At 38.6% G+C, this 57,671-nt stretch carries 45 protein-coding genes (1 of these 45 running past the window's edge); 17 read left to right on the plus strand and 28 right to left on the minus strand.

The genetic code is table 11. The features are described from left to right. Positions 1-210: 210 nt before the first annotated feature. Positions 211-1,593, minus strand: a complete 1,383-nt coding sequence (gene rlmD / locus N3I35_18300; GenBank protein ID MCX8132035.1) for a 23S rRNA (uracil(1939)-C(5))-methyltransferase RlmD — start codon at positions 1,591-1,593, stop codon at positions 211-213. A 153-nt stretch (positions 1,594-1,746) separates the two neighbouring features. Continuing rightward, positions 1,747-4,095: a methyl-accepting chemotaxis protein gene (locus N3I35_18305; GenBank protein ID MCX8132036.1), complete on the minus strand. Its 2,349-nt coding sequence runs from the start codon at positions 4,093-4,095 to the stop codon at positions 1,747-1,749. A 418-nt stretch (positions 4,096-4,513) separates the two neighbouring features. Here N3I35_18305 and N3I35_18310 point away from each other — a divergent pair, with 418 nt between their 5' ends. Continuing rightward, positions 4,514-5,431, plus strand: a complete 918-nt coding sequence (locus tag N3I35_18310) for a peptidoglycan DD-metalloendopeptidase family protein (protein MCX8132037.1) — start codon at positions 4,514-4,516, stop codon at positions 5,429-5,431. A gap of 54 nt (positions 5,432-5,485) precedes the next feature. Next, complete coding sequence (locus N3I35_18315) at positions 5,486-5,959, plus strand: polymer-forming cytoskeletal protein (protein ID MCX8132038.1); 474 nt, start codon at positions 5,486-5,488, stop codon at positions 5,957-5,959. A gap of 42 nt (positions 5,960-6,001) precedes the next feature. Here N3I35_18315 and N3I35_18320 read toward each other — a convergent pair whose 3' ends face one another. Both N3I35_18320 and N3I35_18325 read right to left on the minus strand, forming a co-directional pair. Beyond that, positions 6,002-6,649, minus strand: coding sequence for a hypothetical protein (locus tag N3I35_18320; GenBank protein ID MCX8132039.1), 648 nt, complete (start codon positions 6,647-6,649; stop codon positions 6,002-6,004). Positions 6,650-6,793: 144 nt separating this feature from the next. Further along, complete coding sequence (locus tag N3I35_18325) at positions 6,794-7,249, minus strand: helix-turn-helix domain-containing protein (GenBank protein ID MCX8132040.1); 456 nt, start codon at positions 7,247-7,249, stop codon at positions 6,794-6,796. A 340-nt stretch (positions 7,250-7,589) separates the two neighbouring features. On the opposite strand from N3I35_18325, the gene N3I35_18330 reads away from it, so the two are divergent. Continuing rightward, positions 7,590-10,121: a PBP1A family penicillin-binding protein gene (locus tag N3I35_18330; GenBank protein ID MCX8132041.1), complete on the plus strand. Its 2,532-nt coding sequence runs from the start codon at positions 7,590-7,592 to the stop codon at positions 10,119-10,121. 60 nt (positions 10,122-10,181) lie between these two features. On the opposite strand, the gene mrdA is transcribed toward N3I35_18330, so the two are convergent. Continuing rightward, positions 10,182-12,332, minus strand: coding sequence for a penicillin-binding protein 2 (mrdA, locus tag N3I35_18335; protein ID MCX8132042.1), 2,151 nt, complete (start codon positions 12,330-12,332; stop codon positions 10,182-10,184). Positions 12,333-12,712: 380 nt separating this feature from the next. On the opposite strand from mrdA, the gene N3I35_18340 reads away from it, so the two are divergent. The 4 genes from N3I35_18340 (at position 12,713) to N3I35_18355 (ending at position 17,622) form a co-directional block, all read left to right on the plus strand. Continuing rightward, positions 12,713-14,020, plus strand: a complete 1,308-nt coding sequence (locus N3I35_18340) for a M1 family aminopeptidase (GenBank protein ID MCX8132043.1) — start codon at positions 12,713-12,715, stop codon at positions 14,018-14,020. Further along, entirely contained in the window at positions 14,020-15,105 is a 1,086-nt protein-coding gene (locus N3I35_18345) for a peptidoglycan bridge formation glycyltransferase FemA/FemB family protein (protein MCX8132044.1), read from the plus strand. The genes N3I35_18340 and N3I35_18345 overlap by 1 nt, the downstream gene beginning before the upstream one ends. Positions 15,106-15,171: 66 nt before the next feature. Then, entirely contained in the window at positions 15,172-16,257 is a 1,086-nt protein-coding gene (gene alr, locus N3I35_18350; GenBank protein MCX8132045.1) for an alanine racemase, read from the plus strand. 105 nt (positions 16,258-16,362) lie between these two features. Beyond that, positions 16,363-17,622 carry a M14 family metallocarboxypeptidase gene (locus N3I35_18355; GenBank protein MCX8132046.1) on the plus strand — a complete coding sequence of 420 codons (1,260 nt, stop codon included), beginning with the start codon at positions 16,363-16,365 and terminating at the stop codon, positions 17,620-17,622. A 106-nt stretch (positions 17,623-17,728) separates the two neighbouring features. On the opposite strand, the gene N3I35_18360 is transcribed toward N3I35_18355, so the two are convergent. The 4 genes from N3I35_18360 to N3I35_18375 form a co-directional block, all read right to left on the minus strand. Further along, positions 17,729-19,024, minus strand: coding sequence for a glutamate-5-semialdehyde dehydrogenase (locus tag N3I35_18360; protein ID MCX8132047.1), 1,296 nt, complete (start codon positions 19,022-19,024; stop codon positions 17,729-17,731). Between the two features lie 66 nt (positions 19,025-19,090). After that, positions 19,091-19,912, minus strand: coding sequence for a glutamate 5-kinase (gene proB / locus N3I35_18365; protein ID MCX8132048.1), 822 nt, complete (start codon positions 19,910-19,912; stop codon positions 19,091-19,093). A 186-nt stretch (positions 19,913-20,098) separates the two neighbouring features. Then, positions 20,099-20,347 carry a hypothetical protein gene (locus N3I35_18370; GenBank protein MCX8132049.1) on the minus strand — a complete coding sequence of 83 codons (249 nt, stop codon included), beginning with the start codon at positions 20,345-20,347 and terminating at the stop codon, positions 20,099-20,101. Positions 20,348-20,463: 116 nt separating this feature from the next. Continuing rightward, positions 20,464-21,144 (minus strand): phosphatase PAP2 family protein, encoded by a 681-nt coding sequence (locus N3I35_18375; protein MCX8132050.1) that lies wholly within the window; start codon positions 21,142-21,144, stop codon positions 20,464-20,466. A gap of 336 nt (positions 21,145-21,480) precedes the next feature. On the opposite strand from N3I35_18375, the gene N3I35_18380 reads away from it, so the two are divergent. Next, positions 21,481-22,404: a Tad domain-containing protein gene (locus N3I35_18380; protein ID MCX8132051.1), complete on the plus strand. Its 924-nt coding sequence runs from the start codon at positions 21,481-21,483 to the stop codon at positions 22,402-22,404. Between the two features lie 89 nt (positions 22,405-22,493). Further along, positions 22,494-22,880 carry a hypothetical protein gene (locus N3I35_18385; GenBank protein ID MCX8132052.1) on the plus strand — a complete coding sequence of 129 codons (387 nt, stop codon included), beginning with the start codon at positions 22,494-22,496 and terminating at the stop codon, positions 22,878-22,880. Between the two features lie 17 nt (positions 22,881-22,897). Here N3I35_18385 and N3I35_18390 read toward each other — a convergent pair whose 3' ends face one another. The 4 genes from N3I35_18390 to pyk form a co-directional block, all read right to left on the minus strand. Then, positions 22,898-23,287 (minus strand): response regulator, encoded by a 390-nt coding sequence (locus N3I35_18390; protein ID MCX8132053.1) that lies wholly within the window; start codon positions 23,285-23,287, stop codon positions 22,898-22,900. 63 nt (positions 23,288-23,350) lie between these two features. Continuing rightward, on the minus strand, positions 23,351-23,716 hold the full coding sequence (locus tag N3I35_18395; GenBank protein MCX8132054.1) for an Hpt domain-containing protein: 366 nt from the start codon (positions 23,714-23,716) through the stop codon (positions 23,351-23,353). 23 nt (positions 23,717-23,739) lie between these two features. After that, the gene (locus N3I35_18400; protein ID MCX8132055.1) at positions 23,740-26,775 is read right to left on the minus strand and encodes an ATP-binding protein; all 3,036 of its coding nucleotides are present in this window, start codon (positions 26,773-26,775) and stop codon (positions 23,740-23,742) included. 260 nt (positions 26,776-27,035) lie between these two features. Then, positions 27,036-28,787 carry a pyruvate kinase gene (gene pyk / locus N3I35_18405; protein MCX8132056.1) on the minus strand — a complete coding sequence of 584 codons (1,752 nt, stop codon included), beginning with the start codon at positions 28,785-28,787 and terminating at the stop codon, positions 27,036-27,038. 527 nt (positions 28,788-29,314) lie between these two features. On the opposite strand from pyk, the gene N3I35_18410 reads away from it, so the two are divergent. Next, positions 29,315-30,856, plus strand: a complete 1,542-nt coding sequence (locus N3I35_18410; GenBank protein ID MCX8132057.1) for a methyl-accepting chemotaxis protein — start codon at positions 29,315-29,317, stop codon at positions 30,854-30,856. Between the two features lie 54 nt (positions 30,857-30,910). Here the strand turns inward: N3I35_18410 and N3I35_18415 are convergent, their stop codons facing one another. Continuing rightward, on the minus strand, positions 30,911-32,215 hold the full coding sequence (locus N3I35_18415; GenBank protein ID MCX8132058.1) for a class 1 isoprenoid biosynthesis enzyme: 1,305 nt from the start codon (positions 32,213-32,215) through the stop codon (positions 30,911-30,913). Positions 32,216-32,402: 187 nt separating this feature from the next. Then, positions 32,403-34,220, minus strand: coding sequence for an Ig-like domain-containing protein (locus tag N3I35_18420; protein ID MCX8132059.1), 1,818 nt, complete (start codon positions 34,218-34,220; stop codon positions 32,403-32,405). 607 nt (positions 34,221-34,827) lie between these two features. Between N3I35_18420 and N3I35_18425 the strand changes: the two genes are divergently transcribed. The 5 genes from N3I35_18425 to N3I35_18445 all read left to right on the plus strand — a co-directional run bounded on the left by N3I35_18425 (position 34,828) and on the right by N3I35_18445 (position 41,554). Then, positions 34,828-36,312: an extracellular solute-binding protein gene (locus N3I35_18425; GenBank protein MCX8132060.1), complete on the plus strand. Its 1,485-nt coding sequence runs from the start codon at positions 34,828-34,830 to the stop codon at positions 36,310-36,312. Next, positions 36,290-37,996, plus strand: coding sequence for a helix-turn-helix transcriptional regulator (locus N3I35_18430; protein ID MCX8132061.1), 1,707 nt, complete (start codon positions 36,290-36,292; stop codon positions 37,994-37,996). Before N3I35_18425 ends, N3I35_18430 begins: the two co-directional genes overlap by 23 nt. A gap of 6 nt (positions 37,997-38,002) precedes the next feature. Then, positions 38,003-39,808, plus strand: a complete 1,806-nt coding sequence (locus tag N3I35_18435) for an LTA synthase family protein (GenBank protein ID MCX8132062.1) — start codon at positions 38,003-38,005, stop codon at positions 39,806-39,808. 98 nt (positions 39,809-39,906) lie between these two features. Further along, on the plus strand, positions 39,907-41,265 hold the full coding sequence (locus N3I35_18440) for a PFL family protein (GenBank protein MCX8132063.1): 1,359 nt from the start codon (positions 39,907-39,909) through the stop codon (positions 41,263-41,265). A 19-nt stretch (positions 41,266-41,284) separates the two neighbouring features. Further along, complete coding sequence (locus N3I35_18445; GenBank protein ID MCX8132064.1) at positions 41,285-41,554, plus strand: ACT domain-containing protein; 270 nt, start codon at positions 41,285-41,287, stop codon at positions 41,552-41,554. Positions 41,555-41,624: 70 nt separating this feature from the next. On the opposite strand, the gene N3I35_18450 is transcribed toward N3I35_18445, so the two are convergent. The 11 genes from N3I35_18450 to N3I35_18500 form a co-directional block, all read right to left on the minus strand. Then, entirely contained in the window at positions 41,625-42,974 is a 1,350-nt protein-coding gene (locus N3I35_18450; protein ID MCX8132065.1) for a citrate/2-methylcitrate synthase, read from the minus strand. 274 nt (positions 42,975-43,248) lie between these two features. Next, a complete protein-coding gene (locus N3I35_18455) occupies positions 43,249-43,530 on the minus strand; it encodes a hypothetical protein (GenBank protein MCX8132066.1) in 282 nt (93 codons plus the stop codon). 121 nt (positions 43,531-43,651) lie between these two features. After that, entirely contained in the window at positions 43,652-44,041 is a 390-nt protein-coding gene (locus N3I35_18460) for a hypothetical protein (protein ID MCX8132067.1), read from the minus strand. A 224-nt stretch (positions 44,042-44,265) separates the two neighbouring features. Then, a complete protein-coding gene (gene asnS, locus N3I35_18465; protein ID MCX8132068.1) occupies positions 44,266-45,660 on the minus strand; it encodes an asparagine--tRNA ligase in 1,395 nt (464 codons plus the stop codon). 48 nt (positions 45,661-45,708) lie between these two features. Then, positions 45,709-46,731 (minus strand): aspartate--ammonia ligase, encoded by a 1,023-nt coding sequence (gene asnA, locus N3I35_18470; GenBank protein ID MCX8132069.1) that lies wholly within the window; start codon positions 46,729-46,731, stop codon positions 45,709-45,711. A gap of 176 nt (positions 46,732-46,907) precedes the next feature. Beyond that, a complete protein-coding gene (gene pflA / locus N3I35_18475; protein MCX8132070.1) occupies positions 46,908-47,639 on the minus strand; it encodes a pyruvate formate-lyase-activating protein in 732 nt (243 codons plus the stop codon). Between the two features lie 29 nt (positions 47,640-47,668). Beyond that, positions 47,669-49,897, minus strand: coding sequence for a formate C-acetyltransferase (gene pflB, locus N3I35_18480; protein MCX8132071.1), 2,229 nt, complete (start codon positions 49,895-49,897; stop codon positions 47,669-47,671). Positions 49,898-50,039: 142 nt separating this feature from the next. Then, positions 50,040-50,792, minus strand: a complete 753-nt coding sequence (locus N3I35_18485) for a thioesterase (protein ID MCX8132072.1) — start codon at positions 50,790-50,792, stop codon at positions 50,040-50,042. A gap of 69 nt (positions 50,793-50,861) precedes the next feature. After that, positions 50,862-52,511: a phosphoenolpyruvate--protein phosphotransferase gene (gene ptsP / locus N3I35_18490; GenBank protein ID MCX8132073.1), complete on the minus strand. Its 1,650-nt coding sequence runs from the start codon at positions 52,509-52,511 to the stop codon at positions 50,862-50,864. Between the two features lie 146 nt (positions 52,512-52,657). Next, positions 52,658-53,329, minus strand: coding sequence for a helix-turn-helix domain-containing protein (locus tag N3I35_18495; protein MCX8132074.1), 672 nt, complete (start codon positions 53,327-53,329; stop codon positions 52,658-52,660). A gap of 13 nt (positions 53,330-53,342) precedes the next feature. Next, positions 53,343-53,834 (minus strand): SEC-C metal-binding domain-containing protein, encoded by a 492-nt coding sequence (locus N3I35_18500; GenBank protein ID MCX8132075.1) that lies wholly within the window; start codon positions 53,832-53,834, stop codon positions 53,343-53,345. A gap of 225 nt (positions 53,835-54,059) precedes the next feature. Between N3I35_18500 and N3I35_18505 the strand changes: the two genes are divergently transcribed. After that, positions 54,060-54,716 carry a DUF4397 domain-containing protein gene (locus N3I35_18505; GenBank protein ID MCX8132076.1) on the plus strand — a complete coding sequence of 219 codons (657 nt, stop codon included), beginning with the start codon at positions 54,060-54,062 and terminating at the stop codon, positions 54,714-54,716. A gap of 48 nt (positions 54,717-54,764) precedes the next feature. Here the strand turns inward: N3I35_18505 and N3I35_18510 are convergent, their stop codons facing one another. Next, complete coding sequence (locus N3I35_18510) at positions 54,765-55,667, minus strand: hypothetical protein (protein MCX8132077.1); 903 nt, start codon at positions 55,665-55,667, stop codon at positions 54,765-54,767. Positions 55,668-55,836: 169 nt separating this feature from the next. Here N3I35_18510 and N3I35_18515 point away from each other — a divergent pair, with 169 nt between their 5' ends. Continuing rightward, the gene (locus N3I35_18515; protein ID MCX8132078.1) at positions 55,837-57,543 is read left to right on the plus strand and encodes an LTA synthase family protein; all 1,707 of its coding nucleotides are present in this window, start codon (positions 55,837-55,839) and stop codon (positions 57,541-57,543) included. Between the two features lie 91 nt (positions 57,544-57,634). On the opposite strand, the gene N3I35_18520 is transcribed toward N3I35_18515, so the two are convergent. After that, on the minus strand, positions 57,635-57,671 hold the end of the coding sequence (locus N3I35_18520; protein ID MCX8132079.1) for a phosphopantetheine-binding protein. Its footprint extends 206 nt past the window's final position; the window shows 37 of its 243 coding nt (coding positions 207-243); its start codon lies beyond the right edge, outside the window; its stop codon occupies positions 57,635-57,637.

Consider the following 57,671-nt stretch of genomic DNA (forward strand, 5'->3'; position numbering starts at 1 on the left):
AGAAGACCAAACATGAGTGGTAGTTAGTCTTCTAAAACTAAGTTTGTAAAGGGAAAATCCATACTCCCTTTAACAATGAATAATTTCAAATTGTGATTCTATGTGAACCAATTAGTATGGAAATGTATTTTACAATTAAGGTAAAAAATATTTCTTTTAAGTAATGGATACATAACAATAAAGAGAAAAAGCCCTGATTTCTCAAGGCTTTCAACTGTGTTTTCTATCGAGCCGAACCACACACTCAACGTGCGTTGTATGCGGAAACATATCCACCGGCTGTACCTCCACCGTCCTGAACCCATTCTCTGACAAATACTTTAAATCCCTTGCCAGTGTGGAAGGGTTACACGAAACGTACACTATCCTCTCCGGCTGCATTTTCACCAGGGTATCCAGCAATACCTCATCGCAGCCCTTACGGGGAGGATCAACCACGACAACATCTGCCTTTACCCCCTGCTTGTACAATTCAGGAATCACCTTCTCTGCTTCTCCTGCAATAAACTCCACGTTATCCACACTATTCAGTTCTGCATTTTTCTCCGCGTCCCGTATCGCTTCTTCCACAACCTCTACACCATATACCCTCTTTGCCTTTTGCGAAAGAAAGAGTGATATGGTTCCTATGCCGCAGTATAAGTCAAACACCACCTCACTGCCCTGTAAATCCGCATATTTCAGTGCCTTTTCATATAACACTTCAGTCTGCACAGCATTTATCTGAAAAAACGACAAAGGCGATATTTTAAACCTAAACCTCCCAATATAATCGGTAATTGTGTCTTCTCCATATAATTTTATATTTTCATCACCCAAAATGACATTTGTTTTCTGGGTATTCACATTCAGGAATATACTTTTTATAGCGTTAATCCTTGATGTCAGAGCTTCTATGAATGCCTTCTTTTTCGGGAAGTCGCTACCGTTTATAACAATGACAACCATAACTTCGCCGGTTTTGAAACCCACCCGTGTCATTACATGCCGTACAAGTCCTCTGTTTGAAGCTTCATCATATACACTTATACCATTATCCGCTATAAATTCTTTAACAATATTTCTGACCCTGTCACTTATTTCATTCTGTATGCCGCAAGTGGGATTGTCTACGATATCATGGGATCTTGGTGCATAAAACCCCACAGCGAGACCATCCTTTGCATTTCCTACAGGATACTGTGCCTTGTTTCTGTAGTTCTTACCCTCCTGCCCGCTTTCAGCTGACATACCTATGGTATCATGGATTACAGCATCTTCAATTTTCCCTATTCTTTTTAAGCTGTCTTTCACGGTATTCGTTTTGAAATCAAGCTGGGCCTTATATGACATGTGCTGGAGATTACATCCCCCGCACCGTTTGAATGCATGACAAAAAGGTTCTGTCCTGTTTGACGAGGGCTTAATTACTTTAATCAATTTCCCTACTGCATAACTCTTGTTTATCTTAATTATTTTAATTTCAACTGTTTCTCCGACTATTGCCCTTTCGGTAAACACAGTAAAGTTTTCGATTCTGCCCACTCCCTGCCCCTCATGGGTCATGCCGGTGATATCTATAGTGTAATTTTCATTCTTTTTTATATTAACCAAAACCTTGTCTCCCCTTTAATGTAATCTGACGCATACCACACTTCCAAAAAAATTGGGCCCCTATGGGACCCCTATAAGTAATATTTGAATCAGTATGCCATTACTGCTTATTGTTCCAGAATTTACTATGAATATACATGTATTCCCCAACTATTATACTTTATATTGTCCCAAAACACCGCTAAGCTTCTCTGAAGCTTCATCAAGCTTCCTGGATATTGCCTCCATATCCTTTATAACTTTTGCCTGTTCTTCAAGATTCTTATCAATATTTTTTCCTGTAGTTGCCGTTTCGCTTGCAGCTTTTGCAATATTTCCCACAACCTTTACCAGTTCTTCAGTTGAACTGCTCTGCCGGGTTGAGGCCTCCGCAGTACTCTTTATCGAATCTACCACAAACCTTATAGAATCAATTATCTCAAGGATGTTTTCCTTTACCTTGTTAATCTTTACTACACCCTCTTCGACACCTTGGACTCCCTCATCCATCCTATCTACCGCCAGCTGTATCTTTCCCTGTATTCCCTTTATCTGTTCTTTGATTTCTCCGGCTGCTTTGTTACTGCCATCAGAGAGTTTTCTGATTTCATCGGCAAGGACAGTAAATCCTTTTCCCTGCTGTCCTGCCCTTGCAGCTTCTATAGCAGCATTAAGAGCCAGCAGGTTTGTTCTTGATGCTATATCTGTTATAGTATTGGTGATGTCACCTATCTTATCTGAAGATGCCTCAAGTGCACTGATAGTCCCGGCTATCTGCTGTACCGTCTCAGTTACTTTCCTTATAACTGCCTCTGCTTCTTCAACTGCTTTTTCTCCTGTGAAAGCAACTTCTATTGCCTTCATTCCATCTCCGATAACTTTGTTGGTAGCTGCCGACACATCCTTTACGCCTGAAGCAATCTGATCCACTTCAGCCAGGCTGTTTGAAGAACCCTCCGTACCATTCTTAACTGATTCTACAACAGTCTTTACACCTTCGGATATCTTATTTGCATTATCTTTACTATGGCTGAAAATCTCCGACATCTTCTGCTTTAAGGAAGTTATATCCTTGCTGGTATTTATTACTTCTCCTACAATTTTTTGTTGTCCGTCCAGTACACGGTTGACCTTCTCACCCAATTCACCCAGTTCATCCCTGCTGTGAATTTCCGCCCTTACTGTAAGATCACCTTTTTCCGCTTTACCTAAAAGGTTGGTAATAGCCTTTATCGGATTTACAATATTTCTTGAAAGTATGAATGCCAAAAGCATCCCCAACATAAGGCATACAAACGTTATGGCAACAAGAGCCAGCACTATATTGGTTTTAATATCCTGGGACTTTTTAACATCGTCTGCAAGATAGTTCTTAAAGGACTTTTCAAGTCTACCTATGCATTCCCTGTAAGCTGCGAGTATGCTTTTTTCAGAATCTCCAAACATCATCCCCAGCTTGGAGTCTTTCATTCTCCTAATCTCATCGGAAACAGAACCAAATACCTTGTCTATTTCCACATTTACCGTGCCAATACTGTCCATTACCTTTTTATCCTGCAAATTCACAGATAGGGCTGTCAGCCTGATATATTCATTTGTTCTTTCTCTGGCATCCTCATAGTTTTTGAAATTGTCATCTACGAGTATTGCAGTTTCTGCCAGTGTACCATATTTTCTCTGAGTCCAGTAAATGAGCCTGTTTATATTATTTAAAGCATCCATATCCTTTTTAAAATCAGGATACATGAAACCACTGACTTTTTCACTTATTTTTGTACCACTTTTTTTCTGTACTTTCACACCGTCTTCCAGCTTTTTCAGGTTTCGCTCAAGTTCTTCTACTGCAAGGCTCAAGGCGCTGCCGGTATCATCCGCTGTGTTTACTGCTTTAGTAAATTCACTGATATCACGTTGAATATCTGAAACCGTTTTTGCTGCGTTTCCTGTTTTAGCATCCAGCTCTGCAGATAAACCGCTTAATTCATTCAGCCTTACCATCCAGTCCTTCAACCTGTTATTTATCCGGAAACTTATAGAATCCTTCAACTGCTGCTCAAGACTAAGCGCACTTTTTACATTTGCCTGCAGATTTCTGAAGGAATTCCTCAGCTCCTGTTTTTGCTCATGCGCAACTTCATTGAGGATATCATTGTTATATAGTTCATAATATTTTGTATTGAGGCTGTACAGGAGTTCAATATCTTTATTGTCTTCCTGCTTAAGCTTAGTCGATTGCTTTCTCAGCTTTTCAAGGTTTTCTTTAACTATACCATTCAATTTTTCAAATTCATCTTTTTTAGAAATATCGACAGCAATAATACTCCCCGCGACAAGCTGCTGCTGCTTCATCAGAGAGTCCTTAACCTGCTGGATAAGCTCTTCCCTCTCCCTATTCAAATCTATACTGTTCACCGCACCAGAAAGTACAAGATTATATCCAAGAATAGAAATAACCAATGATACCACAGATATTACAATAACTGCTGTAAACGCTAAAATGAGCTTGCTTCTTACATTTATCATCAAATCCGCCCTCACTAAAATCCAGCATACATAACTTAAGCATAAAACTCCATTGTATATAATTCTATATTATATTACAAAATCCTGCTTTATCAAACAAACCTTGCGAATTTTATGATAACTTTCTTAAAGGAATTTCTTATTTTTATAGTTTAGGTTATAAGTCAATAGATAGTGGGAAATACTCTTGTTAAAGGAAATATGGAGAATAAAACGAGAATTTTTCTATAGCCTGACTTTTCCGCATATACCTTTATAAAGCCTGTTTAGCAAATATTACATGTAAAAAAAGGGTTTTTGCCGGTTATGTAGAATAATAAATAGTACCTTTTGTGTATAAACTTATAAAGGAGAATAATAACAATCCTAAAATATTGTTTTTTTCCGGGTTTAAAAACAAAAATAAAGGCAGGTAATAATGGAAAAAGGGAAAGTTAAAAGCAAAGAAAAATACATATCGGTTTTATTTATTCCTCATTTTTCTGCTAACGTTAAGTCAATAAAATTTTCTGCAGTATATAAAAAACTTATTGCATTAATTGTAATTATTGCATTAGGTATAGGAAGTATGATCTTCTATACAGCCTATTCAGCTTTGGAAAACCGGAAGTTGAAAAACATGAATAATGAACTGTCCGGTTTGAATACCGAACAGAAAAAGCTCCTGCAAGAGAAAGAAGCTGAAGTAAACAGCCTGAAGGAAGAAAAAGAAGAGTTTAGTACAAAAGCCAAGGATTTCAACAAAAAGTATAGAGAACTTACCGATAGTTACATCAGCAGGGGTGTGAGATCCGACAGGACCGGTGACAACTCTGCAAGAATGATGGTTTCAGATATTAAAGCCCTCAAGTCGCTGCTTAGTGATATAAATAAACTCAGCGGTATTGAAGGTGACCTCACGGAAGACTTAACCGAAGCAGAAGAAAAACTCAGCAGGTATCTAAAAGAAGTACCAACCCTCTGGCCTGTTTCAGGATCTATAAGTTCAGATTTCGGCCAACGCAGGGATCCCATCACAGGGAAGAAGGGAAGCCATCATACGGGTTTGGACATAGCAGCTTCTTACGGCAGCAGCATCAAAGCCGCTGCAAGCGGTAAAGTGGTGTTATCGGACAGGATAAGTGTCTATGGACGCTCCGTAATGATTGACCACGGTCACGGTATCAAAACCTTTTACGGTCATGCATCAAAGCTTCTGGTAAAGGAAGGTCAGGAGGTAAAAAAAGGTGACGTGATAGCAAAAGTAGGCAGCAGCGGAAGAAGTACCGGAGCTCACCTACATTTTGAAATAAGGGTGGAAAACTCTCCTGTAGATCCGCTTAAGTATCTTGACTAGTATATCTTTAAATGACCGCTTATATAAAATTATAATTTCAAGAGGAGGCATTTTATGTTCAGACAGAAGGAGCCCGGAAGTCCTGACAGCGTTGACACTCTGATAGGAGTAAACTCATATTTCGAAGGCAATATCGAATCCCAGGGAACTATTAGGGTTGACGGAAAGGTGAAGGGAGACCTCAAAATCAGCGGTGATGTTTTTATCGGGAGTAATGCCGTAATTACCGGAAATGTAGAAGCGGGAAATGTTTATCTCTCAGGAACCGTTGAAGGCAATATTAATGCAACCGGCGTTCTTAGAATACTCTCTACTGCGAGACTGTATGGAGATATCAGAGTTCACAGCTTTGTTGCCGATGAAGGAGGTATTTTTCAGGGAAAGTGCAGTATGCTTGATACTCCCGAAATAAATAATTCCTCACAAAAAAGTTCTGCAAAAAAGACTTCTGCAAAAGATTATAAAAAAAGTTCCGTTCTGGATCAGATTTACGAAGAAAAAGATAAATCAGGCGATGTGAATATATGAGTAAAGCAAAAGGTTGGATCAATATCCGACCTTTTTTTGTTTCTATCCTGCATCGCTGATAAAAACGCCATTTTCCCCAATCTCAATATCGGTATCAATTTCCAGCAACCTCTCCTTCAGTAAGAATATCATACCTACTTTTGTTTTTATGCTTACATATACTTTGTTTTTGCCCTGATTATTACATGAGTCAACTGCTTCAGACTTTATAAAACTGACTATATCACCATGCCATCTCAGCTTTAAGTATATTTTCGGCCCGATGCGGGAAAACACGGTATTCCCAATGAAAGCCCCCACAGGGATTTTGAAACCTTCCTTGCTTAATGTATTCAAACTCTTCCGCAGACGCCCCGATACCTCATCTGGAATCCTAATAATACTTTCAGAATGATTATCTCCTGATATTATCTCACCATTCTCCATTTTCATTATGTACTTGAGCTGTCCTTGTCCTCTTTCACTTACAGCAGTATCCCTGATAACACTCTTTGCTTCATCCCGAATCATATCGACAACCCTTGTACATACGATATTTTTTATATATGTAAATGAATAATTTTCTGCATAAAAAACCATAGCTGCCAGTATAATTACTATAGACAGCAGCCTGAACCAGATGTACAATCTTTTGGAATTGCGTCTTTTCAGATACCAGATACGGCGGTAAGTAATAGAATTCCTTATCATCAAAATCCCCTTCAACCGCAACAAAGGATGTTTACAGCCCTATATTCATACTATGGCCGAAAGGTATTTTTTGTGTCTGAATTATGGGAAAACTTTGCATTTGCTCTGCTTATTTAGGTTTGATCATATCTTCAATGGACTTGTTTATAGCTCGTTCACTACCTGGAAAGCCATATACCTTTTTATTGTAGTTTCCATCTGTATGTATATATCCTCAAGAAACATATCATAAAGCTGTTTGTTTTCAATAAGATACTTGCTTTCCAGTGTCTTATCAATAATACTGCAAACCTTTTTCAGGACATCCTTATCCTCAAGGACCTTATAATTTCTGTCTTTAGCCAGTATCAGCTTTACAAGTGAAGGAATTTTCAGGTTGAGATTTTCATTCTGGCTATCCAGCCCCAGAAGCATATCTATATCCAAATCAAGTTCTTTTATGATTTTCAGAACGATTTCCAGCTTAGGATTTGCTTTCCTGCCGTTCTCCAATTGCGAAAGGTATCCTGGTGAAATTCCTATAACCTTTGAAAAATCAATCAGGCTGTATTTTTTTTCTTCCCGTTTGGCTTTTATTATCTCTCCAACCTTTATCTCCACCCTGACACCCCCCCATTATGGCCACCAGTTAACATCAACAGGTGACTAAATATAGTTTATATAAGTTTCGAACATTTTTCAACATAAAACTACAACAATGCCTATTAGAAAAGACATCTCACCACCTGATTCTAAATATTGAAAGAATCGGTAAAACTATATATATCTGCATATATAGGCCCGTTACTTTATTTTAATTAGGCAGTGTTATATTTTTGTGGTATAATCTTATGGTATAATTAATAAAAATCCTTACATATAGTTAAGGCGTTTCAGCAAACTCAGTCTCTGTACTGCATTTGAGCTGCAAACCGTGTTGATGCAAATTAAGGAGGCACATATGAATCCCAAAACCAAAACCGGTACGTCTGGTGTACCAAAGAAGGCCAAGCAGCGTACACCAGCCATGAAATTTATATTAACTGTAACAAAAATACTACTTGTGTTTTTCATAGCACTCTCCTGTGCTTTAGTGGGAATTGTCGGCGGGGCAGTAGTAGGCTATATACGCTCTACCCCACCCGTCAGTGAAGAAATGTTTAAAATTAAAATACAGAACTCAATAGTATATGACATGAAAGAAAAGAAGATAACCGAGCTCACCGGATCAGAAAATAAAAACAGGGAACTTGTTACATATGATAAAGTCCCCAAGTATCTTACCCAGGCATATATAGCAATAGAAGACGAACGTTTTGAAAAACATAAGGGAATCGACTTCAAAAGAACAATCGGAGCTGTACTCAGTTATGTCACAACGGGGGGTAATGCCAAATATGGCGGAAGTACCATTACACAGCAGGTAATTCAGAATATTACTGGAGATAAAAAAAGATCGATCCAAAGAAAGGTACAGGAGTGGTGGAGAGCTATACAACTGGAAAAAAAGCTTGAGAAGTGGCAGATAATGGAGCTATATGTTAACCTCATATATATGGGCGAAAACTATTATGGTGTACAATCTGCTTCCAAAGCATATTTCGGAAAAGATGTCTCAAAGCTATCTCTTGCAGAAAGTGCCGCTCTGGCAGGCATAACCAATCTTCCAGGCAGATACGGGCCTTTCAGAAAAAACGGAAAAGAAAACTGTATAGAACGGCAAAGAATCGTATTAATGAAGATGTTGGAAAATGGGTTTATCAGTAGGACCGAGTATGATCAGGCAATGCAGGAAGAGCTAAAGTTTGCCGAACCAAAGAAATCAGTGGAAAAGGCTACCAGCAAGCAATCTTACTTTGTAGACCAGGTGGTAAAGGATGTCGTAAAAGATCTCATGACTAAGTATGGCTATTCTAAGGAAGTAGCTTTTACCTGGGTGTACAATTACGGTTTGAAAATTTATACTACCCAGGATAGTGAAGTTCAAAGCGCAATGGATCAGGTTTTTCAGGATGAAAAAAAATACTTCCCCGGAAAAAAGAATAAAAAGGGAGAACTTCCTCAGGCTGCCATGGCTATAGTAGATCCGGACACCGGAGAATTGAGAGCTGTATATGGCGGACGCGGCATAAAAAATGCAGACAGTGTTCTGAATAGAGCTACACAGTCAAAGAGGCAGGCAGGTTCAAGCTTCAAGCCCATAGCCGAATACGGCCCTGCTCTTGACCAGCGTCTGATAACGGCAGCAACTGTATTTGATGATGTTCCAGTGTATATGCTGGGTGCAGGTAAAGGAATGTATCCAAAGAACTTTCCGGAGAGATATAACGGAACATATTACAAAATGGGTGTATACAGAGGGCTTACCACTATAAGAACTGCTATTTTCAGGTCAATTAACGTAGTAGCTGCAAAAACCTGGTTGAAGCTTGGTGCAGATACATCCTTCAAATATCTGGAGAAATCCGGTATTAATATGGAAGAAGAAGAAAAATACCTTTCCATAGCTCTCGGAGGTCTCCGCGGAGGAGTAAATCCTTTGAGTATGGCAGCAGCTTATGCGCCTTTTGCTCATAAGGGAATGTATACACAGCCTATTACTTATACGATAGTTAAGGATAGCGAAGGCAATGTAATCCTTGATAAGAAAAAGGATGAAAAGATAAAGCAAAAAAGCAATATAGTATATGAACAATCTACTGCTTTTATTATGACAGAGATGATGAAAGATACCTGCCGTCCCGGGGGTACAGCTTCATATACCGCATTTAAAAATGGTAAGGGCCAGCCCGTGGCTATAGCAGGAAAAACCGGTACTACAAACAACGATGTTGACAGATGGTTTCTCGGCTACTCCCCTTATTATGTCGGTGCTGTCTGGTATGGTTATGACACTCCCACTGAAGTAGTATTGTCAGGCTCAAGCAGAAACCCTGCTGCTGTTATTTGGAATGCAGTCATGCAAAAAGTACATCAGAAAATAGATAACCCGAAAGATTTTACTATGCCTGCAGGTGTAGTAAAAAAACCGGTATGTATATATTCCGGAAAAACCCCTACGGATTTGTGCGCAAAAGACCCCAGAAACAACGCAGTCCGTGAGGAATACTTCATTAAAGGCACTGAGCCGAAGCAAACGGAGCTTTGTGACATTCATGTATCAGCCACTGTCTGTAGTGATCCGAAGAGTAGGGATTTGTATGGCAGACCGTTGCTTGCAGATAAGAATTGTCCTCCGGTAGAGAGTGTGTTCATAAGGCGCCCTGAGCCATATATGCCGTCACAGCCAAGTGATGCGTACCCTGTTGACTGGATATATGAAGTACCTATAGAATACTGTCCGTTCCATAGCTCGCCAGGAACCGGCACATCAATCCCGGCAGAAAAACCAGGCAGCCAGACGGCTCCCTCGCCCGGAAATCAGAGTGAGAACGAAACATTGCCACAAACCGATACTGAAGAGTCTGAAGAATTGACAAACTTCAATGATTAGTAAAAAGCCTGCAAACTTAAGTTTGCAGGCTTTTGTTATTTATTATGAGTAACGTAAATGTCACCATGTAAAGATTACTTCATCCGGCTTTACTGTGCTGTCAACAGTACCTTTATTGTTTACGTTGAAATACTCTGCCAGAATATCACGCGCTACATCAGCTGTATAATACCCGAAAACACCCCGTTCAATTGCTACTGCAACTGCAATTTTAGGATTATCCGCAGGTGCATAGCATATGAACATACCGTTATTGGATTTACCCTTCTTAATTGAGTCATAAGTTTCTGCTGTACCAGTCTTACCTGCTACTCTTATTCCATAATTAGTGTAGAAACTCTCAAATACAGTTGCAGCCGTTCCTTCTGAAGAGTGCTGGGTAACAGCCTCCATCCCCTCTTTTACTGCTGCAATCGTTTCTTTGCTTACAGGCAGTTGTACTGGTTTTTGAGCATTCTCCCTTACTACTGTCCCATCATACGATACAACTCTTTTAATAATGTGAGGCGTATATTTCTCCCCCCCGTTTGCAATAGTAGCAGTATAACTGGCAAGCTGTAAAGGTGTGTAAGTGTTATACTGCTGTCCTATAGCAGATTTTGCAGTATAAACCCTTCCCCATTTGTTATCAGATTGCTTTTTATGATACTCAAGATTAGAACGGATTCCCTCCACCTCACCGCTAAGCTCTATCCCTGTATATTCCCCTAAACCGAACATTTTACCCCACTTGTCAATCTTGTCTATTCCCATACTTATTCCAAGCTTATAAAAGAATATATTACAGGAGGTAGCAAGGGCATCTTTCAAATTTACAAACCCGTGCCCGCTTCGCAGCATGCCGTTGGCATACTCAAGGCATGTGAGCTTCACTCCTTCTTCATAAAAGAATCCCGTGTCCTGTATTTTAGTCTCCCGCGAAATTACACCCTCCTGAAGACCCGCTATTCCGACAAGAGGTTTGAAAGTAGATCCCGGAGGATAAGCTGTAGCTATAGCCCTGTTCATTGTCGGACTGTTAGTACCATCTGTAAACAAAGCAGTTATTTGCTTCTGAGCTTCCTTATTATCCGATCTTTCCAGGAATACCGAGGGGTTATAGTTCGGGTAGCTGGCCATAGCCAGAACTTCTCCGTTATTTACATCTATGGCTACTACTGCCCCAGCAAGAGCATCGCCTTTATTATTCTTATGTGTCTTTCCAGGCTTTCTTTCCCTTATGGCTTTAATAGTTCTTTCCAGAGATTCGGCAGCAACCTTCTGAAGATTCATATCGATTGTAAGTACTACATTATTCCCAGGTTTAGCAGGATTTGAGTTCAGCTCTTCGGTAAAACGCCCTTCGGTGTTTACCTCTACCCTTCTCTGCCCGTCAATTCCCTTTAAATCTTCCTCTGCTGCCAGCTCAATGCCATCCTTTCCTATCAGGTCATTCATCGTATAGCCTTTTGATTTCAGGTTTTCATAAGATTTATCACTGATCTTTCCTATATACCCAAGGATATGTGCAGCATACTGAGCATCATTATATTTCCTTACAGGTTCTATGTCAGTTGTCACTCCCGGAAATTCATGATGCCTTTCCTCAAGCTCGGCTACAGTAACTTTGCTTACATCCCTTGCAAGCAAGGTAGGGTTTAAAGAACTGAAATGCAGCAATTCGTAGCGCATTGCCATTATCTTGTAAGCTTCCTCATCAGTATACTTCTTGTCTATTTTATATTTTTTATCTCTAAGGTACTTGAAGACATCCTCCGCAGTATCCAGTTTATCATCGTTTTTCACCTTCAGAAGCAGGTCCTTTTTAATTTTTTCAATAGGGCTCTTTGCCTTTTTAGCAGAGTCTCCAAACCCTATAGGGTTGAATGTGATATACTTCGTAAAATTCTTGTTATAGGTATCATTATTCTTTTCAAATACTCTTATAAGCTTCATCAGCATATCATTGAGCTCATCGCCCTTAATACCTGCATATACAATCTGGACAGTAAACCCCATTCTGTTATTTGCTAGAGGAATTCCATTCCTGTCTACAATATTCCCTCGGGCTGCAGTGATTTTCCTCAGATTAAAGAGTCTCTCCTGTGAAACTTCATCATAATACTCTCCATTTATGATCTGCAGGTTTACAAGCTTGAAAACTATCACCAATCCAAGGATAATAAAACAGACCGCCAATATATTATATCTATCCTTAATTCTTTCTTTCATAATTTATCTCCGTTTCCGGCGTAGGTTAAATGAATTATCCCTCATTGGAACCCAAACTTCTATGAAGGCTTCTCTGGGACAAAACTCATTATCTCGCGAGCAATTTCTTTCATGGTTCTGAATGGGTAAATATGATGCTGCCGCATACTATATAAAGTATATTAAAAAAACAGTTATATTTCAACATGAATGCTCTGCCATAAAAATTCTTATTGCCTCATTTTGCCGTTTTAAATATGGTTGCGGCTCATGCCGTGCTATGTTATAATGAGCAGGCCATGGATTCTGCTTAAGGTTATCGTTGATGCAGGGAATATTATGGCCGGAAACGCATTCTGTTTCCGGTACAAAAGCAAAAGGCACGGCGAAGGGAGGTAAATATGAAAAAAAAACTCCTTATTACAGTTTTAATTGTTATAATATGTGAGTCTATTGCCATAACCGGCATTTTGTTATATTTACTGTATTCTTCCGGAAACCATAGCTCTGAGAATGTCTCTAATGAAAGTATGGATGCTTACAGAGAGCGTAAGCTTAACAGCAGTCCATTCTATGACATAAAAGCAGATATTGAAACAGAAAAGAATGTAATTATAATAAAGGAAAACATCAATTTTAAGAAGGCATCTGAAAAACTTTTTGCTTATGTGCCATCTGTCAATAGTGCCGTAACCAGAATAAAAAATGTATACTCCGGCAAAACCGAATATGAGCATTCACTTAAAGGTACAGTACTGGAAGTCAAATGCAAAAGTGCCCAGTCAAGTATTACGGTTGAGTATGAGATCTCTCTTGGAAACACGGGCGGCATGCTGGCTTACGATGAAAACAACTATTTTCTGACAAACTTTCTCATTACTCCCGTGGTATATAGTAACGGTAAGCCTGTATATTCATATAAAAGTACTTTCGGTGATCCGTATATATATGAAACAAGTAATTACTATGTATTGTTTAAAACAGATAAAAGTGTCAGTATATTTGCTCCGGGAAGTAATGAAGAGCACATCTTCGGTTCAAACAAGATATCCATTTTTCAGGCTTCTGACATAAGAGACTTCCCTGCCGTTATTTCAAAAAATGTTAACGTGGATAAAAAGAGTTATAATGACATTGATTTGTATTTTGTTGGTTCAAAGGATACTGAAGAATACGTAATAAAGATACTTGAGTATGCACAGAAAAACATAGGCCCATATCCATACAAAAGCCTTTTTATTGTCAAAGCACCTATTTCTCAAAAAGGGATGGAGTTTTCAAATATGGTATTCATCTCCGACCGGTGTTTCAGCAATAAGGAAGATCTTAAGAGGATTACCTACCATGAGATTTTGCATCAGTGGTTTTATGGTATAATAGGTACAGATCAGTTGAATGAACCCTTTTTTGATGAAGGTCTGGTCAACTATCTATCAATTTTGCTTAGCTCTTCCGGGAAGATTGAGGACAAGCTGGCTAAACAGGGCAGCAGTATATTCACCAACAAACCTCTAAGCAGCTATTCATCCCGTGAAGAATATTATGAACTGGCTTATAACAGTTCTGCCGCATATTTTTATAATATACACAAAAAACTTGGCAATAATTTTTATATAATGCTGAAAAAGCTTTATGAAGACAGAAAATATAAAATACTATATTATCAGGAATTTTTGAAATACGTAAGTAACTACGGGGGGAAACAGTAATGAAAACTTACATATGCGATGACAGACAAAAATATAAGGATTTTCTTCTCTCTCACTCAAAATGCAATTTTGCACAATCACCTGAATGGGCAGATGTAAAATCCGAGTGGAAGAGTAAAATAATCATGGCTGAAGATGATAGTGGTAATATTACAGGCGCTATGAATATTCTGATAAGAAAAATTCCTTTCTTTAACTATACGATTATGATGGCCTCTCGTGCACCTGTATGTGACCCTCATGATGAAAAAACCATCAGGGCACTAATGGAATGTGCAAAACAGCTGGCAAAAATTCATAAGTCCTATGTTCTTATGCTGGAACCCGATGTAGAAATTGAAGACAGGGAGTTTGGGCAGTTGGTAAGAAATATGGGTTTTATAGTCAAAAATGATTCTAAAAACTTTGAAGGTATAAATCCGAGATTTGTATATAGAAAAGATATAAAAGGAATGTCCGAAGAGGAATTGATGCAGTCTTTCCATCAAAAATGGAGATATAATATACGCCTTGCTGAGAGAAAAGGTGTAGAGGTAAGAATAGGCGACAAAAGTAATATCCCCGAGTTCCACAAGATAATGATAGAAACGGGTTTGAGGGACAACTTTGTTACCAGGAGCATTTCATACTTTGAAAAAATGTATGATTGTATGGCCCCAGACCACTTAAGATTATACCTTGCTTACTATGAAGGGAAAATAATAGCAGGTACCATAACAATAATGTACGGCAAAAAATGCTGGTATCTGTATGGTGCAAGCAGTAATGCATACAGGAATGTAATGGCAACGTACCTGCTTCAGTGGGAAGCAATGAAGTGGGCTCTTGAAAGCGGATGCGACGTTTATGATTTCAGGGGTGTATCCGGCGACATGGATGAGAACAATCCGCTTTACGGAATTTACCGTTTCAAAAAAGGATTTAATGGTCAGCTTGTAGAATTAATCGGGGAAATCGACTATATATTCAAGCCATTGATTTATCTCGTGGTCGATAAGGGTTTTAAAGCACTAAGAGCTATCAGGTCAAAAATCTATAAGCTAAAACACGCCGATAGCGCAGCAAAAGCCAAAAATCAGGAATAAGCGGAAAGACCAACCGGTATTTCTTACTCTTGATCTTCTGGAATACCTGCTTGGGAGGGGGGCATCATGAAAACACTGGTTATAGAAAAAGATAAACTTGTAAGCAATATACAATGCATAAAAAACATGACAAGCTCTACAATAATTGCCGTCCTTAAAGGAAACGGCTACGGCCTCGGTATTATTGAGTTTGCACGGATCCTGCTGGAAAACGGTATTGACTACTTTGCCGTATCTGAGATTGATGAAGCAATAACGTTGAGGAATAATGGATTTGACAACCCTATACTTTTGCTCACGTCAACCAGTATAGAACAGGAAGCTGAAATTATAGCAAAAAATAACATAATGGCAACAGTCGGTTCGGTAAACTCTGCAGTTGTGATGAATGAGACAGGAAAAAAGCTTGGTATGGTTGTAAACGTGCATCTGAAAATAGATACAGGCTTTGGCAGATTTGGCTTTTTGCCCGGGCAGATAGACAACTACTACTCACTCTTAAAATCCCTTGATAATATAAAAATCTTAGGGACTTATTCCCATCTATCATTTTCATTTACCAAAAAGCCTAAAATCGTGCAAAACCAGTTTGAAAAATTCCTAAAATGTACCGAAAGTCTAAAGCAAAACGGGATTGAAACAGGACAGCTTCATATAGCTAATTCCTGTGCCTTTTTAAGGTTTGACGTCATGCATCTTGATGCTGTCAGGATAGGATCTGCGTTTCTAGGGAGAATCCCCATAGAAAACAAGTACGGGCTTTCAAAAATCGGTTATCTGAAATCAACTATAATTGAGTTTAAAGACATTCCCGAAAACAGCTTTATAGGCTATGCAAATACATTCAAAACAAAGAGGAATACGAGGATAGGCATAGTCCCGGTAGGCTACAAGGACGGCTTTGGTGTAGAAAAATCCAGGGATACGTATAGGTTCAGGGATATTCTCAGATATATTTATAATGATATCAAACTCCTTAGGAAGAATCTGTTTGTAAGGGTAAATGGCAAGAAGGCAAGGATACTGGGCAGAATCAGCATGTACAATATTATTATAGATCTGACCGGTGTGGAAGCTGAAATAGGCGATGATGTCCTTTTGGAAATAAATCCGGTCTTGATAGAAAGTTCTATAAAAAGAGAAATGATCTAGTCTATTTGTTACATTCATACATTATTATGTGCATATATATTTTTTGCATAAGGAAAGCCATGGAACATGGCTTTCTTAATACCATTAGAAACGAGGTTGTGCCTTGTGCGAAGAATTATTAAAATCCCCATCTTTGCATTTGTTATGCTGCTTCTTCTATCTATGAGTTATTCTCAGGTAACGCAAAACATAAATACTGTAGATACGTTGCTTGAAGGTGTACTCCCTCAGCCAAAGGGGGATTTGCTCTCACCTGCCGAGGAAAAAAAGGTAATGGGTGCATATTACGTACAGCAGGCTCCCTCTGTTGTCAAACCCTTTCAAGTGTATTCTTATGAGCAGATGATAAATGATGCCGAAGCGCTGAAAAGACTATATCCTGATTTGATACAAACCAAATCTCTGGGTAAGACACCTGATGGCAGAACACTTTTGCTTATAAAGCTGGGAAAAGGAAATAAAATGATTACCTTAAATGGCAGTCATCATGCCCGTGAATATATTTCTAGCACACTCCTGATGAAGATGGTAGAAGAATATGCATATTGCTATAAGATGAATATTCCTTTTAAGGGGTATGATGCCAGGCGGATACTTGATCAGGTAACTCTTTATATAGTACCGATGGTTAATCCGGATGGTGTCACTCTGGTACAATACGGACCAAGTAAGCTGAAAAATCCGGACAGTATAAAAAAGATAAACAATGGTAAAAAGACCTACAAAAGCTGGAAAGCTAATGCAAAAGGAGTAGATTTGAACTACCAGTACCCTTTTGGCTGGGAGCATATCAGGAAGCTTAAAGGCCCCAGATCCGAGGGTTATAAAGGCACTTCTCCAGCTATGGAGACAGAAACCAAGATATTGATGAATTTTACACTTGAAAATCCGTTTTTGATACATGCAGCATACCATACGCAGGGTGAGATAATATTCTGGTATAACGGACAAAAAGGTGATTTATACAGTCAGTCGAAGAAAATCGGAAAAAACCTCTCCAAGGTTACAGGCTATAAATTACTAAGTGAATCCAGTCAGAAAAAATCTTATGGAGGGTATAAGGACTGGACTGTCACAACATTCAAGAAGCCCGGCTTTACAATTGAGTTATGCCCTTATGTCGGAAATTTTCCATATCCGGATAAATGGTTCAATAATGTATGGAACAAAGCCGGAGCTACAGGACTTCTTCTAGCGAAGGAAGCTATCAATATAGACAGCTATGATTATCAGGTCTATAAAGGTGAAAAACTTGTACAGTTATTTAATAATTACCAGGATGCAGTGAATTTTTCTAAAGCCTATAAGTTTGACAAGGTTGCATATTTGGGTAAAATCCTATGGAGTAAGTCCGGAAGCCCTTAAGCATAATTTTTTTAAAATATAAAGATACTCCGGAAGATCAAATTCCAGAGTATCTTTTTGCATGTAAAGCTTTGATATTAAGATATAGATTACTCTAAAATACTATTTATAGCGGAAACTTTTTATCCAAAACCTTATGTTTGAAAGTCCTTGCTTTTTTAGAATAATCATCCACAATATGACCATCGCCCAGAAGCATATATTTATATATTAAAAGTCCTTCCATACCTACAGGTCCTCTTGAATGTATCTTGCTTGTACTTATGCCGATTTCTGCACCGAATCCATACTTGAAGCCGTCGCTGAACCTCGTAGAGCAATTCCAGAATACATTACCCGAGTCCACCAGGGACATGAATCTGGCTGCTTTCTCTTTACTCTTTGTAATTATGCTGTCCGTATGTCCCGACCCATAAGTGTTTATATGCGCAATAGCCTCATCCATATCCTTTACAAGCCTGATTGAAAGTTTATAGTCCAGGTACTCTGTTTTCCAGTCCTCTTCAGTAGCTGCTCCTACGGGAATTATCGACTGTGTACCCTCACATCCCACCAGTTCCACATTCTTTTTTTCCAGTTCCTTTTTAAGTGCAGGGAGGAACTCAGCCGCCACCTTTTCATTCACCAAAAGAGTTTCTAGAGCATTGCATACGGCAACATACTGGGTTTTAGAGTCATCTACTATTCTTACCGCACTTTGCAAATCTGCCTCTTCATCCACATAGCAGTGACATATACCGTCGGCATGGCCCATTACCGGTATTCTGGAGTTATCCATTATATAACGGACAAACTCATTTGAGCCTCTAGGAATGATTAAGTCTATATATTTATCCATTTTCAGCATTTCATTGACATCTGATCTTGTTTCGAGCAATTTTACCCAGTTTGAAGGAATACCTGCTTTTTCTGTAGCATTTGCAACAATGTCTGCCAATATCCTGTTTGTTTCCTTGGCTTCCGATCCACCCTTAAGCAGTACTCCATTCCCGCTTTTTAAACATAACGTGGAAATCTGTACAAGGGCATCCGGCCTTGATTCAAAAATGATTCCTATTACCCCTATAGGGCATGTTACCCTATACAATTCCAGATTGTCATCAAGCTCATTTGCAAGCAGCGTTTTCCCAACAGGGTCTTCCAGCTTAATCAGGCTTTTTATTCCATCTATCACATCAGCGATTTTTGCCTCATCAAATTTCAGTCTTTTCATCAGCGGAGCTGCAAGCTTTTCTTTCTCTGCATTTGACAAATCTTCCGTATTCGCCTTAATAATCTCGTCTTTTCTTTTTAATAATTCATCGGCTATGCTCTGCAGCGCTGCATTCTTTAGTTCAGTCCCTGCTGCAGATAACTTTATTGAAGCTTCCTTGACCTGGGAAGCCAGTTTAATCATATCCATGTTAATCTCTCCCACTACTTATTTTTGCACCCGTAAAAACATGCGGATGCTAAAGTCTTTCAGAAATTATATTTCTTTCAGACCTTTACCCTCCCCAGAAGTAAACAAGGTTCCTATATCCTTGCCGTTTATGATATCCATTACTATATCAGGGTTTTTACCGCTGGCTATTACCATATGAACATCTGCCGCAGTTGCTATCTTTGCAGCAAAAAGCTTTGTTATCATGCCCCCTGTGCCTCTTTTTGTACCGGCACCCCCTGCTGATTTTTCTATTTCCGGGGTTATGCTTTCTACTACAGAAATCATTTTCGCATCCGGGTTATTTCTCGGGTCACTCTCATAAAGCCCGTCAATATCAGATAAAATTATTAATAAATCAGCTTTGATCAGCTTTGAAACAATTGCTGAAAGTGTATCATTCTCACCGAATTTGATTTCCTCAACAGAAACAGAATCGTTTTCGTTGACTATGGGAATAATTTCTTTTTGCAGCAAAGTCTCAAAAGTATTAATTACATTTTGTCTTCTATGCTCATCCTCTACCGCATCCCTTGTTAAAAGGATCTGCCCTACTATATGTCCGTAATCCGAGAAAAATTTGCTATATATATGCATCAGTTCGCACTGTCCGACGGCAGCAACAGCTTGCTTTTCAGGTATGAGTTTGGGTTTTTCCTTCAATTTCAACTTATCAACCCCTACTCCTATCGCACCTGATGTTACTAATACTACCTCTTTCCCCTGATTGGATAAGTCTGATAAAACCCTCGCAAGTCTATCTATCCTGGTAAAGTTAACCTTACCTGTATCATAAGTCAGAGTTGAAGTTCCAACCTTTATAACAATCCTTCTGGAATCTTTCAGGGCCTCACGTATTTTATTCATAAATGACTCCTCTTACTATCTGTATCAGAGCTTTTTATCCGTAAAGACAGTTCTGCTCAATGATTGTTTAGTCGTGATCCGAAATCTATAATTTTATATTATACACCAATAGTACTACGTTTTCTATATTTAATAGCGAATAAATATAAAAGAAAGTATCCCATCCTTGATACTTTCTTTTAATATTTACCTATTTTCATATTCGCTTTTTTCAGGAAAGACTCCTTCTATTTCCACTGCCTCAGTATTTTCATCCCTTGCTGCATCTTTACCCCGTACAGTTGTAATTTGGTCTATGCCGCTAGAGGTATCCGTCGATCCGGTTTTGTCTTTCTTCGATGCAATCATTGCATAATCATAACCTATGAGAAAGCCTATTAAGGCCATACTAAGAAACAATACCAGCAATTTGCTTCCGAAAAGCCGCTTTAACATGCTCACACCACCTATAAAGTATACACTTTAATATTGTGCACAATTTATAGGAATAATATACAAAAAGCAGGGATTCACCCTGCCTGCAGCACTTTAGCCGGCAAATAACCGTTAGTTCAATTGCGTGCCGGTGCTCTTTTCATCTTGATCAGCCTTATATATGCAGATATACGTTTTACAGGCACTTTACTCCATAAGTAATCATTTGTATAGAGAAAATACATAGCCAACCCCAGAATTGTTGCAGAAACAGCATCCCAGACATAATGCTGCTTTATGAATAAAGTTGATAGAGTAATAGCTATATAACTGATAACCGCAAATGCACCAACAAGTTTGTTTTTCGTATACTTAAGCAAAAACAATGTGGGCAGGATAGTATCAAGTACATGTATACTCGGGAAACAGTTATACGGGTTATCATTTGAATATATACCCCTTACCAGACTTGAAAACAGGTCATTTCCTGTAACTTCAGGCCTGGGTACTGTTGTAGGGAAAAAGTAGTAAATGATAAAGCAGATCAGAGTTCCCGATATAATACACGCGAGTAGCCTATAATAGTATTTGTAATCGGCAAACAGGAAAAACACGAGAACAGCAAACACATACACATACCAGTATATATAGGGTATAACGAAATGCTGGCTGAAGGGTATCAGTTCATCCAGAACTGTGCTGATATTTCTTACCTTACTGCTGTAATTATTCAGTATAAAGTAAAAAATCTGTATTGCAGGAATAAGAAGCAAAAAGCATGCTCTGAATAAAATTTGTAGTACCTTGTTTCCGTTCATATTTCCCCCAACATTTCCAAGCTTATCATAAATCCGATTGAAAGTTCTTCCAGAAGTATTATACTACAACAAAAGCAAAAAGTCTTAAATATAAACAAAAATTAATATTTGTATTTAGTATAGGTAATGAGTTCTGAACTTAACAGTATACGTGAATGTCAAGAGTTGTCAATGTATATTAAGATAGTAATCTATACCCATAAAATATGAATACTTTATCCTAGACAGGTATCCCAAAAATCGGCGGGTTGATACGAATTATTATTATAAACCTTTGTTTTCGTATACCCTCTCTTTTCGAAACAAATATATACTATTTTGCAGGAGGTTTTTCTTATGGCTAAATACTTCTACAATATAAGCAAGAGCCGCAAGGGAACATCTGTAGTTTTTTTTGCAGTTATTCTTACATTGATTTCAGGTTTTGCTGCTCTAACCATAGATATAGGTTCACTGGTCTGGCAGAAAAACAGACTCGCATCTGCAATAGATTCTGCGGCACTTGCGGGTGCTCAGGAACTAATAACCAACTCCGGCTATGCCAACAGCGTCATAAACACCTATATTCAAAAAAACATAGGTACTTTAAAAGAAACCAATATAACGGTCGATAATAGCAACCGCACCATACAGATTAAAGGAGCCAAAAGTATTGAAACTTACTTTGCCCGTGTACTGGGTATAAAAACAATGGAAATAAAGTCATCAGCTAAGGCTAAGGTTGAAAACATCAGCTCCCTGAAAGGAGCCAGACCTCTTGCGGTAATTCAGCAAACTTTTATATACGGTAATATATATACACTGAAGGAAGGAGCCGGTGACGGAACATCCGGCAACTATGCCGCAATAGCACTGGGAGGAACCGGCGGGTCCATATACAGGGATAATCTTCTTAACGGTTTCAACAGTACTATCAGTGTAGGCAATCAGATCCAGACAGAAACGGGTAATATATCCGGTACGACAGAAACCTGTATCAATCAATTGGTAAATGGATGCATCCACACGCCTCGCTGTACCTATCAGTATTACAACAAGAATTGCTCCAGAATTATCTTTCTTCCAATAGTTAATACTCTTGATGTAAGCGGCCGCAAGTATGTAAAAGTATTGGGTTTCGGAACATTCTTTCTCGAAGGGGTAACAAACCAAGGCGGGCAGGCAGATGTAACAGGACGGTTTATTACTTACAGCATGCAGGGGGAAACCTCAAGCGCAGTAAATGATTATGGTACATATGGGATACGACTGGTCGAATAGAAAGTAAAATATAATTATTGTAACTTTATCACTCTGTTTAACATAAAATAAATATAGATTTAGAGATTATTTCATTCAGGTGATTACATATGGCCAGATACAGGTCTTATAACAGTATCGCAAACAGCTTTTATGCTGCTGACAGGATTAGAAATATAGTAAAATCACCCTTACGTGACACTGAAGAATCTTCAATCATGGAAAGCAGTTATTCTGCTATAATTGAAATTTTAAAAGTATTAAGCGAATTCTCTCCGGAACGGCATAAAGGAATGCTCGACACGGTTGTTGAAAAAAGCAGGCTGTACAATGATACTTATAGAAACCTAAAGAAACATATAAACTCCAGCAGAAGCAAAGGCATAGATATCGGCGGTATCATAAAAACACTGGCAATAATAAAGCCTACGCTTGATAACAGACACAGGGCCACAGCCGACAAAATACTAAAAATCTATGAAATACTGACAAACTGATCCATGTAAAAGTATTGCTACATAACTTCAGCACCTCTAGCCAAAACAGCCTTTACTCTTTCAATAAGTTCATCTTTCCGAATTGGCTTTCTCAAATAACCTGCTACAGCCAATTCCTTTGCTTTTAGTACATTATTTTTATCAGCATGCTCTGTTAATACCAATATAGGAATATCCCTGTATTTTTCATTCTCTTTCAGCTTCTCTATCAGGTCAAAGCCGTTTTCATGTTTCAGCGTAAGATCCATGATTATTAAATCCACACACTTTCCATACTCTTCCATCATATTGAACATACCCATTTCATTGGCTGTTTCTACAAGAGTGACCCCTATCTGTTCAAGAATCAACTTAACCTCATACCTGACTGTATTAGAATCCTCAACTATCATAACTCGCTTACCCATAATTGTATCACCTGCCCCTTATTAAAGAAAAATCAGCGAAGAAGTAACAAAATTTCCTGCTAATTACAGAGCACAGCCTCTTTGACAAAAATAGTCCTTAATTTCCTCTTTAGCGCTGTTTATTAGCTGTTCCAGAGAATCTACGTATTTGGCAGAGTTTTTAGTCTCTCTGCTCTTAAGCAGTACATCAAACCTTTCTGCTTCTTCAAAAACATCTGTTATTCCCAGGTTTGCAGATACTCCTTTTACATTGTGCACGACACGCTCAAGCATATCCCAATCACTACATTCCAGAAACTGCCTCATATCATTTATTTCACCCTGCATTTCATTAAAATAACTTGCAAATAGTCCAGAAATATCCTCAATACTTACACCAAGTCCCTCAGCCAAACCCTCTATATCATATCTGAATACCAAATTTTTCATTGCTTTTCCCTCCATTTTGCTCGCTAATCAAGCCACTTGTTTAGTATTTCTTTAAGCTTGTCTATTCTTACAGGTTTACTTATATAGTCATCCATACCCATACTCAGGCACATCTCCTTATCACCCTCAATAGCGTTGGCAGTCATTGCAATTATAGGTATCCTTCTCCCCAGAGTCGATTCTGCTCTACGTATCATCTTTGTAGCTTCAAACCCATCCATTTCAGGCATCTGACAATCCATAAGCAGCAGGGAATATCCAGTTCTCAATACAGCTTCAAGAGCTTCTCTTCCGTTATTTACTACACGCACCTTATACCCAAGCTTCTCTAGCTGCATGGTAGCAAGTTTTTGGTTGGTTTTGTTGTCTTCAGCCAGCAATATACAATTATCATTTTGGCCCGTTCCAGAAGCGGAACTGGTTTCCTCGCCAGCCTCACCTGTTTCACTAACAGTTTTTTGCACTATTTTATTATTAACTAAATTTATTATGCAATCCAGCAATTGAGATTGCTTTACAGGTTTTTTCAGAAATGCGGAAAACCCTCTTTCTAAAGATTTTTCCCCCAAGACACCTTCCCTGTCTGCTGATACCAGGACTACTTTTGCACTGGAAATCCCCGGTACGGAACCATAATTTCTGATGAACTCTTCTGCTTCTGATTCCGAATATGTAGTCTGGCTCAGGAAAACTATCTGAAAATCTTCTCCTTTAAATTTTTCATCGCCGGAAGTGCCAAAAAGCTGCTCTTGTCTTGCGATACCACGAGTCTCCAGATTCCAGGATCTTAAATACTGCTCTATAGTTTCCCTCCCTGTCGGGCTATCCCCTATAACAAGCACCCTTAAACCATCAGGGATACCCGGTAATACATTTTCTGACGAAAACTCAAATTTTACCGTAAACCAAAATGTAGAGCCTTTTCCCGGAGTGCTGTCAACACCTATCTGTCCGCCCATAAGCTCTATCAGATGCTTTGATATTGAAAGTCCCAGTCCTGTACCCCCATATCTCCTTGTAGTAGACCCGTCAGCCTGAACAAAAGGCTTGAAAAGCTTTTCCTGTACTGCCATGGGAATTCCTACCCCTGTATCTATTACTTCAAAGAGAACTTTAATGTATTTGCCGTTTCTTTCCTTTATCGTTGCAAAAACCCCAACTTCACCGCTTTGAGTAAATTTTATAGCATTCCCGGTAAGATTAAGCAATATCTGCCTGAGTCTATCGGCATCACCCTGAATGACAGGTATTTCCGGTGAAACAAAGGTAGAAAGTGAAATGTTTTTTTCATTTGCTTTTACCGACATCAGCTCAGCCATACTCTCAACAACATTAAGCACTTTGAATTCGAAGTTGTTGATTACCAGTTTGCCTGCCTCCAGTTTGGAAAAATCCAAAATATCATTGATAATATTCAGCAGCAAGTTTCCTGAGTCGCGAACTATGGAGGCCAATTCCTTCTGCCGCTCGTCCAAGCCCGTATCAAGCAGCAGCTCAGTCATGCCTATAACCGCATTCATGGGAGTTCTTATTTCATGGCTCATGTTCGCAAGGAACTCGCTTTTAGACTGGTTAGCTGATTCAGCTGCTTCTTTCGCTTTCTTCAACTCCTCCTCAATCTGCTTGCGGTTGGTAATATCATGAAACACTGTGATAAAGTACCCTCCAGCAGGACTGTATGCTGAAACAAGATACCACTTCCCTGTGTCATTAGCTTGATATGTAAAACTTAACTTGTCACCTTTTAAAGCTATCTCTCCATAATTATCGATATACTCAGCCAGTGAAGCTTCCAGACCCGATCTTATATCAGAAATCCGCTTTCCAATAATATCTTTACTCTTCAATCCGATAATGCTCTCAAACGCTTCATTTACTTCCAGAAATACGTAGTGGTCCGGATGTCCGTCAGCATCCATTTCAACACTGTAATATGCAAAGCCATCCAACATGCTTTCAAATAAATGGCGATATTTATACTCGCTCTTCCTGAGGTCTGCCTGTGATTTTTCCAGAGCCTCAAGCATCCTGTTGACTTCCTCCGTCAGACTGGCAAGCTCGTCCTTTCCTGTTACATCCAGTCTTGCTGAAGCATCCCCTATTCCTCCTATATGGGAAACATTTTTACTCAAAACCTGCATTCTAGACAAAAAAACTTTTTCCAATAAAAATATTATTACCACACCAATGAACAACCCGCTCAAAAGCAATGCAATATTGAAAAACCTTATAGTTTCCTTTCCGTAATTGAATATTTCTCTATCTGTTCCTACACCCAGTACCAATATAGGTTTATCGTTAATATCCCTTAATATGGAATATCCATACACATGATTTGAATCTGCAGCTTTAATATACCGATGCTTCTCATCCTGAGGGTCACTTTCCAGATGGTTTTTAGCAGCGATAAAGTCCTCAGGCATCCGGCTATCGTTCAACCGGTACAGTTTTACAGACAGTTTTGTTATCTCCTCTATTTCCTTTATCTTTTCTGTATCGAGAAACTGTCCGGCAATAACAAGTCCCCTGACAGGCCCTTCTCCAGCGCTGGTAAGTATGGGCTGAGCAGTTATTGCTAAAGGTCTTCCCTCTAAAATCACAATTCCATTTATACCTTCTATTGAGGCTTTATTCAGAATTTCTCTATTCTCCAGAATATCTTCGTCAAGACCTTCGGGAAGAGGCATCTTTGTACCCTTATGCAAATCATATCCCTTTGAAAAAACCGTTTCACCTCTTGCATCCAAAAATGCAATAAAATTCAGCTTGAGCTCGCTAAACGTAGTATCTACCATATTGGATTTTATATATTCCTGGTTGTGATTCTCTATAAACGCATATGTATCGTCCCATTTTGCATAATCGCTCATTTTTGTTGAAAGCAGGTTTATCTCATTAAACAGGACTCCTTCCGCCTGTCCTACGCTCTTTTCAATATGCTGATTTTCCAGTATCAAGAAACCGTTCCTGACTATCAACTGAGAAGCCAGAACCAGAACAGCAATAAGGATAATAAGTGTCAATCCGATGATAATTATTGTTTTATTCCGAAGTTTCATTTTTTCCTCCGATACTTAATAACCAACTACAATTAGCACATCAAGCCTGGCAAAATGAAAAACAATATTAAAATTGAAGATAAGAATTCAGGAAGAATAAACTAAACAAAATAAAAGAAAAAATTCATTTTTAGATAAAGTAATATATGAAGAATTATAACAGTTCACGCTGTTTTATTCAATACGGAAATAATTCAATGGATATAGTAAAAATAAAGCCATCAGAGCTAATACCCGATGGCTTTCATTACTAAGACCTATCAAACCTTGGTTGCACCGTAATAAACTATACCTCTGCTTGAATCTATAGTCACTACCGATCCGCTTTTAAGAATATGTGTAGCATTATCAGCACCGACCACAACAGGTATCTCTAATGTAAGCCCTACTATTGCTGCATGGGAACCTATCCCGCCTTCTTCGGTAATAATTGCAGAAGCCCTCTTCATTACCGGCAGCATAGCATTATTTGTAAAAGGTACGACAAGTATGTTTCCATCTGTAAAGGTATTATCTGCTTCTTCTGCTGTTCTGGCAACACACAGCTCGCCTGTCACAGCTCCACCCCCGATTCCTGTCCCCTGTACCAGCACCTTACCTACTATGTGGACTTTTAATATGTTGGTTGTCCCACTGACACCTATTGGCACTCCCGCAGTAATAATAACAAGATCCCCATTGCTTACCAGGCCGGACTCCAACGCCTTTTCAACACCGGTGTCAAACATTTCATCCGTAGTTGATACTTCCCTGACAAGATAAGGAATTATACCCCATGACAGAGAGAGCTGACGCTGTACTTTAGGACTGACCGTTGTTGCTATTACCGGGCATGCAGGCCTGAATCTTGATATCATCCTTGCCGTATGCCCTGACTGCGTAACCGTGATTATAGCAGACGCTTTCAAATCAAGTGCTGTTGTACATGTTGCATGACTGATGGCATTTGTAACACTTGACTGCATTTCAGGCTGTTTGTTTGAAAAACGCTTCCAATAATCAATAGATTTTTCTGCTTTTTCTGCAATCTTTGACATTGTTTCAAGGCTTTCTACAGGATATTTGCCGGAAGCTGTCTCTCCTGAAAGCATTATCGCGCTTGTCCCGTCATATATTGCATTAGCTACATCACTTGCCTCTGCTCTGGTAGGCCTGGGGTTCCTAATCATAGAATCCAGCATTTGAGTAGCCGTAATTACAGGCTTTCCGTTTTTATAGCATTTTTCAATCAAAGCTTTCTGTACTACAGGTACCTCTTCTACAGGTATTTCTACCCCCAGGTCTCCTCTTGCTACCATTATGCCGTCAGAAACTTTGATTATATCGTCAAAATTTTGAATCCCTTCACGATTCTCTATCTTGGCAATAACTTTTATCTCCTGTCCGCCATGCTTTTCCAGTACTTTTCTTATCTCTATGACATCAGATGCTTTTCTGACAAAGGATGCGGCAATAAAATCAAAGTCATTTTCTATACCGAACTTTATATCTTCAATATCCTGTTGAGTCAATGAAGGCAGATGGATCTCCGCTCCGGGTACATTTATACCCTTATTGTTGCCTATAACTCCTCCGTTCAAAACCTTGCAGAATATATCCTTCTTCTTGATCTCTTCTACTTCCAGTTCTACTAACCCATCATTTATCAGTATACGGCTTCCTCTTTTTACATCCCTATACAATTCCTTATATGTAACAGTCGCTTTTGTATTGTCGCCAATGATATCTTCATTTACCAGAACAAATCTGTCGCCCTCCTTCAGGGTAACCTCTCCGGTTTCAAACCTTCCCGTCCTTATCTCAGGGCCTTTCGTATCAAGCAGGAGCGGAATAGGACGTCCAAAGCTTTCCCTGATCATTTTAAAGCTATCAACTCTTTTTTTATGCTGCTCATGTGTACCATGCGAAAAATTTATACGCGCAACATCCATTCCCTTTTCTATGAGCTTTTTCAGTATTTCCTCATTATCAACAGCAGGGCCTAAAGTACAAATAATTTTAGTTTTCCTCATTTAATAACCTCCAAAAATATATGTTAGATTTAAAAATATGCTAAATTTCATAATAAAAGCGCAAGCTATATGTACTTCAGACTTGTATACCGTTATGCAGTATATCGTATCTGAAGTTGGCACGATCCGGTGGAAAACATACCCCCAAAATCCACATAAGCCTTACGCCTCTTTGCTTCCAGCCTGCTAGGTTAAAACATTTTCAATACATTATACCATCCTTATTATTATACTGCAAGAATAAAGCATATCAACTTTTTTCAAGTCTGCACAGCCTCACTATTAAAAACAGCATATTCACACCAGGATCAAAATTATTATGTTAATCAATTTATTCATATACTTCTCCCCTGAAGATACTACCAATTCCCCTAAATTAATTTTTTTCAATAAACTCATATTTTAAAATAACAATATTTATGGTAATATATATGTGTGTCAAATAATGTCATAATATGTTAATTGCGAGCATATCACGATAGCATTGAATTACTTATATCAATTTTAAATAACAGGAGGCAAAATACATGGAACAAAAATCTTTTCTGTGTAAAAATGAGCAGGAAGCCAATGTAATAACCACAAATATATTACTATGGGCTACATTAGCTTTCCCCGCTCTGATAATTTTAGGAATAGTCGGTGTATTCAACTTTGACATGCAGAGATTATACATATTCAGCACAATAGGTGCAATAGGTGCAGTACTCCCCTTTGTTTTAAGGAAGCTATCGGTAAACGATACGATACTGAAATACAGTTCCATAGTTATAAGTACATTAATAATCGGAATACTGAATACAAATCATCAGATAGGAATCAATATGCTTTATATATTCCCTATTACCCTAAGTTGTCTTTATTTTGACAGAAAATTGACATGGACAGCTTTTATAGTGGGATATGCCAATCTGATATTAACACTGTACTTAAGGTTTTCTTTCAGCGGGGAATACGCTACTGCCGGAGAACTTAATGCTGCTTACATTTCCAACCTCAGTGCATACACTATTGAATATATCTCGCTGTCTCTAATATTTACAATGCTGACAAGGAGGACAAGAAATCTTCTGGAGGGTATGATGGATTCTGAGGAGCAGGCTTCCATTCTGAGTAAGTTAAAGGATGTCATGCTTAAGTCCTCAAATGCTTCAAATGTTCTGGCAGATTCGGTAAGCCAGCTTTCATCCACTATGGAGGATACTGCTAAAGCCAATGATCTGATTGCCAATAACGCAAGTCAGGCAGCAGATGGATGCGAAAAAAATCTGAAATACATAGAAAATACTACCGTGAAAGTAGAGAGCATCTCTACTATATTACAGGAAATCTCTTTACAGTCACAGGAAATGTATGAGATATCTGAAAGTACTGATGCTGCCGCTGAAGAAAGTGAAAAGGTTATTACACAAGCTATAGAAAATATGAAGGATATAGAAACTTCCACTTATCAGAGCAAAGTATTGATAAACAGGCTTGGAGACCGCTCCGTACAGGTTGGCAAGATAATTGAAATGATTACCTCAATTGCCGGCCAGACAAATCTCCTTGCACTAAATGCCGCTATTGAATCCGCAAGGGCCGGTGAGCAGGGAAAAGGCTTCGCAGTGGTTGCCGAAGAGATCAGGAAACTTGCAGAACAGTCAGCAGGAGCTGCAAAAGAGATATCAAATCTGATAAAACATATACAGGCTGATACAAATGATGCCGTAAATGCGATGGATCAAGGCTCTGAAACAATAAAAACAGGTATTGATATGGTGCGTTCAGCCGGAAAATCCTTTGAAAAACTCAGAGAATTACAGGAGAAAACAAACACTAAAGTACATGAAATATCAAGCTCAAGTATTAAAACATCCGAATACGGCCAGCAGATGGTTGAAATAGTAGAGAATATCAAAGCACTCACCATGAAGTCACAGGAAGAAGTAGAATCCATAGCATCCTCTACACAACACCAATCAGCAGCAATGGAAGAGATAGCTGCATCCTTTGAAGTAATAGATGAAATAGCCCGCGACTTACTAAACTTAAGCAAAAGTATAGAAAATGACAACCTAAAATTATAAATTTTTTTAAAACAGAAGGGGCAGCATATTTTTGCTGCTCCTTCTGTTTCAGTTCTATAAGTTATCAATTATAGTATGGACAGTATCATCTAATGATGACCCCCTCCTGCCTTTTTCAAAGAAAACATATTCCTTCCTCAGTTTGTCGTACAGCTTTCTTAAATATTTATAGCTGTAAATGGAATACTTGCTGATTTCATTTATATATTCAGCAGTAAACAGCTTTCTATTTTTCGCTATCGCCTGATGTATTAAGAAATTACAATTGTATTTTATCAGACTCTTCATGTTTAAGGAAACAGAAGACTCTAAACATCCGCTTGAGTCCATCACTTTTGATATAAAGTTCATCAGTCTGTTTGTTATAGCGTCCAAAGGCCATTTTCCTGCTATTTGCGAAAAAATGGTCATATGTCCGTTTTCAGCGTCTGTATTTACATCCTGCAAATCATCTGCAAGCTGCAAAATAATTCCGAAACCAAACGCAAAATCTGCTTCTTCTACTGTCAAACGACCCCCGACTAAAAAAGCATCAGTCAATACCGACATTCCACCTTTTTGAAAACTAATTCCCAGTATATCCCTTTCATACGGCGACGATCTTCTGCATTGCTGCTGCAGACTGTTTTGCTGGGCATCATGTATTCCCAGAAGGCTTTCATATATGTGAGGGTATTTTTCCCTAGGATATTCTTCTTCGATCATCTGAACCAAAGTAAAAATATCCTTCTCATATTTGCTTGACGGTGCTACTGTATCTCCTGCGAGACACCTTCTGAAACGACTGCTGATTTCAGCCTTTTCCACATATTCTATATCAGTTGAATCCAAATAATTGTCAGTATACGGGTAAAGCATACTATAAGCGAAAATCGGATTTGAGTACCCTATGTCCAGACCTGTAAATGCCTGTAAACTATTCATTATCCACACATTTCTTATTGCTTGAAATATATCTTCAAGCTTCATTTCAGGGGCAAAATTCCTTGCTTGCTTCACAAATGAACTGGTAGACTTGATGAAACCTTCACCGAAAACTATATCCAGATATTCCTCACTGAATCCAAGGGTTTCTCTTGCAAATTTCCGGGTACTTTTTTTGAATCCCTCTCTCCAGGAAACCTGTTCCAAACCTGGCGCAGGCAAAGCCTTAAGTTTTTGTGCCATATTCCTTATAAAAATATCTGTCTGTTTTTCTTTTACACTTTTCAGAGCTTTTGCTTTTTCTTCTCCGGCAACCGGCATATCTGTAGACGTTTCCCACCAAAGCTTTATATACTTGTTTCTAAATTCTCCGGCAAAATCCTGTACCGGAAATATACCACCTGCAATAGAATCCTCTTGGATAAATGCTCTCATTACACCAGTCATCCCCCGCAAATAAAATATCAATTTCCCTATTTATATAATACGATAAATACAAAACAATGTCTTGATGCTGAATAAATTAACTGACAAAATTCATCGAATTATTTCGGAAGCACCGGAATGCAAAAAGACTGGAGCCTTTGTGCACCCCAGTCTTTAATATTTTCTGAAATTTATGTTATTTTACAACAATTGTAATATTTTGGGAACGGCTGCCGTAAGTAACTGTGACAGTCGCATTTCCTTTACCTGCTGCTGTAAGCTTACCTGTTGATGAAACAGATACCACCTTTGTATTGCTGGATTTGTAAACCGCCTTGCTTGACACATCCAAACGCTTTATATCATCTTTGCCCACACCCAGCTTTTCAGCTGGAACAGTAAACAGATGTGTGAGGGAATTTATCTTCAGCTGTACTTCCTGCTTTGCCTTCATTGTCAATGATGTAACTGCCTTAGTACCCGATAATACTTCAAGCCCGTCTCTCATAGAGTATAATTCTTTTACCTGGGTCGGTGTCAACGCATAGTTGTAAATTCTGAACTCATCCATGATACCTTTGAAGTAAATGCTGTCGGTCGTTCCACCTATCCATAACGGACCGCTGGAATTAGATATATCGCCGTCAAACTCTTCAGTTTTTATGAGTTTTCCGTCTATGTATATCTTTATTGTGTTTGCATCGCCGTCTGCAGTATCATCATCTTCTGCCTTTCCGTTATAAGTAGCCGTATAATAATACCATCTTCCGTCAACATATTTTTCATTATCAATTGTGTAGTCTGTATAGTTTACATCCTTATCTATATCAGCCAGTTCCAGTCTGTGCCCACCATTGTTTGCCCAGTCAGTCAGCTTGTAGGAAGTCTCCTTTTTATTGTGGCTTTCCCCATATTTAGCAAAGATAGGCTGGTTATTCTTGCTCTTTTCCTTATAAACCCACATTCCGAAAGTGAATCCTCTATCCAGGTCTAATGAATCACTGTCCTTGACTTCAATATAGCTCGCACCATTGAATCTTACTGCTTTTCCTGCAATACCATCTACATACTTGAAGTTGTTTGCTTTTACTGCAAAGCCGTCATTGCCACACCCAGACAAGTCTTTAAGGTTGTTTTCAAACTTGTAGTATGCTACAAGCTTGTTTGGCCTGATAACCAGATTTTTGCCGGATCCATCGGCTACAGCATCATCATAAAGATCCTCAACTTCAGTATAGCTCAGAGCCTTGTTGTAAATTCTCATGTCATCCATAACACCCTTAAAGTAATTATCTACTGTCATAAAGTGTCCAAACCCGATATACAACGGCTGTGAGGATTTTATAAGAGATGTGCTCTTCAGTTCACTCTTCACCATTTCCTTGTTGTGGTATATAGCCATTGTTTCTCCGTCATATGTTGCAGTTACCAGTGTCCATTTATTGATATCAACCTGTTTTTCAGCATGAATATCCTCTGCACCGTCTGAATCACAGAAGGTTATCCCGGGTGTCATTGTCCACCATTCGTATACACCATACGGATAATCATAACCTTCTTCATTATACTTAATGATGTATGGTACTCCGCCTTCCATTGTTTCCTTTTTCCTCATATCATCCTTGTAAACCCAGAAAGAGAAGGTAAATGCATCTCTTATGTCAAGTGAATTACTGTCTTTTACCTTAATATAGCTCTTACCGTCAAGCTTTACTCCCTTACCTAATACAGCATCGACAAAAGTAACGCCGTTTTTTCCTCCTACGGCTACTCCATCATTTGCAAACTGGGAAGAATCCTTCAAATCCCCATCAAACTTCCAGTGTGCCACCAATCCCTTGTATCCGCCAAGAGAATCGACCACGTCTGCGCTTTCCTCCTGTGCTGCTGTATCCTGTGACGCTTCTTCCGTCTGATCTTCATCTTCGGCAAACACTACTGTTGCAGAAAACATGCATGTGAGTACAAGTACCAATGTTACTAAGACTGCAATAAGCTTTTTTGTTTCTTTCATTGGATAAAAACCTCCTGTAAATAATTTGTATTATTGTAATATAGAATTAATGAAATTCATAAGAAGTCAACATAGATCAAAAATTCCTGTTTAATCCATTACTGACCTGTTCACAGCCGTTTAGATTCCCGTTATTGCACCATAGGTCTTAAGAAAATTAAGAATTGATATAATAATATTATTCCAAATAATACAGCATGTCAATATTTACTAGTGCTTTATTCTCCAAAATAGCCTATGATTCAGCAGAAATAAGTTTTATACATATTGCTTTATATTATCTGTTTATACCTCGTTTGCAAATTACACTCAGGAGTGATTTTTGTGTAAATTAGGGGTGATTTTTAGAAGATTCGGGATGATTTTATCAAAAAATAGTATATATATATTGGCATGTTATGGTAATAATGGTATTATATTAAGTTAACTTATTATGCTGGTTGGTTGAGATTACTTGTGTAGTGACTTAGAGGTTAACAATAAAAATACTCATAACATCAGTTATTTATTGTAAAACTCTGGTTAATTTGCTATACTTGTACTGCTATATTATGTATATTAATAAATGGTAAACTACGACAATTATTCTTTAAGAGGACGTGAATTTATGAATAATTATGTTATAAAAAAGCATACATGGCTATTTCTTTTAGCTTTTTTGTTCATACCTTCAATTATGCCCTCCTGTGCTTTCCCATTCTCTAAGTCTGACAAGACCGGACATGTCTCACTTAACATGTGGCATCACTATCTTGGAGAGCAAAAGATTGTATTTGACAAGTATATTGAAGAATTCAACAAAACTGTCGGTCTGGAAAAAAATATCGCAATAAAAGCTTACAGTATGGATAATTCCGGGGATATACACAACAAAATCATACAATCTGCAAACGGTGAGCCGGGTGCTCCTGACATGCCCGATATGGCAACAGTTTATCCCGGTACGGCTTATACCCTGTATGGTATGGGTAAGGTTGTATCTGTAGAAAAATATATGGATACAAGTAAAACCGCAAAATATGTGGACAGCTTCCTGGAAGAGGGCAGATTGACCAGCGACAGCGGTATTATCATTTTCCCGATCGCTAAATCTACCGAACTTTTATATGTTAATAACACTGTATATATGAAATTCCTACAGGAGCATAATGAAAAAAATCCCCCTAACCGTCTGGATGAAAGTATGCTCAATACATTTGAGGGTATACTGAAAACAGCAGAGGCATATTATGACTGGACAGATGCCAAAACTCCTGATACTGCCAATGATGGCACTGCCCTATTCGGATTTGACGCAGCAAGCAATTTTGCAGTTGTCGGATGCCGGCAGCTGAGCAATGACTTTTTCAGCACTAACGGGAGATCCGGTACAATAAACCTTGGAAGTCCCGCATTTAGCAAGCTATGGGATTATTACCATATCCCAATGGCAAGAGGATATTTCGGTGCATACAGCTATTACCGTTCAGAAGATGTGCAGACAGGCGATCTCGTAATGTTTGCAGGTTCGACTGCAGGTGCAAAGTTTTTCCCTAAAACTATAACTTACAAAGATAATACAAAACTGGATATAGATCTAAAAGTATTGCCATACCCGGTTTTTGAGAATGGTAGAAAAACTTCAGTCCAACAGGGTGCCGGGGTAGCAATAATGAAATCGACACAGGAAAAAGAGAAAGCTTCTGCCATATTTTTAGAGTGGTTTACAGATCCGCGCCGCAATACTGAATTTGTATTGAAAACAGGCTATCTTCCGGTTACAAAGGAAGCAATAGACAGTATTTTACCGGAAGAGTTAGAAAAACTAAAAAATTATCCTGAGTATACAAATGTCTTAAAAGTAATAAAGCAGGCACTTGAAATGATGAAAACTTATGAGTTGTACACATATAAGCCTTTTGAAAACAGTGACGAAATGAGGTTTGCTTTTGAAGATAAGTTCCTTTCTGCAGCAAAAGCCAGCCGTTCAGACTTCCTAAAAGATTATGAAGCAACAAAAAATCTCGATACCGCTTTCAAAAATATAGCAAGAAAAGATAAATATGAACGTTTTATCGGTGAGGTACGAAATGAAATACTTAAAACCGATTGAACAAAAATTACATTTGGATAAAATGTCACTGAAAAACAGATTGTGGGTTTTACAGATACTGCTGGTTTTTTTATTACTCTCCGGCATTTATTTTGTTTTAAGTACAACAGGCATCATTGCTTCCTTCAATGACAATTCTTATATGCTGGTAAAAAAGCAGCTTGATATTTCCGCAAAGGAATTATCTCAGAGATACTCCTCTATCTCTGCAAATACAATTGAACTTGCCGGGAAACTTAATAAAAGTATTGAAAAAAGCCTCTCAGAACACGGACTCTCCATATCAGATTTGAAATCACACCCCTATCTTCTTGAAACTCTGCTGGGAAACGAAGTTGAGAAGGCAGTATTCACCATGCAGAAAACATGTGTCAGTGGTGTATTTGTATTTTTTGATGCAACCGTAAACCCTACCCTAAGCCATGCCCTGGATAGCAAAGCGGGTTTTTATATAGTTGATATGGATCCGGATGTCATGCCCTACAGTTCTGATGCGTTATTCCTTCATTACGGACCACCGGCTGTCGCCCGCGAAAATGACTTTTATTTGCACACAGAGTGGGAGCTTGAGTATGATGCAGGAATACAACGAGAGAAAAACTCAACCAGCTTTTATAATATACCTTTTGCAGCAGCATTCAGGAGTAAAGGAACAAGGTTGCAGGATTTGGGGTATTGGAGTCCCTTCTTCAAAACTACTGAAAACAGTGAACCGGCAATGACATTTTCAGTGCCATTGATTGATAAAAACGGCGTACCCTACGGTGTTTGCGGACTTCAAATCTCAAAAACATTTTTTGAAAAGCTTTTATCCCAACCGCTTCTTCCTTCATTCAAGCATAAAGTATTACTTTTTTCACTGTCGGATTCAGACAGGATAAATATGAAAAACGCAGTTCTTATTGAAGAAAATCCAGGATGGCTGCAGGGAAGCAAGCATGATTATTTACTGTCTTCTTATACTAAAAATAACAAAAACGGGTTTAAGCGTTATTATTTTGATTCATCAAACCAAAAAAACATACTAGGGCTGGATACAAAAGTCAGTCTGTATCCTTCAAAATCAGTATTCAAGGACGAATACTGGGTGTTAGCAGTCCTATTGCCGCAGGAAGATGTAAAAGGGAACAGTCAGTTGTTTTTGTTGTTTGCAGCATTTTTAATCCTGTTTATATTGGGAATCTTAATATCATACTTTACCAGCAGATATTATGTCAAACCGATAGTAAATACACTCAATAAAATTAAGGAATACGGTCTGCCGTCAAAGAAAACAAATATCCCGGAAATCGATGACTTCATAGAATTTTTAAAGAAATATCCATATGAATCCGGTCATAATATAAAGACTTCCGTGAAGATGAATTGTGACAACAACCCTATTATAGCCCCAGAAACTTCCTTCGAACTGGATAATACTCAGTTTGAAGAATTCACACAGCGCCTAAGCACTCTATCGAAGGCTGAGCGTGAGGTCTTTGACCTGTATATCAAAGGGCACACTGCAAAAGAAATAAGCCAGATATTATTCATCAGTATTAACACAGTAAAGACCCACAACAAAAGAATTTATGCTAAAATGAATGTCAGCTCACGTATTGAACTGCTCACATACTGCTATAAACTTATGGGTGAAAATCCGCAGCAAGATAATCAAAGATATTCAATAACTGATAAAGGGTGAAATGTATTGAAATTCTACAAAGACAAAATATGGTATTCCACTTTGCTTTCTATACTGATGAAAAGTATAGTGTTTATTGGATTTACAGTTGATAAAACACATTACAGCTTTAATCTGACCGCTGCTTTTAAAAAAGCATTGCCCTGCATATACTATTACGTAAGCTTCATAGTTATCTTTATTTCCTTTGCTTTTCTGTTTAAAAACCGGGCACGGGTGTGGTATCTAATTATTGTTAATTTGCTGGCTTCAGTGCTTATCCTGACAGATCTGCTGTATTACAGGGGCTTTGACACCATGCCTTCTTTGCATTTGCTTCAGCAAACTGCAAATCTGGATAATCTCTCAGACAGTATATTTTCGCTATTACATTGGATCGATTCAATTTTCTTCATAGACATTATTATTTTGATAGTATTTTTGTTAAGAAAGAAAGAATTGTACAAAAATGCTGAAAGAGCCATAACTGCTTCAGTAGTAATGCTGCTAGTATCAATCGGAGTAATAGCATATATTCCCGTAAAGGTAGATGTACTTAAGTTTAAAGACCCTGCTATTTACTATTTCCGTTTGTATGATCCTAATATAACAGTCAGGAACCTTTCTCCGATAGGATATCACATTTTTAATGCATATGCGTTTTGGAAAGACAGTCAGCCATATAAAATGACCTCAGCAGAAGCTGATGAAGTATCCTCATGGTTTGAGGAAAAGAAAGAATTCATTTCTGATAACAAGTATAAGGGTATGTTTATAGGCAAAAACTTGATATTCATACAGCTTGAGTCCTTTGAGAGATTTGTTCTGAAACAAAAGATTTTTGGTCAGGAAGTAACTCCAAACCTTAATAAAATGCTTGAACACAGTCTGTATTTTCCAAATACATACGAACAGGTCAACCAGGGTCAGAGTTCGGATGGAGACTTGATTGCCAATACTTCAGTATATCCTTTAAGACAGGGGAGCACTTTTTTCAGTTATCCTTACACAGTATATAACTCTTTGCCAAACCTGCTTAAGGGTATCGGCTATTACACAATTGCCCTTCATCCTGACAAGGGCTCCTATTGGAACTGGATGCCGGCTTTGGATTCTATGGGCTTTGACAAGTGTGTAGATTCCTCGGGGTTTGTTATCGATGAGAAAATAGGTATGGGATTAAGTGACGGTTCATTCTTAAAACAAGTAGAATCCATACTGGCGAAGCAAAAACAGCCATTTTATTCCTTTATGGTTACACTGTCGAGTCATGCTCCGTTTGATCTGCCTGAAAAGTATTGGGAGCTTAAGCTGAATGAGGAACTCGACAAGTCTACTCTTGGAGGATATTTCCAAAGCGCGCGCTATGTAGATACACAAATCGGATTTTTTCTGGACAGGTTGCGGCAGGATAATCTCCTGGATAACTCAGTCATCGTAATATACGGCGATCACTGCGGTGTCCATAAATTTTATCCCAAAGATGTTCAGAAAATCAGTAATCCTGAGAAATGGTGGCTTGAAAATAATGGACAAATTCCTTTCATTGTTTATCAAAACAATTTCCAGGGTGAAGAGATAAAAACTATTGGAGGCCAAATAGACATCCTCCCTACTGTTGCATACTTAATGGGAGTTGATGAAGAGAAATATCAATACACATCAATGGGTAGAAACCTGCTGAAAACAAACAGGAGCTTCGTTGTGTTGAAGAATAGAAAATTCATATATGATCCGGGTAGTGAACAGTTCAAGGAGTCTGCCGTTAAAGGCCTGGATCTGGCTGACATAATCATTAAGAGCAATTATTTCAAAAAATATATAAAGAATTAGCAAAACGAGTGAATTTATCGGGAAATTATTATAGTAGCGCTTTTTGTAAACTAAGTGTAAAATATATATGTATTTTAAAACACTCAAGGAGATAATCAATGATAAGTCCTTTTGAAGTTATGGAAACTATAAAAATGATACAAGAAGAAAATCTTGATATCAGAACCATTACCATGGGTATATCACTTAGGGATTGCTGCCATTCTGAAGGTATTATCGCCCGTAAAAAGATATATGATAAAATAACACGGTTTGCATCAAATCTGATAAAAGTGGGAGAAGATATAGAAAAGGAATACGGCATACCCATTATAAACAAGAGAATATCTGTAACCCCCATATCCATGATTGCAGAAAGCTGTGACGAAGAAGACTATGTAAGATTTGCAGAAACCCTGGATAAAGCTGCTGAAGCTGTGGGAGTAAACTTTATCGGCGGTTTTTCGGCTCTTGTACACAAAGGCTATACAGTAGGTGACAGAAAGCTTATCAATTCTATACCTGAAGCCTTAAGTACAACAAAGAAGGTGTGTTCTTCAGTAAATCTGGCTACCACGAAAGCAGGCATAAATATGGATGCCGTGAGCGAAATGGGGCAGATAATCAAGAGAACCGCTGAACTGACAGCTAAAGACGACGGTCTTGGCTGTGCAAAACTGGTAGTATTCGCAAATGTACCTGAGGATAACCCGTTTATGGCAGGCGCATTTCATGGAGTCGGTGAGCCGGAATGTGTAATAAACGTAGGTGTCAGCGGTCCAGGTGCTGTAAAGTGTGCCCTTGAAAAGGTAAAAGGCGCTGATTTCGGTACAGTAGCCGAAACAATCAAGAAAACAGCCTTTAAAATAACCAGAATGGGACAACTTGTTGCACAGGAAGCTTCCAGAAGGCTTCATGTGCCCTTTGGGATAGTAGATTTATCTTTGGCTCCTACACCGGCAATCGGGGACAGTGTAGCCTATATCCTGGAGGAAATGGGCCTGGAAAAATGCGGTACTCATGGTACTACTGCTGCGTTAGCCCTTCTGAATGATGCGGTAAAAAAAGGCGGTACAATGGCTTCCTCCTATGTAGGAGGTTTAAGCGGTGCCTTTATACCAGTCAGTGAAGATGCAGGCATGATTGATGCAGTCGTCAAAGGTGCTCTTTCCATTGACAAGCTCGAAGCTATGACCTGTGTCTGTTCAGTTGGTCTGGACATGATTGTTGTTCCGGGTAAAACCAGTGCTGAAACAATTTCGGCGATTATAGCAGATGAAGTAGCTATTGGAGTAATTAACAATAAGACAACAGCTGTCAGGATAATTCCGGCACCGGGCAAAGATGTGGGCGACATAGTAGAGTTCGGCGGCCTGCTGGGTTCCGGACCTGTAATGAAGGTTAACGGATTCAGCAGCACAGAGTTCATAAAGCGCGGCGGAAGAATTCCGGCCCCAATACACAGTCTTAGAAATTAAACGAGGAGTGATAACTATGGTGAAAGCGGTTATAACCGTTATCGGTCAGGACAAAGTGGGAATAATAGCTTCTATCAGCAATATACTTGCAGAATTCAATGTCAACATACTGGATATTTCTCAGACAATCATGCAGGAAGTTTTTACTATGATAATGATGACTGACATTTCTCAAATGAATACAAGCTTTTCCATACTGTCCGATAAGCTTGAAAACAAGGGAAAAGAGCTTGATTTATCAGTTAAGATCCAGCACGTGGATATTTTCAACTCCATGCATAGAATATAGCTATCGGAATTCCCTGAAGCAGGTAAGTATTTAAAAAGGCGATACCCTCAAGTATCGCCTTTTATATTGTTTATCTTTCATTAATCGGAATATATGTCTTACCTCTTACAACACTCTTGTAAGCCGGTCTTATGATTCTCTGTACCCCTATTAGCTCCTCTATTCTATGAGCACACCAGCCTACAATTCTTGATACAGCAAAAATCGGTGTAAACAATTCCGGCGGTATATTCATCATACTGTAAACAAAACCGGAGTAAAAATCGACATTTGCAGCTATATCCTTACCGGAACCCTTAACCTCCATAAAAATCTTTGGAGCCAATCTCTCGATTGTTGTGTAAAGATTAAATTCATCTATTTTTCCTGTTTCCTTAGCCAAACCCTCAGCCTTTTCTTTTAGAAGAATGGATCTTGGATCCGAAAGCGTATATACCGCATGGCCTACACCATAGATAAGTCCTGATTTGTCATACGCTTCTTTTCTCAATATTTTCGCGAGATACTCAGCTACTTCTTCTTCATCTGCCCAGTTGGATATATTTGCTTTTATATCCTCCATCATACTCATTACTTTATTATTTGCTCCACCATGTTTGGGACCTTTTAGAGAACCGACAGCAGCCGCTATAGCCGAATAAGTATCAGTACCTGAAGACGATACTACCCTCGTTGCAAACGCAGAGTTGTTGCCCCCACCATGTTCTGCGTGAAGAACAAGCGCAAGATCAAGAAGTTCTGCTTCTTCACTTGTATACTTATTATCAGGTCTGATAAGATACAATATATTTTCTGCTATGCTTAATTCAGCCTGAGGCATATGTATAAAAAGACTTTTGCCTCCATAATAATGTGACTTTGCCTGATATGCATAAGCTACCATTGTAGGGAAACGTGCAATCAATTCAAGACTTTGCCTCAACATATTGCTTAAGCTTGTATCATCCGGATTTGGATCATAAGAATAACATGCAAGAACACTTCTTGCCAGCTTATTCATAATGTCCATACTAGGCGCCTTTAATATCATGTCTTCAGTAAAATTGTCCGGAAGTGTACGGTACTGTCCGATAAGTTCATTGAATTGGTCAAGTCTGGCTTTGTCAGGAAGCTCCCCAAACAAAAGGAGATAGCATACTTCCTCAAATCCAAACCTTTTCTCACTCTGAAATCCTTCTACTATATCCCTTACGTCTATACCTCTGTAGCTTAGGCGGCCTTCATCAGGTTTTCTTTCACCTTCGTCTATGACATAGCCATGCACCTCTCCTATACCGGTGAGTCCTACCAATACTCCTGTGCCGTCACTATTTCTCAAACCTCTTTTTACATTATATTTAGTATAAAAGTCAGGATCGATTTTACAGTTGTTCTCAACTAAATATGATAATTCATTTATTATTTTCGTCATTTTATCCATAGTCATTGCAAGCTCCTCTCAATCCCATAAATATTGTTTATTTTATCACAAACACAACAAAGCTGCAAGGATGAAAAGCAACTATGTCAAAAATCGAATAAATATGACATTTGCTATTTTTTATGCTCCTATTTTGCAAGCTTCTCAAGACGTTGCATGTATAATTATACTTTCTTGTGAATAATTAATTACATCTTCCTTCATATCCGCATCTGGAATTTCTTTTATGCATTAATTCAGATAAGCAAACTAAACAGCATTACCAACCTGTAATTCAGCCGTTCAAATAACAGTCCACACATAAAACATCACCTTCCGGCTCATCCTTATATGCTTTTTTCAATTCCTTACCGCATTTTGCGCACTTGACAATCGCAAACACATCCTCGCCGTCATCAAAAAGATAATTCCCGCATGTTTCCTCACAACCTTCACCCATACACTCTTCACACTTTTCAGAAGGATAACCGTGAATACACTCATACCTTTCCTCACCGCTCTCCTCAGTTATTATACTTTTTAGATTTTTACAGCTGTTGCACACGCATTCTTTCATTCCTGCTTTCTCCTTTAAAAAAACAATAGAGGTAGTATAACTACCTCTATAATTCTAATATATACTATTATTCCTGTCTATCAGAATACTATTATCTTACTTCCTAAAAAGTATATTTATTTTATTGCTTTACCGGAGCAGTACTTCTCTTGAATATCAAATACCCTATCCACCCAAATATCAGTGCCGTTAGAAGCGCGTGATAATTCATGTATCCGTATGAGGCAAGCAATCCCTGAAAAACGTTTATTACCTGAATTATCCCATATGTAAAAAAACCTATATACAGCATTTTCTGATTAAAACCTGCATATGTCAATAATAACCCAAGTAGAAAGATATAGTACGCTATTGAATAAAGAAGACTTCCGACACTGATAAATTCGTTTAGGATCATTACACCCAATCCACCAATCAGAAGAATGATATCAAGTGGAAGCAGAATCTTAAAAAAAGAATGATTGCTAAAAAATGTTTTAAGCTCATTGCTGATATTCTTAAAAGCTCCCATATACGCACTCCTTTCATATAAGTCAACGATTTATGCCGCACCGGCACAAAGAGTTGAATTTTTAAATCACAAATACGATCAGTAATATAAATATGGCTTTGAATATCATAGTAGAACTAATAAGTTAACCTGCCCAGCCGGTTTGATGAAATTCAAAAGGCAGATATGAGCAATTCACGCTCACATCTGCCTTTTGCCGTATAATTATCAAAACTCTGTTATTGTCAGAAATCCGCAGACTTCGTAGTCCTTGGAAAGGGAATGACATCTCTTATGTTTGTCATGCCTGTCATATACATTATGGCTCTTTCAAATCCGAGTCCAAACCCGGCATGTTTGGTTCCGCCATACTTCCTCAGTTCAAGATACCACCAGTAATCTTCCTTGCAGAGGCCAAGCTCATCCAGTCTTCTCTCCAAAAATTCAAGCCTTTCTTCCCTCTGACTACCGCCAATTATCTCTCCTACACCAGGTACCAGCAAGTCCATTGCTGCCACGGTTTTGTTATCATCGTTAAGTCTCATGTAAAAAGCCTTAATTTCTTTCGGATAGTCGGTTACAAAGACCGGCTTTTTGTACACTTGCTCAGTAAGATATCTTTCATGTTCTGTCTGCAGATCACTTCCCCATTCCACAGGGTATTCAAACTTATCCTTGTTTTTCTTCAATATTTCTATAGCCTCAGTATAAGTTACATGTCCGAAATCAGAATTTACTATATTATTCAATCTATCCAAGAGAGTGTTGTCAACAAAATTATTGAAAAACTCCATTTCTTCGGGAGCATTTTCCATAACATAATTAATAATAAACTTGAGCATATCCTCAGCAAGTTTCATATCATCCTTCAGATCAGCAAAGGCTATTTCAGGCTCTATCATCCAGAATTCAGCGGCATGCCTTGCAGTATTTGAGTTTTCAGCTCTGAAAGTAGGGCCGAAAGTATATATGTTTCTGAACGCCATGCAGTATGCCTCACCGGCAAGCTGTCCACTGACCGTCAAATTTGTTGCCTTTCCGAAAAAATCTTTTGAAAAATCGATATCACCCTGTTGGCTTTTAGGAATATTATCAAGATCAAAGGTGGTAACCCTGAACATTTCTCCTGCGCCCTCGCAATCACTCCCAGTTATTATCGGAGTGTGAACATTTACAAAACCTCTTTCCTGAAAAAACTTATGAATGGCGTATGCAGCCAGCGACCTGATTCTGAATACCGCTGAAAACGCGTTCGTTCTAGGCCTTAAGTGTGCAATTGTTCTCAGAAACTCGAAGGAATGTCTTTTTTTCTGCAACGGGTATTCGGGTGGGCATTGCCCTTCAACTATTATTTTGTCGGCCTTTATCTCAAAAGGCTGTTTTGCATTTGGTGTTTCTACTAGTTCGCCTTCTACTATAATAGATGCACCGACTCCAAGTTTGGATATCTCTTTGAAGTTGGATATCCTGGCCTCTTCAAACACCACCTGTATGCTCTTAAAGAAGGAACCGTCATTTATCTCTATAAATCCGAATGTTTTGGAATCCCTTACAGTCCTCACCCATCCGGAAATCCTAACAGTCTGATTAACTGATTCTTTTATTTCTCTGTATAATTGCTTTATCGTCTTATTCAGCATATTGGGTTATTCCTCCCTACAAAACCAGAATTATATATATGTTTTCCCTTATAGCAATTTTATATTTGCTTTTTCACATTCTTCAATCATTTCACCAGGCCATACAGAGGCTTGTACTTCCCCTATATGAGCTTTTCCAAGGAAAAACATGCATATTCTGGATTGACCTATCCCGCCGCCGGCAGTATAAGGGAGTTTTCCTTCAAGTAAATCTCTATGGAATTTATAATGCATACGGTCCACACAACCTGCAAGCTTTAATTGAACCGCAAGTGATGCTTCATCTACTCTTATTCCCATTGATGATACTTCAAAAGCCCTATTTAGAACCGGATACCAGAATACTATATCACCGTTAAGAGACCAGTCATCATAGTCGGGAGCTCTTCCATCATGCTTTATGCCTGATTTCAAAGTCCCACCTATCTGCATTATAAACACAGCTTTTTTCTCTTTTGAAATCATATCTTCTCTTTGTTTCGGGGTAAGATGGGGGTACATATCTTCCAGTTCCTGCGTAGTGATAAACGTTATGTTATCCGGAAGATATCTGTCTAACGAAGGGTATAAATCGCATATGTAGTCTTCTGTCCTTTTAAACACCCTAAATATGCTTTCTACTATCTCTTTCAGTTTTTCTACCGTACGGTTTTCTCTTGAGATTATAAGCTCCCAATCCCACTGGTCTACATATACAGAATGCAGATTATCCAGGTCCTCGTCTCTGCGGATAGCATTCATATCTGTATATAATCCTTCATCCATGCTGAAGCCATAGGATTTCAAGGCCATACGTTTCCACTTCGCCAGTGAGTGTACTATTTCAACAGTAGCACCTCCTATGCCTTTGACATCAAACGCAACAGGTCTTTCTACTCCATTGAGATTATCATTCATACCGGTTTCCGCACGCAGATATAACGGTGCTGAGACTCTTGCAAGGTTTAGTTGTTTTGCTAATTCATTTTCAAAGAAATCCTTTAATACTTTAATAGCTCTTTCGGTTTCTCTGACGGATAAGGCAGGTTGGTAATTGTCAGGAATTATAAGGTTATCGCTTCTTCGCTCCATACTATTTTTGTCCCCTTTGTCAAAAATATTTTCAAGAGAAATTATATCACTTGAATACGTAAAAATCCAATTATATAATTCTCAATTTTTATATATATATCAAATGGTTTCCACATTTTGATATATTTCTTCCAATGATATCAATATAGTATATGTAAAAGGATGCCTTAATAATCTTAAGGCATCCTTTTCATCCACCTGCTTTCCAATATGTTTATTGCTTTTTGTATCTGCTCTTCAGTCGGGCTTTCTATTCCTTCAAGAGGATATTTTTCCCCCAACTTCTCCCACTTGAAGGCTCCCATATTATGATAAGGAAGAACTTCAATTTTTTCTATATTGTCCAGTTCCCCAATAAACTCAGCTGCAGCTTTTAAATCACTTTCATCATCCGTATATCCGGGCACCAGTACATACCGTATCCAAACAGGAATTCCCTTTTCACTGAGGTAGCGGGCAAACTTCCTGATCTTTTGGTTACTCACGCCTGTCAGATTAATATGCTTTTCATCTATCGCATGCTTCAAATCCAGCAGCACCAAGTCGGTAAGCCCAAGCAGACGGGTTACCTTTTCCGTATCAATAAAACCTGAAGTGTCTAAAGCAGTATGTATTCCCATCTCCTTGCACTTTTCAAAAAGCTCTGTTACGAATTCAGCCTGAAGTGTAGGTTCTCCCCCGGAAACAGTTATTCCACCGCGTGAAAACTTCATATAGCTGCTGTATTTCTTAAGTTCCTTGATAATATCATCAGTGGTATACCGGCTGCCTCCTGACGCGTCCCAGGTATCTCTGTTATGACAGTAAGCGCATCTCAGCGGGCATCCCTGCATAAATACAACAAACCTGATGCCAGGCCCGTCTACTGTACCAAAGGTCTCAAATGAATGTATGTTTCCGGTAATCATATAAGCTGCCCCCATTCATTACACGATTTCTATATATGTTCATGCAAAGTTCTGTGTATCACATCAAGCTGCTGTTCTCTCGTCAGTTTGATAAAGTTAACGGCATATCCAGAAACTCTGATGGTCAGTTGAGGATACTTCTCGGGATGCTCCATAGCATCAAGCAGGGTCTCCTTCTCAAAAACATTTATATTTATGTGATGCCCTCCCTGTTTGAAATATCCGTCAAGCAGCGCAGCAAGATTATTTATTCTAGCTTCTTCATTTCTACCCAGAGCCTTCGGTATTACAGAAAAGGTATATGATATTCCATCCTGTGCATACTCATAAGGCAGCTTGGCTATGCTGCTCAGGACTGCCAGCGCACCTTTGATATCCCTTCCGTGCATCGGATTTGCACCAGGAGCCAGAGGCTCTCCTGTCTTTCTTCCATCAGGGGTATTCCCTGTCTTTTCCCCATATACAACATTTGATGTAATGGTAAGGATTGAAAGCGTAGGCATCGAATTCCTGTATGTCCTCTGCTTTCTGAGTTTATCCATAAACATTTTCACCAGCCAGGTCGCAATAGAGTCAACACGGTCATCATTGTTCCCATATTTAGGATAATCTCCTTCCACATCAAAGTCAACAACTATACCTTTTTCATCCCTTACAGCTTTTACGCGTGCATACTTTATGGCACTCAGTGAATCAGCTACTACAGACAATCCTGCTATTCCGCAAGCCATGGTTCTGAAAACCTCCCTGTCATGCAGTGCCATTTGCAACCGCTCGTACGCGTATTTATCATGCATGGAGTGGATAATATTAAGGGTATTCATATAGAGTCTCGCCACCCAATCCAGAACCATATTGAAACGCTCTACCACGTCATCATATTCCAGATACTCCGTATCTACTGCAGAAAATTTAGGGGCTACCTGGCTGCCGCTCATCTCATCCCTTCCACCATTGATTGCGTACAGAAGTGCTTTGGCGAGATTGCACCTTGCACCGAAAAACTGCATTTGCTTGCCAAGTCTCATAGCCGATACGCAACAAGCAATACCATAATCATCTCCCCAGTAATGCCTCATGATATCATCACTTTCATACTGAATAGAGCTGGTATGGATAGAAAGCTTCGCACAAAATTTTTTAAAGCCTTCAGGAAGATGTACCGACCACAAAACTGTCAGGTTGGGTTCTGGTGCCGGCCCCAGGTTATTCAATGTATTCAGAATCCTGAAGGAATTTTTTGTCACAAGAGTCCTTCCATCCAGACTCATCCCTCCTATGCTCTCAGTCACCCATGTAGGGTCTCCGCTAAAGAGTTTTTCATAATCAGGAGTTCTAAGGAATCTTACAATCCTCAGTTTGATGACAAGCTGGTCTATAAGCTCCTGCGCCTCATCTTCAGTCAGCTTTCCCTCCCTCATATCTTTTTCGATATATACGTCCAAAAACGTAGAAATTCTACCTATGCTCATGGCTGCGCCGTTTTGTTCCTTCACTGCCGCAAGGTACGCAAAATACAGCCATTGCACAGCTTCACGTGCGTTTCTGGCAGGACCCGAAATATCAAAACCATAGCTGAACGCCATTTCTTTTAGAAGCTTCAGGGCTTTTATCTGCTCGCTTATTTCTTCCCTGTTTCTAATAGTCTCCGCGTCTATGTAATCAAATTCCAGATTGACCATCTCATACTTTTTTTCATCGATAAGCCGATCAACACCGTATAAAGCAACACGCCTGTAATCACCTATTATTCTTCCTCTGCCATAAGCATCAGGTAGCCCTGTTATTATACCTGCTTTTTTTGCTCTCATCATCTCGGGAGTATATACATCATACACACCGTCATTGTGGGTTTTCCTATATTCAGTGAATATCTTAAGTACATCCGGATCTACTTTTTTGCCATAGGATTCGCATCCCTTTGTTACCATACGCATTCCGCCAAAAGGCATTATAGCCCTTTTCAAAGGCTCATCTGTCTGAAGTCCTACAACTTTCTCAGAAACTTTATTGATGTAGCCCGGCTTATGGGCGGTTATGGTTGAAACAGTACGGGTATCTATATCAAGCACTCCACCGTTTTCCCTTTCCTTTGCCAAAAGCCCTTTTACCTGTTCCCATTGCTGCTTAGTAGAGTCCGATGATCCTTTAAGAAAACTGTCATCACCCTCATATGGAGTATAATTTAGCTGAATAAAGTTACGCACATCTATTTCCTCACACCAGTTTCCTTCGATAAAATCTTTCAATGCATCCATTCGTAATCACCTCAGGATATATTTACCCTTATTTTGTGCATTGTATCCAAAATAAATTAACCTGTACTATCTAAGTTCAATATGACAGTACATGTCAAGAACAAAATCGGACTATTTATCTTTACCGGTCATTACCCCCATGTTATTCAAAAACCCATTCCAACCTTGCAGTGAATGCCTTTTTTTGAGTTGTATGATTCATCCCCTGAAAAAAGTATACTCCATGGTTTTCCGGATAAATCCCTTTACCGATGGTTATTTTATCCCCCAATTTGGTTTCAGACAGCAGGTCTATCCTGAGTGAATCCAGCTGTCCCTGCATTGATAAATCCCCGAAAAAGCTGTCCATTATCCAATCGATGTATTTTGCATTATTAACATGCCTATTTACATCTATATCGCTATAAGCTGCAGTAATATGACTTTGTTCCGGCAAGTCACATTCTATCTTCAATTTATCAAGCTTTTCATCAATCCCATGTTCTTGCTGATTTATTGGTATACCCTCAGGTATAACATCTGACATTTTTTTGGGTCTCATTGTATCCTTGTCAAGTACCAGCCATGATGTGGTAGCTGAACACACAAGCTCACCGTTTCCCTTGAATATTAAAAAATCTCTCACGGCAAATAAGCCATCAGTTCCTTTCGGCCAGGTTTTTACCCTTAACTCGTCTTTCCAGCCTGCAATACCGTACACTTTAACTTTAGCTCTGGACAAAACCCATATAAGTTCAGAATTATTAAAACTCTGTATATATCCAAGTTCCAGATTGTTTGCATGATTTGCAGCTGCCTCCTGCATGTAGCTAAACAATGAACCGGTTTTTATTCTGTTTTTGAAATCAACCTCACTAATTTTTACACTAAAGCTTTCTTCCCAAACTTTTCTCATAGTTCAACCTCACTTAGTTAATAAGTATTGAATATCCAGCAAACTCAGCTAAACACCAATATATTCCAGTCACTCATTCAAGGCTTTACAGGCACATTTGGCTGCCTCCTCCACGGTAGTGCTTCTTATTATATCCTTTATTACAGGTATTGCTGACGGGTTCATGCTGAACACATCAAGCCCCAACCCCAGTAAAATTTTTACCGTTTCAGGGTCTGATGCCATCTCTCCGCACATCGCCGCATATATTCCATGTTTGTGTGCCTGGCAGATGCAATCCCTGATAAGTCTTAAAACATCCGCATTCAGGTAATCATTGCATGCTTCGGTTCTACTGCTTCGTTCCGTTGCAAGTGTATACTGGATCAGATCGTTTGTGCCGATACTGAAAAAATCAACCTCCCGAGCAAGTATATGAGCCGACATCGCAGCTGCAGGTGTCTCTATCATAATGCCTACTTTTATGTCATCACAAAAAGGAACCATATCCAGTTTCAGCTCGGTTTTAGCTTCCTCCAAAACCCGGTTTGCTCTTATTACTTCCGATACATCTGTTATCATTGGGTACATGATACTGACATTCCCATATACTCCTGCTCTCAATATAGCTTTCAGCTGAGTCTTAAAAATATCCTTTCTTTCAAGGCAAAACCGTATACCTCCGTTACATATAGAAGGTTTTGCTTCCTTATCAAGCCTGAAATAAGGAAGTTCTTTATCACCGCCAATATCAAGAGTTCTTATCGTAACCCTCTTCTGCCCCATTTTAGAGACTACTTTTTTATACTCGTAAAACTGGTCATCCTCTGAGGGAAAATCACTGCTGTTCATATATACAAATTCCGTTCTGAAAAGTCCTATTCCCTGGGCCCCACTATTTAGAACCTCCCCGACATCTGTTCCGCTCCCAATATTCGCCTCAATAATAAATTCCCTACCATCAAGTGTGACAGCCGGTAAGTTCTTAAGTTTTTTCAGTTTATCCCGGTATTCCTTATGTTCCAGCTTCTTCGCTTTATATAGATTTATGGTATCCTCACCGGGATTCAAAATAACCTCGCCTTTAAAGCCATCAACTATAATAATGTCACCATTCCTGACTGCTCCTACAATGCCGTCTATACCTGTGACAGCAGGGATACCTGCTGTTCTGGCAATGATAGCAGTATGTGATGTACTACTTCCCTCTTCCGTTACAAATCCCTTCAGTCTGCACTTATCTATGGCAGCTGCATCCGAAGGAGAAAGATATTTTGTGACTATCACTGATTCTTCAGGTATGCTGGAAAAATCCGGGAATCCCCCGGAAAGATTGCATATTATTCTGTTTCCTACATCTTCTATATCAAATGCCCTCTCTTTCAGATAGGCATCATCCGTTGTCCTGAGTGAATCAGATATCCTTTTAGCTGCCATTTGTACCGCAAACTCAGAATTAACGCTCTCATCAATAATAAATGACTTAATTGATGATATAAATTCCATATCGTTCAACATAGCTTTATGTACTCTAAGTATCTCAATAGAATCTGCATTTCCTTCATCCCTTAGTTTTAAAAGAAACGCATCCAATTGCCGCTCAGATTCATTAACTGCTTTGATCAACCTGGCAATTTCCGATTCACTATCAGAAATTATAGCTTTTTCTATACTTATATCTTTATTGACTATAAAGGCTTTACCGACTGCTATACCGGCTGAAGTTCCGATCCCCTTCATACTTATTACTCCATTTTTATATCCGAATACTAATAATAATTATATCAGAATAAAGTAATTATTTTACCTCTTATGCTGGTTGACTTAAGAAAAAAAGGCAGCAATCAAATAAATTTTGACTCCTGCCTTATGTTCCCTAACCATATCTACAGCTTAACCTCAAGTCTCACAAGTCTTGCCAGTATTTTCATACTCCTAAGCTGCACTGTTTCCGTCATCATTTTTCCGTTATTACTTAATAGCATAATTTTATCACTGTCAAGTTTCTTAAGCTGCCTTACAACTCTGTTTCCATTAATCTCTACAAGGCAAACAGCGTTATTTTCCACTTCCCCTGTCAGATAGGCAAATGCCAGATCGCCTTTGACAATCCTGAAACCGATCATATCATTATCCTGGATTTCCAAATAAAGGACCTTGTCTTTTGCATATCCATCAATTTTATTTGAAACTACAGGCAACTGCTTTGTATGTAACACCTTATCAATGCTATAGTCGTAAACAGGAACAGCCTTCAGTACAGATTCAAACGCATCATTCCATACTTTTTGGACTTCGGGCTGTGGTAACTTAGCCGGAGTTTTGCTACTCTTTTCCTGTTTTTCAGGCACCACATCGGATATAGGAAGCATCATTTCACTGATTTCTTCTCCCAGGGCCTTTGAAACTCTTTTAATCAGGTCATCACTCAATACTTTTTTTCCTGATTCCACTTCTATTATGAATTTTTCAGCGACACCTACCATTTTTGCAAGCTGCTTCTGAGTTATACCCTTCGCTGTTCTTACACTATTTATCCTGGAACCGATTCTACTCATATTTCACCTTTAATCAACCGCAGCACTTTTTATATTTCTTCCCACTTCCGCAGGGGCATGGATCATTTCTTCCTACTTTATTACTGACAGCTATTTTTGATCTTCTATATTCTGAAGTTATTTCCTTCCTCTTTTCTTCAGCTAAAACATTTTCCCATTGAGGTAAGCTATAAAGCCAGTCTGCCTTAGCTTCAAGCATGTTGAAATACAGTTTCTCAAAATCTATATTCAGTTTGATATCCGAGTCTTCCTGCAGACTCTCTAAATCTATTGACTCAACAAGGCTGGTGTTTATACCGTCTAAAAAACCTGTAAAGGTAACTGCATCCATATTAAAGGTCTGTACTAGTTCGTTCAACTTTCCGATATAGACCTTATCATGGTTTTCAAGAATTATTTCATAGTTATCTTTTTCTTTCTCAAAATAATTCTTCCAGAAATTATCATATTCCTTTGGCGCTCTCTCTTCCTCAGCAAGTGCTTTCCAATCATCATACAAGCTCATAGAAAAATTCTCTCCTTTGATCAAAAAAGTATTATGCGGGTAAAACCCGTTGAACTGGATATATTCCTTATTGGGAAAATATCCCCTTATTCACAACAATTATGTGTATATGCATGGCATTGCTTATTATATCATATTTTTTATGTTTGGCTATAGTTATTAATTAACCTATTTTATGGTAACTTCATATATTGAAGTATACAAAATTTCTAGGTGGTGAAAAATGTGTTTGAACGCTATTGCTACTTTCCGTATGATCCATATAACAGGGCTCCATCAGATATCTCCTATATCAGAATCCTTCATGCATCTCCGGGTGCACCTACTGTGGATATATATGCAAATGAGAATATTATAGCACGCGGCCTGGTATATAAAGGCTTTACACCATATATCAGGGTTAATACCGGTGTTTATAATATAAATGTTTTCCCATCCGGACAAACTTCAAACCCTGTTTTGAGTACCAGTATAAATATTCCTCCTCAATCAGTGATGACAGTTGCAGCAGCAGGCAGACCAGCTGAGCTGAGTCTTTTCCCGATTAATGAGCCTTTTGTTCCAACAACACAGGGGAAAGCTTATGTAAGATTTGTACACCTGTCACCGGATACACCAAGCGTTGATATTACACTACCCAATGGAACCATACTTTTCAGTAATGTTGCTTACAAGGGTATTACAGAATATATACCTGTCGATCCGGGAACATATATCCTGGAAGCACGTCCTACAAGTACTGAAGTTATAGCTCTATACGTACCCAATATAACTCTTCGTGCTGACAGATTCTATACAGTATACGCAGTTGGTTTGTCCGGAGGTACTCCATCACTGCAGGCACTCATACCCTTAGATGGAAATTCGTATATAAAGTTTTAACAATATACCGGCTCAATATCATAAAGGGCATCCATAATGCCCTTTATATTATTCATTACAGAAGAACTCATACTCCCTTGACCACTCGCAAACCTCTCCAGGTGCTATATTTATATCTATGAACACTTCAGGGCTTATTACATGTGTAGTCCCCCATAATGCAATAAGTGAAGCAGGCAGGCAGCTATACTCCTTCACACCTACTCCGCTTGGCATATGTATAAGTTCCCAAATGTGCGGATTTCCTTTTTGATAACCTGCCGGGCGGTTGTAAAAATCGGACTCAGGCTGCTCCTTCCATGTAATAGTATTTCCGTCAGCTTTCAAAATCCTGCCTTCAGGAATATCATCCAGTTCTACATCAAAGGACATTTTCAAGGAGTAATCAGGACCTACAAGCTGTCCGTTTATACCAATAAAATTATGATAGTATTCATGGGTAATAATCTGTTTTGTTCCTGTGTTTTTCAGCCGGTATTCGATCTTAAGCTTGTTGTCGCATACCCTGAGCAGCTTTCTAAGTTCTGCAGAATAGCCATTTGCTTCCAACGGCCCGGAAACAAACTCAATATAGTCTTTGCCTGTATTGACTTTTATAGGAAAAGGTTCAATTTCATAATTTTCTGCAAAGGAATAAGGTGAATCATCCTTCCTTGTAAGCAGTCCAACCCCAAGCTTAGGAAATTTTCCACCGGGTTTGGTTTCATCATAACCAATAGCGCTGCTTATACCAAATTCGTTACACAGGCCTGCACCACCGGTTCCTATACCAGGCTTCAGACTTTCTGGCACACAAAACTTATATTTCTTATCCAATTCCACCTGCGTTATAAATCCTGTCCAGTCAAAACGTGAGCCTTTGTAAAAAGTGCCAGGTTTGGAAACAGTCACTTCCAGCCTTGTTGTGGCGATAACAGTTGAATCTTCCAGAGTATCCAAATCATATATCATTTTATATACCCCCTAACCTATTGGTTACACATGTATTATATTTCATTTAGAAAAACTAAAAAACAAAAATGTAATAAATTTATTTCTTTGTACGAAAATGCATAGTTTCTGCCTTTTTTTATAAAAAATAATGTAGAAAAACACTTTTATATACCCAGGGGGAAGTAAGATGGAAGAGCCAATTGTACTAAAACGTGTATTTTCCGAATTTAAAAACCTGAAACACAAAATTGATATCAATGCCGCAGCAGTATTCCTGTTGTTTTTTATTTTCAACACTCTGAAAGTCTCTGTTTTCAATTTATTTATCACCAGCTCAACACTAAATACCGGAAGTATACTTTATAAGCTTTTATTGTCTTTCTCTATTACTTTTTTATTGTATGAATTACTCTTACTTTTTTCAAGCAGAGTACTTATCTCTGTTTTTTTCGTACTTCAGACAGTCTACATATTTGCCAACCTCTCATATTACCTGTATTTTCATTATTACTTGCACCTTTCACAGTCGTCTGCTCTGTTTTCGGAGGGTCTTGGTGCAGCAGGCCATTTCGCTATACCTAAAAATCTGAAATTGTTGATACTGCTAGTTGATCTACCCTTTTTCATATTCTTTCTGCTTCTATATAAAAGAATTCTCGAATTAAAGAGAAAGCTTCATATTATAAGAAAGTTTATAGCCCTAATATGCCTCTCAGCCATACTGATCACTGAAAGCTGGAATTATGTCCACAACTACTCGCTGGCGCATTTCATTAAGGACTACTCCTCTTACGAAACACTTATAGTAGAAAGATACGGCACAGTTGTAAATAATGCTGTAGACAGCTGGGTTAACAGAAACGACCAAAAGCTGATTAATTCTTTAGCATACGGTAAAACAATTTCCGCAAAACCTTCGGCTGCTCAAAAACCTAATTTTGTCATAATACAGGTAGAATCAATGGACTCAAATATAATCCGCAAGCAGTATAATGGTAAATACATAATGCCGTTTTTGAATTCAATATCTGAGGAATGCATTTACTATCCATATACATTAAGCTATCACAAGGCAGGGGGAACCTCAGACTGTGAATTTTCTACCATGAATAGTATTGAGCCTTTGGATAACTTCCCGTCCATGAAGATAAGCAGCTATACATATCCAAACTCATTTATAAAAATCCTGTCTGCAAACTCATACCATACAGCAGTATTTCACGGTAATACGGCATCCTACTTTTCGCGTGATAAGGCATATGTCAAAATGGGATTTAAAGAATTCCACGACATGCAGAAAATGGGATTGGGCAATGTAGGCTGGGGCGCACCGGACAAGGATGTGTTCGCTTACACCTTAGGCCAAATGAAAAAACAAATATCCCCATTTCTCTATTATGTAATTACCATGACAAGTCATGGTCCTTATACCAACGCAAATTATTACTATGATAATAATAACTACGACGGTATTAATAATGTTGTCGTCCGGGACTATTTCAACTCCATGTCTTATGTAGACCAAACTCTAAACTTTTTTGTTGATTTTATAAGGGAAAATCTCAAAAACACCTATATAGTAATTCTGGGTGACCACACTCCCGGTATATATAATGATATTTTCAGACAAGCATCTTTTTATCTTGACGGGAAGTATTTCGAACTGGTTCCTGTCATGATAATTACTCCTGAAGGGGAAATACGTAAGGAAGAAAGCATTTCAGCTTCATTTCTTGATATTGCACCTACAATACTCAGTAAATCAGGTGTTTCATTCCAATACAAAACCAATGGAATTAACCTTTTTAGCTATAAAAGTGCAGGAAGCATCCCATACAAAGGATCAGATTATGACCGGAAATTAATATATGAAAAAGTCAGTCCTGTAAATTAATCATCCTGCCTGAACTATCCCCACAAGCCCCAAGTTTATAAACTTAAGGCTTTATGGGGATAGAAATGCACTCCCCGCTCATTACAGAAAACTATACTTTTTCTTTAATATACGAAACCAAATCCCCT

The organism is Clostridia bacterium (assembly GCA_026414765.1).
In the GTDB taxonomy this organism is placed as follows: Bacteria; Bacillota; Clostridia; order Acetivibrionales; family DSM-27016; genus SKW86.

Coding starts and splice junctions, on each gene's coding strand:
- N3I35_18305 (MCX8132036.1), bottom strand. CDS start 4,095: ATGATAAATGTAAGAAGCAAGCTCATTTTAGCGTTTACAGCAGTTATT.
- N3I35_18310 (MCX8132037.1), top strand. CDS start 4,514: ATGGAAAAAGGGAAAGTTAAAAGCAAAGAAAAATACATATCGGTTTTA.
- N3I35_18315 (MCX8132038.1), top strand. CDS start 5,486: ATGTTCAGACAGAAGGAGCCCGGAAGTCCTGACAGCGTTGACACTCTG.
- N3I35_18320 (MCX8132039.1), bottom strand. CDS start 6,649: ATGATAAGGAATTCTATTACTTACCGCCGTATCTGGTATCTGAAAAGA.
- N3I35_18330 (MCX8132041.1), top strand. CDS start 7,590: ATGAATCCCAAAACCAAAACCGGTACGTCTGGTGTACCAAAGAAGGCC.
- mrdA (MCX8132042.1), bottom strand. CDS start 12,332: ATGAAAGAAAGAATTAAGGATAGATATAATATATTGGCGGTCTGTTTT.
- N3I35_18340 (MCX8132043.1), top strand. CDS start 12,713: ATGAAAAAAAAACTCCTTATTACAGTTTTAATTGTTATAATATGTGAG.
- N3I35_18345 (MCX8132044.1), top strand. CDS start 14,020: ATGAAAACTTACATATGCGATGACAGACAAAAATATAAGGATTTTCTT.
- alr (MCX8132045.1), top strand. CDS start 15,172: ATGAAAACACTGGTTATAGAAAAAGATAAACTTGTAAGCAATATACAA.
- N3I35_18360 (MCX8132047.1), bottom strand. CDS start 19,024: ATGGATATGATTAAACTGGCTTCCCAGGTCAAGGAAGCTTCAATAAAG.
- proB (MCX8132048.1), bottom strand. CDS start 19,912: ATGAATAAAATACGTGAGGCCCTGAAAGATTCCAGAAGGATTGTTATA.
- N3I35_18370 (MCX8132049.1), bottom strand. CDS start 20,347: ATGTTAAAGCGGCTTTTCGGAAGCAAATTGCTGGTATTGTTTCTTAGT.
- N3I35_18375 (MCX8132050.1), bottom strand. CDS start 21,144: ATGAACGGAAACAAGGTACTACAAATTTTATTCAGAGCATGCTTTTTG.
- N3I35_18380 (MCX8132051.1), top strand. CDS start 21,481: ATGGCTAAATACTTCTACAATATAAGCAAGAGCCGCAAGGGAACATCT.
- N3I35_18385 (MCX8132052.1), top strand. CDS start 22,494: ATGGCCAGATACAGGTCTTATAACAGTATCGCAAACAGCTTTTATGCT.
- N3I35_18390 (MCX8132053.1), bottom strand. CDS start 23,287: ATGGGTAAGCGAGTTATGATAGTTGAGGATTCTAATACAGTCAGGTAT.
- N3I35_18395 (MCX8132054.1), bottom strand. CDS start 23,716: ATGAAAAATTTGGTATTCAGATATGATATAGAGGGTTTGGCTGAGGGA.
- N3I35_18400 (MCX8132055.1), bottom strand. CDS start 26,775: ATGAAACTTCGGAATAAAACAATAATTATCATCGGATTGACACTTATT.
- pyk (MCX8132056.1), bottom strand. CDS start 28,787: ATGAGGAAAACTAAAATTATTTGTACTTTAGGCCCTGCTGTTGATAAT.
- N3I35_18410 (MCX8132057.1), top strand. CDS start 29,315: ATGGAACAAAAATCTTTTCTGTGTAAAAATGAGCAGGAAGCCAATGTA.
- N3I35_18415 (MCX8132058.1), bottom strand. CDS start 32,215: ATGAGAGCATTTATCCAAGAGGATTCTATTGCAGGTGGTATATTTCCG.
- N3I35_18420 (MCX8132059.1), bottom strand. CDS start 34,220: ATGAAAGAAACAAAAAAGCTTATTGCAGTCTTAGTAACATTGGTACTT.
- N3I35_18425 (MCX8132060.1), top strand. CDS start 34,828: ATGAATAATTATGTTATAAAAAAGCATACATGGCTATTTCTTTTAGCT.
- N3I35_18430 (MCX8132061.1), top strand. CDS start 36,290: ATGAAATACTTAAAACCGATTGAACAAAAATTACATTTGGATAAAATG.
- N3I35_18440 (MCX8132063.1), top strand. CDS start 39,907: ATGATAAGTCCTTTTGAAGTTATGGAAACTATAAAAATGATACAAGAA.
- N3I35_18450 (MCX8132065.1), bottom strand. CDS start 42,974: ATGGATAAAATGACGAAAATAATAAATGAATTATCATATTTAGTTGAG.
- N3I35_18455 (MCX8132066.1), bottom strand. CDS start 43,530: ATGAAAGAATGCGTGTGCAACAGCTGTAAAAATCTAAAAAGTATAATA.
- N3I35_18460 (MCX8132067.1), bottom strand. CDS start 44,041: ATGGGAGCTTTTAAGAATATCAGCAATGAGCTTAAAACATTTTTTAGC.
- asnS (MCX8132068.1), bottom strand. CDS start 45,660: ATGCTGAATAAGACGATAAAGCAATTATACAGAGAAATAAAAGAATCA.
- asnA (MCX8132069.1), bottom strand. CDS start 46,731: ATGGAGCGAAGAAGCGATAACCTTATAATTCCTGACAATTACCAACCT.
- pflA (MCX8132070.1), bottom strand. CDS start 47,639: ATGATTACCGGAAACATACATTCATTTGAGACCTTTGGTACAGTAGAC.
- pflB (MCX8132071.1), bottom strand. CDS start 49,897: ATGGATGCATTGAAAGATTTTATCGAAGGAAACTGGTGTGAGGAAATA.
- N3I35_18485 (MCX8132072.1), bottom strand. CDS start 50,792: ATGAGAAAAGTTTGGGAAGAAAGCTTTAGTGTAAAAATTAGTGAGGTT.
- ptsP (MCX8132073.1), bottom strand. CDS start 52,511: ATGAAGGGGATCGGAACTTCAGCCGGTATAGCAGTCGGTAAAGCCTTT.
- N3I35_18495 (MCX8132074.1), bottom strand. CDS start 53,329: ATGAGTAGAATCGGTTCCAGGATAAATAGTGTAAGAACAGCGAAGGGT.
- N3I35_18500 (MCX8132075.1), bottom strand. CDS start 53,834: ATGAGCTTGTATGATGATTGGAAAGCACTTGCTGAGGAAGAGAGAGCG.
- N3I35_18510 (MCX8132077.1), bottom strand. CDS start 55,667: ATGATATATGATTTGGATACTCTGGAAGATTCAACTGTTATCGCCACA.
- N3I35_18515 (MCX8132078.1), top strand. CDS start 55,837: ATGGAAGAGCCAATTGTACTAAAACGTGTATTTTCCGAATTTAAAAAC.